Source organism: Nocardia araoensis NBRC 100135 (assembly GCF_000308435.1).
Taxonomy (GTDB): Bacteria; Actinomycetota; Actinomycetes; order Mycobacteriales; family Mycobacteriaceae; genus Nocardia; species Nocardia araoensis.
Genome location: NZ_BAFR01000203.1, coordinates 1 through 56,428 on the forward strand (window position 1 = coordinate 1; position 56,428 = coordinate 56,428).

Below are 56,428 nucleotides of genomic sequence, written 5' to 3' on the forward strand. Positions count from 1 at the left end.
GCGCCCAACGGCACCGTGGACGCCAAGACGCGGATCGACTATCTGCGCTCGCACGCGGACAAAGCCGATGTCGAGGGGCTCGTGTTCCAGGAAGCACTCCAGGCGGCCTCGCGGACCTGGGAGCTGACCAACGCCTTGAAGACCGCCGACGACGTGGCGAACCAGGCGAAGACGCAGGTCGAGGGCGCGGTCGGGAAATTGGAGGCGGCGTTCGCCGGGCTCGGTGAGCCCGGTTCCGGCGTGCCTGCGGCCCCCACCACCCCTGCCGCCACCGCACCGGCCGCCGCGTCGGGGACCCCGGTCGCCGCACCTTCGTCGCACCAATCGAGCCAGTCGCACCGATCGAGCCAGCTGATGTCCGGGCACAACGATTCGGGAACACACGGCACCTCGTCGAGCACGCCGCATCACGGCGGCCCGAGTTCCTCCGCGCCCACCGGCCCCATGCCGACCGGTGAGGTCGCGCAATGGATCGCCGAGGCGAAGCAGAAGCTCATCGCGATGGGGTACGACCCGGCGGAGATCGACGAGCGGGCCATCGCCCTGATCATCGAGCACGAGTCCGCGGGCAATCCGTACGCGGAGAACCGCTGGGACAGCAACTGGATGGCCGGGCATCCGTCGAAAGGTCTGATGCAGACCATCGACAGCACGTTCAACGCCTACAAGGCCCCCGGCCACGACGACGTCTGGAACCCGGTGGACAACATCATCGCAGGCGTGCGGTACTCGATCGACCGCTACGGTTCGCTCGGCAACGTCCCCGGTGTCGCCGCCGTGAACTCGGGCGGCGCGTACCAGGGTTACTGACCCGTTCACGGCCATGACCTGTGCCCGTCGAGCCGCCGCCGTGGGCCACCCGCCGCGCTCTCGCGCCCGGCCCCGTGCACGCAAGACCTCGTTTCTGCTGGCCCAGATCCCGGCAGACGGACTATTAAGGAGGTACGGACGGCTCGACGCGAGGGTGTGACGTACGCCCCGTAAAGTCGTCACAACAGCACCGCACGAAGAAAACGCGGCACACCGTGCAGCGCGAGGAGCACAAGTGTCACTCGATCAGCCACTCGCCCCGCTTCCCCAGGAGGGCATGGGCTTTGCTTCGGCGTGGCCCGTCCGGGCTGGCGATGTGGATCCCTACAACCGGTTGCGGTTCGACGCCGTCGCCCGCTACCTGCAAGATATCGCCTGGGAAAATCTGCATTCGACGTTCTTCCATCGGACCGACCCGAACTGGATCGTCCGGCGCACGGTGATCGACGTGATCCGGCCGATTCTGTGGCCGGATGAGGTGCGCCTGCTGCGCTGGTGCTCGGCGATGTCCACCCGGTGGACCAACATGCGCGTGCGGATCACCAGCGGCAACGGCGGGCTGATCGAGACCGAGGGCTTCTGGATCAATATCAGCGAGTCCACCGGCATGCCCGCGCGGATCAGCGACGATGGCCTCGCCTACCTCGCCCGTACGTCCACCGAGCACCGCTTGCGGTGGCGGCCCTACCTGACCGATGCCACACCGCCGGAGTCGGACACCGATTTACCGTTCCCGGTGCGCGCCACCGACATCGATCAGTACAACCACGTCAACAACGCCTGCTACTGGCAAGCGGTGGAACAGTTCCTGGTCGAATATCCGAAACTGCTCGCGGGTCCGCATCGCGCGGTGATCGAATACGTGGCGCCGGTACTGGCCCGCCAGCACGTCAGCGTGCGCAGCCGGTACGAACCCGGGGACCGGAGCGGCCAGCCGGTGCTGCGGCTGTGGTTCGTCGTCGGCGGGACCACCACGACGGTGGTCCGCATCATGCCCCTGCCCGCCTCTCCGGGTATTTAGGCCGTACCAGTCAGGTTGACGCGGGATTCGCGTTGAGGTCCTGCGTGGGGTGCCGCTCGGTTTTTGGGCGTACCCGGTGAGTTACCCATGTGCTTGCGAGACCAGTCGGCCGGTTCCGTTGAATCCGTTGCCGCTGGGGCGGCTGCGCGAGCGGTTCGCCGGTCCGCGCCCGCGGAGCGGCCGGTCCGGCCGAATGATCCGGCCGGTTGCTCGCCGAACCGGACCCGTGGCGGCTGCGTCGCTGCACGGTTGGCGCATCGTCGGGCGGGCTCCTGAGCAATCGCTCGGATCGTCGGCGATCAGCGAAGGGAGCCGGTCGGGTCGTGGGTGATCCGACCGGCGTCCTGGATCGTCAGCCGCGGGCGGCTTTGAGCAGGTCTTCGCGGGTGGTGAACTTGACCCGCGGGCGGCCTGCGGACTTGCCCGCGGACTTTTCCGCCTGGTCGATCGCCCGCCAGCCCGCACGGTCCACCAAGTCGGCCTGGCGCTCGGCGAGCAGCGCCTTCAGCGCGGCGCGGTCGGCCTGCGGAGCGGCGAGTTTGCCCGCGGTGAAGTCGGCGAGCAGCAACTCCACCGTCTCCTCGGCGTCGGTCCGGTTGGAACCGATGACGCCGCGTGGTCCCCGCTTGATCCATCCGCTGACGTACACGCCGCTCAGCAGCGTCCCGTCGTCGCCGACGACCCGGCCGTGCTCGTTCGGCACGACGCCGCGCCGCTCGTCGAACGGCAGCTCGCCGATCCGCTCGCCGCGGTAGCCGATGGAGCGCAGCACCAGCGAGGTCTCGATGCTCTCGGTGCGGTCGGTCGGCCGCGCCACCAGCTGACCGTCTTCTTCGAACATCTCGTTGTGCACGATCTCGATGGACTCCACCCGATCGGTGCCGGTGAGCGCGGCGGGCGAGGTCAGATAGCGGAACACGATCCGCTTGTTGCCCTCGGCCCTGCGACCGCCCGCGTACTCCTTGGCCAGGGTGTACTTCAACGCCAGCGACGGCTCGATCTCCGGGTCGTCCACGATCGCCTGGCTGGCGTGGTCGAGTTCCAGATCGGTCTCGTCCACGACGACATCCACGCCCTTCAGATGTGCGAGCGCGAGGAACTCCGGCGAGGTGTAGGCCGCCTGCAGCGGACCGCGCCTCCCGAGCACGACCACCTCGCGGATATTGCTCTTCCGCAGAGCGTCCAGCGCGTGATCGGCGATATCGGTCTTGGCGAGTTCGTCCGGATCGACGGTCAGCACGCGCGCCACGTCCAAGGCGACATTGCCGTTGCCGACGATCACCGCACGCTCGCCGGACAGGTCGAAGGTCCGGTCGGCGTAGTCGGGATGGCCGTTGTACCAGGCGACGAACTCGGTGGCGGAGTGGCTGCCCGGCAGGTCCTCGCCCGGGATGCCCATCCTGCGATCGCTGGAGGCGCCGACCGCGTAGATCACGGCGTGGTGGTGGCGCAGCAGTTCCTCGTGCGAGATGTGCGTGCCCACTTCGACATTGAGGTAGTACTGCAGCGTCTCGCGGCGGAACGCGGACTCGAACATGCCCGAGACCGTCTTGGTGCCCGGATGGTCGGGCGCGACACCCGCCCGCACCAGACCCCACGGGGTGGGCAGCCGGTCGAACATCTCGACTTCCACGTCGGCCCTGCGGAGCAGTTCGTCGGCCGCGTAGCAGGCCGCGGGCCCGGCGCCGACGATCGCGACGCGCAGAGTGCCCAGCTCCTTCGGCGGACGCGAGGGCGTGACGATCGGATCGAAGTTCGATTCCAGCGGATGCCGTTGGAAATAGGCGGCATTGATGTCGCGGAATCGCGCCAGCGACGCGGTCAGGTCGTCCTCGGAGAAGATGGCCTCCACCGGGCACGCGTCGACACAGGCGCCGCAGTCGATACAGGTGTCGGGGTCGATGTAGAGCATCTCGGTCGTCGCGAACTCCGGCTGGTCCGGAGTGGGACGGATGCAGTCGACCGGGCACTCGGAGACGCAGCTGGCGTCGTTGCAACAACGCTGCGTGATTACGTAGGCCATATTGTGCTGATCCTCGAAGAAGTACGTGGGCTGTGGCCACCCAGGGGTTGTGGTGGACAGATGAGCGGCGTCCGTCACGTCCGCCGCGAGGGTCGCCCACGGCGGCGCGTGATGTGATGCCGCTTTCAGTTTGCCTCGAGTGTGGTCGAGACCTCTCGCCCGGAGGGCTTACCGTATCTCCATGGCGCGGACTCTGATCCTGATGCGGCACGGCAAGTCGGCCTACCCGGACGGCGTCGACGATCACGAGCGACCGCTGGCGCCGCGGGGCAGGCGCGAGGCCGGACTCGCGGGCGAGTGGTTGCGCGCGACCCAGCCGCCGATCGACGCCGTGCGTTGCTCCACCGCCACGCGAACCAGGCAGACGCTGTCGGCCACCGGCGTCGAGGCGCCGGTCGTGTTCGAGCCCGGGATCTACGGGGCGGCGCCGGAGACGCTCATCGAGCTCGTCCGCCTCAGCGACGACGACGTGGCGACACTGCTGGTCGTCGGCCACGCGCCGGGCATGCCGTGGACGGCTTGGGAACTGGCGAGCAATCGCGACAGCGCCCCTGCGGTCGAACTCAGCCGGAAGTTCCCGACTTCAGCGCTCGCGGTACTGCGCTTCGACCGCGACTGGGCGGACGTCGATCCGGGTACCGGTGAGCTGGTGCGATTCCACATCCCGCGCTGACCGCACGCGATTCGCCACGCGCGGTCAGCGCAGTAACCTGCCGCCGACCACGACGACCGCACCGAGCACGAGCAGCAGCGCGAACGCGGCGAGTCCCCCGAACAACCACCACACCACGCCGAGCGCGAGCGCGAACGGCGCGATCGCTATCGCGGTGATCACCGGGCTTTCCTTGACCGTCGCCCAGGCCGAACGAGCCCTGATCCGGTCGATGTCCTTTCCAGGCATGTGCCCAGGGTAGGCCGGAAACGGGGACTTTGTCGGTGCACGGTGGAATGCTCGCCCGATGGATTGGAAAATCGAGCTCGTCGCCATCCCGGTAACCGATGTCGACCGCGCCAAGGACTTCTACACCAAGATCGGCTTCAACGCCGACCACGACCACCGGGTCAACGAGAACCTGCGCTTCGTCCAGCTGACTCCGCCCGGCTCCGGCTGCTCGATCTGTCTGGGCGAGGGCATCACCGACGCGGCGCCGGGCAGCGTCCGCGGCATGCAGATGGTGGTCGCCAGCGCGGAGGACGCCTACCAGCAGTTGATCGCCGCCGGCGTGGACGCAACGCCGGTCGAGGACCTCAGCTGGGGCCTGTTCACCTTCTTCGCCGATCCGGACGGCAACAAATGGGCGGTCCAGCAGCTGCCCGACTACAGCAGCTGACCGACGCGCGTCCCTCGGCCGCCCGGAGCACCCCGCCCGGGCGGCGAGCGTTGCCGCGCGTTCGGCCACCGCGTCGTCGACCGGTTCGCCGGTGACGAGCGAATTCCCGTCAGGCCTGTCACGATCCTGAGGCAAATTTCCTCTCGTTTAGGTGGTCCTGTGAACATCGCCCGGGTCTCGCACCGGTTCGTCGAGGTCGACGGCGTGCGCGTCTTCTATCGAACGGCCGGACCGGCCGACGCCCCCACGCTGCTCCTGCTGCACGGCTTTCCGTCCGCTTCCCATCAGTTCCGCAGACTCATCGACGCCCTCGGCGACCGCTACCACGTCGTCGCGCCGGACTACCCCGGCTTCGGGCACACCGAGGCGCCCGCCGACTTCCACTACTCGTTCGACTCGCTCGCCGACGTCCTGGAAGGTTTCGTCGACGCGCTCGGCTCGACCCGGTTCGTCATGTACGTCTTCGACTTCGGCGGTCCGGTCGGCTTCCGGCTGGCCACCAGGCGACCGGAGCGCATCGCGGGCTTGGTGATCCAGAACGCCAACGCCTACACCGAGGGGCTGTCCGAACTCGCGCGTCAGACCGTCGCCAACCGGCCGGGCGTGCCCGGCGCCGAGGAGAACATCCGGCAGATCCTCACCTTGCCGGTGACCCAGAGCCAGTACCTGGGCGGCACCACCGATTCCGAGCTCGTCGCACCGGACGGCTGGGTGCTGGACCAGTACTTCCTGGACCGTCCCGAGCGGCAGCGGGCACAGATCGCGCTCGGCTTGGACTACCACTCCAACGTCGAGCTCTACCCCGAGTGGCAGCACTGGCTGCGGACGTACCGTCCGCCCACGCTGATCGTCTGGGGACGCAACGACGCCTTCTTTCCCGAGCCGGGCGCACACGCCTATCTCCGCGACCTACCGGACGCCGATCTGCACGTCTTCGATACCGGGCATTTCGCGCTCGAGGAGTTCCTCCCGGAGATAGCCCCGCTGGTCGCCGACTTCGTCGACACCGTCGCGCGGCGGGGCGCGGAGCCGGTCACGCGGTGATCTCGACGGCCGCGGGAAACAGCCGGAGAATTGGTCTTGCTTGGAGTGCACTCCAGGTGATTAGCGTCGTCAGTGTTCAACGAGAAGGGCGAGTGCAGTGAGCGAGCGTCAGCGAGTGAACCGCGTCAGCGAGGTTCGGGCATGAGCGAAACCGCGTCTCCGGTGACCGCGAGCGACGACCGGGAGCTGCCGCGGTATTCGATCGGCGAGGTGTCCGAGCGTTCGGGCCTGAGCCGGGATACCTTGCGCTGGTACGAACGGATCGGGCTGATGGACTACATCGGCCGGGACCACTCCGGCAAGCGCCGCTTCAGCGACCGGGATCTGGAATGGCTGGCGCTGATCGGGCGGCTGCGCACGACCGGCATGTCGGTGGCGGACATGGTTCGCTACGCCGAGCTGGTGCGAACGGGAGACGCCACACTCCCGCAACGGCTGGAGATGTTCCGGCACACCCGCGCCGAGGTACTCGCCAAGATCGATGAACTTCGTCAGACCGTGGCCGTGCTGGACTACAAGATCGCCCTGTACGAGGGCAAACTCGAGGCAGATCCGCAGGCCATGGTCACCGCGCACGACAGCGAAGGGATCAAGCTATGACAAGCACGGACAGCCTGCCCACCACCACCCTGGGGACCAGCGGCATCGAGGTGGGGACGCAGGGTCTGGGCTGCATGGGCATGAGCGAGTTCTACGGGCCGAGCGATCTCACCGAATCCAGGGCGACCCTGGATCGCGCGCTGGAACTGGGTGTCACCCTGTTCGACACGGCCGATGTGTACGGCGCCGGGCACAACGAGGAATTCCTCAGCGATTTCGTCGGCGCCGAGCGCGACCGGCTGGTGATCGCCACCAAGTTCGGGATCGTCCGCAAGGCCGATGACCCGGCCTACCGTGGCTTCGACAACTCCCCCGCCTACATCCGCGCCGCGGTGGAAGGCAGCCTGCGCAGGCTGCGGGTCGACACCATCGATCTGTACTACATGCACCGCAAGGACCCCGCCGTGCCGATCGAGGACACGGTCGGCGCGATGGCGGAGTTGGTGCGCGAAGGCAAGGTCCGCGCGCTCGGCCTGTCCGAGGTGACGGGCGCCGAACTGCGGGCGGCGCACGCGGTGCATCCGATCGCGGCCGTGCAGTCGGAATGGTCGCTGTTCTCCCGGGACGTCGAACGCACCGTGGTGCCCGCGGCCGCGGAGCTGGGTGTGACCTTCGTGCCGTACTCGCCGCTGGGTCGCGGCTTCCTGACCGGATCGTTCACCGGCACCGCGGACACGAGCGATTTCCGTTCCACGATGCCGCGCTTCACCGGCGAGAACGCGGCGCGCAACGCCGAGTTGCTCGGCCCGCTGCGGGCCATCGCCGAGGCGCGCGGCATCAGCCTGGCGCAGGTGGCGCTGGCCTGGGTGCACGCACAGGCCGGCGTGCACGACCTCGCGGTGGTCCCGATTCCCGGCACGCGCAGCCGCACCCGGCTCGCTGACAACGTGGCCGCCGCGACCATTTCGCTCACCGCCGACGAGCTGGCGACACTGGAGCCGATCGCGAGTCAGGTGACCGGCACCCGGTACGCGGACATGTCTTTCACGTCGGCGGGCCGGGAATAACCCACCCACGAGATCAGGAGACGCTCATGCCGACGTTGACGCTCAACGTTCGATTCACCGCCAAGCCGGGTCGTGCGGCGGAGCTGAAGGATCTGCTGCAGGGCATGATCAAACCGACGCTCGCCGAGGAGGGCTGCGTCGGTTACGAGCTCTACCTGCATCCCACCGACGAGAGCCGGATGGTGCTGCTGGAGGAGTGGGCCGATGAGGACGCCTTGGCGGCGCACTTCCAGACGCCGCACCTGAAGGCCTTGGCCACGGCGTTGCAGGACGTTCTGGTCGAACCGTTCCAGCTGCGACGGTTCATCGAGGTCGGGTGAGCGCTGTGGTGGTCCGGGCCGTGCACGGTCCCGGACCACCACAGGCGGCGTCTTCGACCCCGGACCGAAGTCCGCTTATCCAGCCCGGCCCGTCTGCGCCGTTCACCTGCGGCGGCTAACATCCCACGAATATGAGCCCCGAAGCACCACGAGACCGCGTCTGGATCGACAAGCGGACGCCGACCGCGTTCCGCGCGCTGAACGGCGTCGCGAGCGAGGTCAGGGCCGCCGCGGCGGCGGTGGGGCTGGATCGCCGGATCATCGAACTGATCAACCTGCGCGTCTCCCAGATCAACGGCTGCGCGTACTGCCTCGACGTGCACTACCGGGCCGCCTTGGCGGCCGGGGCCACCGAGCAGGAGATCGCGGTGCTGCCGGGGTGGCGACGCGGCGGCACGTACACCCCGTTCGAGCAGGCCGTGCTCGCGATCGCGGAAGTGACCGCGACGCTTCCGGACGAGCGCGCCATCGAGCGTGAGTACGCTTCCGCTCGCCGGTATCTGACGGATGATCAGCTGTCGGTCGTCATCTGGGTGGCCACCACGATCGGCGCGTTCAACCGGGTCTCGATTCTCAGCAGTCACCCGGTCCGCGCACGGAAGGAGAAGGGAACCATGACCGAATCGGCTTCGGAATCCAAGGTCGTCCGCAATGACGAGCGGCATCGCTACGAGGTGTTCTACGGCGGGGAGCAGGCCGGCTTCGCCGACTACGAGGAACGCGACGACGAGACGGTGTTCACGCACACCGAGGTCGACGGCGCGTTCTCCGGGAAGGGCCTCGGCTCGGTCCTGGCCAAGAGCGCGATCGAGGACGTCATCGAGCGGGGACGGGTGATCCGCCCGGTGTGCCCGTTCATCAAGGCGTACCTGGACAAGCACCCCGACTACGACAAGCACGTGATCGGCAAAGGCGTCGATCGGTGAGTGATCTGGATCCGCGCCCGGCCGAGACGCTGTGTGAACCCGCAGCGGGCCCCGGCCCGGTCGCGGAGCGGTATCCGGCCCGCGAGGTGCCGCTCGGCGGCGTGCGCGGCGTGTACGTCGAACGTGTGCTGCCGCAGCGCGATCTGCCTACCGTCGGCGCGTGGTGCTTCCTGGACCACTTCGGCTCGCCGACGGTCACCAAGACCGACGCTCCGCCGGACATCGACCCGCATCCGCACATCGGCCTGCAAACCGTGACCTGGCCGTTCGAAGGCCGCATCCGGCATCGCGACTCGGTCGGGTCGGACGTGGAGATCGAACCCGGTCAGCTCAACCTGATGACCTCAGGGCGCGGCATCGCGCATTCCGAGTACGCGGTGCCCGGCGCTCCGGCCGGGCACGGCTTGCAGCTGTGGATCGCGCTGCCGGGCGATCGCACCGGCATCGCCCCGCATTTCGAACAGCACCGGGAACTGCCGGTCGTCGACACGCCCGGCCTGCGGGCGATCGTGCTGATCGGATCACTGGCCGGTCAGACCTCACCCGCCATCGCCTACACGCCCATCGTCGGCGCCGACGTGCGGCTCGAGCCCGGAGCCGATGTCGCGCTCCCGCTCGAGCCTCGTTTCGAGCACGCCGTGCTGGTGATCGAGGGTGAGGTGACCGTCGCGGGCCATGAACTCGCTCCCGGACCGCTGCTGTACCTGGGCACCGAACGCGACGAACTCCGGCTCACCAGTTCCGGCGGCGCGCACTTCGCGTTGATCGGCGGGGAACCGTTCGGCGAAGAACTGGTGATGTGGTGGAACTTCGTCGGCCGCAGCCACGAGGACATCGTCGCCGCCCGCGCCGATTGGGAGCATCACGACGTCACCCGGTTCGCCGATATCGCGGGCCACACCCCGCGGCAGCGCATACCCGCGCCGCCGCTGCCCGGACTGCACCTGAAGCCGCGCAAGCGCCGGATCGGCCCGGCCCGGGACTGAACCCCGCCGCCGTCTCATCCGGCTCCTGGCAGCCCTGGCGCCGTCGTCAGCGCCGCCCCACCTCGGCCCAGCGGCCGGAGCCGGACGGCGGCGGTATGCGTGCCCCGGCCGCCGATCCCGGTGATGGCATCGACCACACGCTTCGGCTCCGCGACCGGAGCCGAAGCGCACGGATTCAGCCGCGGGCGAGCAGCGCGTCCAGTGCGCGGTAGCTCTCGTTGAGCCCGGACTCCATGCCGGACTGCAGCATGCCGTCCCGCTCTTGCGGCGTGTGGAACTGACCGTCGGTGACCACCTTGGTGCGGCCGTCGCCGAGATCGACGAAGCTGACGCTGTCGATCGCCACGTGGGCGGGCATGCCGTCCCACTCGAAGGAGTACACGATGCGCTCCTGCGGGGTGATCTCGCGGAAGCGGCCCTCGAAGCCGTGAGCTTCCCCGTCGGCGTGCTCGACGAAGCGCCAATGCCCTCCGGCACGGAACTCCCAGCGCTCGATGTCGAGCCGGTTGCCGCGACCCCACCACTGGGCGAGCTGTTCGATCCTGCTGTAGGCGTCCCACACGCGCTCGCGCGGTGCGTCGAAGATCCGCTCGATGTGAATCGTGCGGTCGGTGTCGGCCGTGATGACCGCGTCGTTCGTGGTTGTGCTCATCGCTCCTGCTCCGTTCGTCCGAGGAATTCGCCGAGACGGTCCAGCCGCGCTTCCACCATCCGCCGGTAGCCCTGCATCCAGGCCACTTCGCGGTCGAAGACGTTGTCGCCGAGGCGGCAGTACCGCACCCGGCCACGTTTCTCCGTGACCACCATGCCCGCCGCCTCCAGCAACTGGATGTGCTTCTTGATGCCGGTGAGCGTCATCTCGAAGCGCTCCGCCAGCTCGCTGACGGTCGCGGGCCCACTGCCGAGGCGTTCGAGGATGCCACGCCGGGTGGGATCCGCGAGCGCCCCGAAGGAAGCGTCCAAGAAGTCATACTGAACCATCTAGTTCAGTGTTTCGCAGAAGGGCGCGGACGTCAAGAGGGAATTTCGCACTGGCTCAACCCTTCTGATCGAGCCCGCCGAGCGGTATCTTGTCCGGACGAACCGGACACGGGGGCGGGACACGGAAAGAGCACGATGAGGATCTCTCAATTCACCGCGACGACCCTGGTTGCGTTGGCTGCCACCGCACTCACCACGAGCGCCGCGCACGCGCAGCCCGCGCTCGCCGACGCGCCGCTCGACCTGCACGGCACGTTCCATCAGGTCGCCTACGAGGTCGCCGCCAGCGAAGATCGCCGTGCCGCGGTGGCGACCCTCCAGGACGGAACGTTCGAGCTGACCCACGACGACCGGGTGGTGACGGTCGCCGATCGCGACGGCCAGATCGTCGCCGCCCTGCCGATGACGCTGCGCATCGGCGACCAGCGGGTGGCGCTGCGACCCGTACTGGAGGACGCGGGCCATCGCCTCACCGTCGCGCCGGTCGCGATGACCGACGGACCGGTGCGCGACATCGGCGCCCAGGAGCGGTTCTACGCCGAGGCCGAGAAGGTCATGCCGACCATCCTGGCGGGCGCGGGCATCGGCGCCGCCATCGGCTTCATCGTCGGATTCCCGCTCGGCCTGTTCGTGATCGACTTCATCACGGTCCCCGTCGCCGCGGTCGCGGGCGCCGCGATCGGCGCGATGGCCGGGTACGTCATCGGCGGTGGACAGCCTGCCGTCGACGCGGCGCTCGAGTACGTCACCGCGCCCTAGTCGAGCCGGTCGGCGGGCGTCAGCCGCTGCGTGCCGATCACGCGCAGCAGGTCGAGCTTCTCGGCCGCGTCCGTGCCCGGGCGCGGTAGGTAGACCAGCAGGCGCTGGGCGGCATTGGGCGTGAGCAAGGTTTCGCAGACGATGTCGATCAGGCCGACCTGCGGATGCAGGATGCGTTTGATATCCGAAAGGCGCACGGCTACTTGGTGTTCGTCCCAGAGCCGGTCGAATTCGGTGCTGTCGGAACGCAGTCGCGCGACGAGTTCGATCACGTCGGCATCGGCCGCCCGGCGTGCGGCCGTGGCGCGCAGATCCGCGACATGATGGCGGCTGAGCCGGTCCCAATCCTCCTCGGGGAAGTTCGCGCGCGAGGAGGGATCGGTGAACCAGCGGTAGGAGTAGTACCGATCCCAGCCGCGCCGTTCGCCGTGATCGCCGACCAGCAACGTGTGCATCCGGTTCTGCACGAGCACCTCGCCGAGATCGGTGACGACCGTGGCCGCGGTGTCGTCGAGCTTGGCGAGCAGGTGCATCAGGCCGGGGCCCACGTGCTTGTCGGTCGTCTCGCGCCCCGGCGGGGCATGGTCGCACAGATGGTAGAGGTGGTCGCGTTCGTCGTTGCCGAAACGCAGAGCGCGTGCGAGCGAGGCGAGCACCTGGGTGGACGGACGCGGACCGCGTGACTGCTCGAGCCGGGTGTAGTAATCGGTCGAGATGCCCGCGAGCAAGGCGACCTCGTCGCGGCGCAGCCCCGGCGTACGCCGCCGGATGCCGGGCGCCAGCCCCACGTCGGCGGGCGTGAGCTGCTCCCGGCGGCGGCGCAGGAAATCGGCGAGTTCTGGGCGGTCCATGCCCCTTACTGTCCCCCGAAACGGCGTGCTCAGCCAGGGATCGCCACTCCCCCGATAAACGATCTCTCCCGCATCGCTCGCGACCGGCGCAGGCTGGTCCCATGACGACAACGAAGATCGACGAAGTGCGGCTGGGAGCCACCGGTCCGACCGTCAGCCGCATCGGCCTCGGGGCGATGAGCATGTCCGGCGCATACGGCGCCACCGATGACGCCGAGTCGACCGCGACGATCCATGCGGCGCTCGACTCCGGCGTCAATCTCATCGACACCGGCGATTTCTACGGCGCGGGCCACAACGAGATGCTGATCGGCAAGGCCATCGCCGAACGTCCCCGCGAGGACGTGGTGCTGAGCGTGAAGTTCGGCGCGCTGCGCGGACCCGACGGCGCGTTCGTCGGCCTGGACAACCGGCCTGCCGCGCTGCGCAACTTCCTGACCTACAGCCTCCAGCGGCTCGGCGTCGACCACATCGACATCTACCGCCCCGCCCGGCTGGATCCGCAGGTGCCGATCGAGGACACCATCGGCGCCATCGGCGAACTGATCGAGGCCGGGTACGTGCGCCATGTGGGCCTGTCCGAAGTCGGCCCGGAAACCATCCGGCGCGCGGCGGCCGTACATCCCGTCGTGGACCTGCAGATCGAGTATTCGCTGCTCTCCCGGGGGATCGAGGAGCGCATCCTGCCCGTCTGCCGCGAACTCGGCATCGGCATCACGGCCTACGGCGTGCTCTCGCGCGGTCTGCTCAGCGACGCGATCCAGCCCGGCGCCACCTTCGCTCCGAACGATTTCCGCGCACACAGCCCGCGTTTCCAGGGCGAGAACCTGGACCGGAATCTGGAATTGGTCCGCGCGCTCAACGAGATCGCGGCCCGCAGGGGCGCCTCGGTGGCGCAACTGGCCATCGCCTGGGCGCTGACCCGCGGCGCGGACATCGTGCCGCTCATCGGTACCCGCCGACGCGAACGCTTGGCGGAAGCCGTTGGTGCACTGGACCTCTCGCTCACCGATGAGGAGCTGTCCACCATCGATGCGGCGGTACCCGCCGACCGGGTCGCCGGCGAACGCTACGCCACGGCACAGATGGCGATGCTCGACAGCGAACAGTGAGATCGGGTCCGGAGCGTGGTCGCCTGGCCGCGCTTGGGACCACCCTCCGCGCGGGGTAGCCCACCCCGGTTCGAACCTCCTATCTCAAACGCCCCGGACCACGGTGTTGCCGTGGCCATCCCCTTGTTGAGCGCTTGGCGGCTCACTCCCAACGTATCGGCCCCTGGCCGTGGCGCACCGCCGGTCATTCCGAGCGGAGCATCCCCGGCGCGATCAGGACCGACGCGGACGCAGCACGGCTGTGAATGCCGCTGCGGCAACGGCCTTTCCAGTGGCGTCGGTGATGTCCACCGGCACCTCCAGTTCGAGCGGCACTCGGGCCTCGATATCCGCCCGCATCTTCGCCAACGTCTCGTCGGAGAACGCGGAAGTGGCCCGGAACGGCCCCGCTTCCCCTTTCGCACGGGCTTTGTACTCGATACGCCCGTCCTTGGCGACGATGAACGTATTTCTCATCAGATCGACGATGCCCGACACCGACGCGCCCATCGCCGCCGTCTCCGCCATCCCGAACAACACCGCGGCGTGCAGATCTCGCGAAACGAGTCCGGCCCCCGCTCCAGAACGGAGCGGGGGCCGGATGCCTTACGGCCGACGGATCAGCGGTAGTCGCTGAAGCCGTAGTCGTCCAGCGGAACCGCGGCGCCGGTGGTCTGACCGAAGCTGTCCGGGCTGTAGTAGGTGTCGTCGTAGGACGGCACCGCGTACGCGGCGGCACGGGCTTCCTCGGTCGGCTGCACCTGGATGTTGCGGTAGCGGTTGATACCGGTACCGGCCGGGATCAGCTTGCCGATGATCACGTTCTCCTTGAGGCCGATGAGCTTGTCGGAGCGGCAGTTGATCGCCGCGTCCGTCAGAACTCGGGTGGTCTCCTGGAAGGACGCCGCCGACAGCCACGAGTCGGTGGCCAGCGACGCCTTGGTGATACCCATCAGCACCGGGCGACCCGCCGCGGGCTCGTTGCCCTCGGCGACGACGCGACGGTTGGCGGCCTCGAACTCGGCGCGCTCGGTGAGCGAGCCGGGCAGGAACTCCGTGGCGCCCGAGTCGATGATCGTCACGCGACGCAGCATCTGGCGCACGATGACCTCGATGTGCTTGTCGTGGATCGACACACCCTGCGAGCGGTAGACCTCCTGGACCTCGTGGACCAAGTGGACCTGGACCTGCCGGGGGCCCATGATGCGCAGCACCTCGTGCGGATCCGCCGCGCCTTCCAGCAGCTGCTGGCCGACCTCGACGTGGTCACCGTCGGAGAGCAGGCGCTCGGTGCCGTCGTCGTGCTTGAACACACGCAGACGCTGCCGCTTCGAGAGCTTGTCGTAGACAACCTCTTCGCCACCGTCATCCGGGATGATGGTGATCTTGTAGAAGCGATCGTCGTCCTCCAGCCGCACGCGACCGGAGACCTCGGCGATGGGCGCCTTGCCCTTCGGCACGCGCGCCTCGAACAGCTCCTGCACACGGGGCAGACCGCCGGTGATGTCGTCACCCGCGACACCACCCTGGTGGAAGGTGCGCATGGTCAGCTGGGTACCGGGCTCACCGATGGACTGCGCGGCGACGATACCGACGGCCTCACCGATGTCGACCAGCTTGCCGGTCGCCATCGAGCGGCCGTAGCAGGTCGCGCACACGCCGGTGCCGGTGGTGCAGGTCAGCACGGAGCGAACCTTCACCTCGGTGATGCCGGCCTCCAGCAGCGCCTCCAGCGCCGGATCGCCGAGATCGGCGCCCTTCGCCACGATGACGTTGCCCTGCGCGTCGAGCGCGTCGGACGCGAGCGTGCGCGCGTAGGTGGAGGTCTCCACGTGCGCGTCGCGGATGATCGAGCCGTCGAGCTGCTTCTCCGCGATCGGCACCACGATGCCGCGCTCGGTGCCGCAGTCGTGCTCACGGACGATGACGTCCTGCGAGACGTCCACCAGACGACGGGTCAGGTAACCCGAGTCGGCGGTGCGCAGCGCGGTGTCGGCCAGACCCTTACGAGCGCCGTGGGTGTTGATGAAGTACTCCAGAACCGTCAGGCCCTCACGGAAGGAGGACTTGATCGGCCGCGGGATGAACTCACCCTTCGGGTTCGTCACCAGGCCCTTCATACCGGCGAGGGTACGGGTCTGGGTGAAGTTACCCGTGGCGCCCGAGTCGACGATCGTGATGATCGGGTTGTCGGCCGGGTAGTGCGCGCGCAGCGCCTTACCGACCTCCTCGGTCGCCTCCTGCCAGATCTTGACCAGGGCGTTGTTGCGCTCCTGGTGATCGAGCGCACCACGCTGGTACTTCTTCTCGATCTGATCCGACTGCGCCTCGTAGCGCTCCATGATCTCGGCCTTCTCCGGCGGCACCAGCACGTCGGACATGGAAACCGTCACGCCGGAACGCGTGGCCCAGTAGAAGCCGGCGTCCTTGAGCTTGTCGACGGTCTGCGCGACCACGATCATCGGGTAACGCTCGGCGAGATCGTTGATGATCGTCGCCTGACGCTTCTTGGGCATCTGCTCGTTGATGAACGCGTAGTCCACCGGCAGCAGCTCGTTGAACAGCACCCGGCCCAGCGTGGTCTCGATGGTCCACGCGTCGCCGCGGCGCCAGCCCTCCGGGAACAGCCGCGCTTCGACGTCCTTCGGCGGACGCTGGTCGGTCAGCCGGACCTTGATCAGCGAACGCACGGTGAGCTCACCGCGGTCCACCGCCATCTGCGCCTCGGCTGGCGAGGAGTACACGCCCTGCTCCGGACCATCGGCGGTGGCCGGCTGGTAGGAGCCCTTCGCGCCCTCTTCCAGACGGGTCAGGTAGTACAGGCCGGTCACCATGTCCAGACGCGGCATGGCCAGCGGGCGGCCCGAGGCGGGCGACAGGATGTTGTTCGACGACAGCATCAGCACGCGAGCCTCGGCCTGCGCCTCCGCCGACAGCGGCAGGTGCACGGCCATCTGGTCACCGTCGAAGTCGGCGTTGAACGCTTCACAGACCAGCGGGTGCAGCTGGATGGCCTTGCCTTCCACCAGCTGCGGCTCGAAGGCCTGGATACCGAGACGGTGCAGGGTGGGCGCGCGGTTGAGCAGCACGGGGTGTTCGGCGATGACCTCTTCGAGGACGTCCCACACCTGCGGCCGCTGCCGCTCCACCATTCGCTTGGCCGACTTGATGTTCTGCGCGTGGTTCAGATCGACCAGGCGCTTCATCACGAACGGCTTGAACAGCTCCAGCGCCATCAGCTTCGGCAGACCGCACTGGTGCAGCTTCAGCTGCGGACCGACGACGATGACCGAACGGCCGGAGTAGTCGACGCGCTTACCGAGCAGGTTCTGACGGAAGCGGCCCTGCTTGCCCTTGAGCAGGTCGGACAGCGACTTGAGCGGACGGTTGCCCGGTCCGGTGACCGGACGGCCGCGGCGGCCGTTGTCGAACAGGGCGTCGACGGACTCCTGCAGCATCCGCTTCTCGTTGTTGACGATGATCTCGGGCGCGCCGAGGTCGATCAGTCGCTTGAGGCGGTTGTTGCGGTTGATCACGCGACGGTACAGGTCGTTCAGGTCCGAGGTGGCGAACCGGCCACCGTCGAGCTGAACCATCGGGCGCAGCTCCGGCGGGATCACCGGAACGGCGTCGAGCACCATGCCCATCGGCGAGTTGCCGTTGGCCTGGAACGCCGCGACGACCTTGAGCCGCTTGAGCGCGCGCAGCTTCTTCTGGCCCTTGCCGGTGCGGATGGTCTCGCGCAGCGACTCGGCCTCGGCCTCGATGTCGAAGCTCTCCATCAGCTTCTGGATGGACTCCGCGCCCATCGCGCCGGTGAAGTACTCGCCATAGCGGTCGACCAGCTCGCGGTAGAGCACCTCGTCGACGATGAGCTGCTTGGGCGCCAGCTTGGTGAAGGTGTTCCAGATCTCCTCCAGCCGGTCCAGCTCGCGCTGGGCACGGTCGCGGAGCTGGCGCATCTCACGCTCGCCGCCGTCCTTGACCTTGCGGCGGACGTCTGATTTGGCGCCTTCCGCCTCCAGCTCGGCCAGGTCGGCCTCGAGCTTCTGGGCGCGGGCCTCGAGGTCGGCGTCGCGCTGGTCGGCGACCGCCTTCTTCTCGACCTCCATCTCGGCCTCGAGCGTGGACAGCTCGTTGTGCCGCAGCTCCTCGTCGACCGCCACGATGACGTAGGCGGCGAAGTAGATGATCTTCTCCAGATCCTTCGGCGCCAGGTCGAGCAGGTAGCCCAGGCGCGAGGGCACGCCCTTGAAGTACCAGATGTGGGTGACCGGAGCGGCCAGCTCGATGTGGCCCATGCGCTCGCGGCGCACCTTGGCGCGAGTCACCTCGACGCCACAGCGCTCACAGATGATGCCCTTGAAGCGGACGCGCTTGTACTTTCCGCAGTAGCACTCCCAGTCCCGGGTGGGACCGAAGATCTTCTCGCAGAACAGGCCGTCCTTCTCCGGCTTGAGCGTGCGGTAGTTGATGGTCTCCGGCTTCTTCACCTCGCCGTAGGACCACTGACGGATGTCGTCGGCGGTGGCGAGGCCGATCCGAAGTTCATCGAAGAAGTTGACGTCTAGCACGTAACTTCCTTTCCCCTGTGCGGGTCGAATTCGAGCAAAAGTTCACTAGTTGGGTAATCCGTTGCGGGGGGCCGGATGCCGTGCGTCGACGGCATCCGGCCGACCGCCTAGTTCGCCAGATCGTCGACGGTGGCGGCTTCGTTCCTCGACAAATTGATGCCGAGGTTGGCCGCGGCGCGCTCCAGGTCCTCGTCCTCGCCTTCGCGCAGCTCGATCGCGGCGCCGTCGGACGACAGCACTTCGACGTTGAGGCACAGCGACTGGAGTTCCTTGAGCAGGACCTTGAACGATTCCGGAATGCCCGGCTCCGGGATGTTCTCGCCCTTGACGATCGCTTCGTAGACCTTCACGCGACCGACCACGTCGTCGGACTTGATAGTCAGCAGTTCCTGCAGGGTGTAGGCCGCACCGTAGGCCTGCATGGCCCAGCACTCCATCTCACCGAAACGCTGACCACCGAACTGCGCCTTACCACCCAGCGGCTGCTGGGTGATCATCGAGTACGGACCGGTCGAACGCGCGTGGATCTTGTCGTCGACCAGGTGGTGCAGCTTCAGGATGTACATGTAACCGACCGCCACCGGGTACGGGAACGGCTCACCCGAACGACCATCGAACAAGGTCGCCTTGCCGTCATCGTTGACCATGCGCTCGCCGTCGCGGTTGGGCAGCGTCGAGGACAGCAGACCGGTCAGCTCCTCCTCCCGCGCACCGTCGAAGACGGGCGTGGCGATGTTGGAGTCGGCCGGAGCGCCCAGCATCTCCTCCGGCAGCGCCTGCGCCCAATCCGGGCGGGAGCCGTCGGTGGCGACGTCGACCTTCCAACCTGCCTTGCCGATCCAGCCCAGATGGGTTTCCAGGATCTGGCCGATGTTCATACGCCGCGGCACACCATGGGTGTTGAGGATGATGTCGACCGGGGTACCGTCCGGCAGGAACGGCATGTCCTCGGTCGGCAGGATCTTGCCGATCACACCCTTGTTACCGTGCCGGCCGGCGAGCTTGTCACCGTCCTGGATCTTGCGCTTCTGCGCCACATACACCCGCACCAGCTCGTTGACACCCGGCGGCAGATCGTCGTCGTCCTCCCGGGAGAACACCCGGATACCGATCACCTTGCCGGACTCACCATGAGGCACCTTCAACGAGGTATCACGCACCTCACGCGCCTTCTCACCGAAGATCGCCCGCAACAGCCGCTCCTCCGGCGTCAGCTCGGTCTCACCCTTCGGGGTGACCTTGCCGACCAGGATGTCCCCGTCACGCACCTCCGCACCGATCCGCACGATGCCACGCTCGTCCAGATCCGCCAGCACCTCATCGGACACATTCGGGATATCCCGCGTGATCTCCTCCGCACCCAGCTTGGTGTCACGAGCATCGATCTCGTGCTCCTCGATATGAATCGAGGTGAGAACGTCCTCCTCCACCAACCGCTGCGACAGGATGATCGCGTCCTCGTAGTTGTGACCCTCCCACGGCATGATCGCCACCAACAGGTTCTTACCCAGAGCCATCTCACCGTTCTCGGTGCACGGCCCATCGGCCAGAACCTGGCCACGCTCCACCCGCTGACCCTCGTCCACGATCGGACGCTGGTTCGAGCAGGTGCCCTGGTTCGACCGGTTGAACTTGCGCATCCGGTAGCTCTTGCGCGTACCGTCGTCGGCCATCACGGTGACGTAGTCGGCGGAGACCTCCTCGACCACACCGGCCTTCTCGTTCACCACGACGTCACCGGCGTCGACCGCGGCGCGCAGCTCCATGCCGGTGCCGACGATCGGCGCCTCGGAACGGATCAGCGGAACCGCCTGACGCTGCATGTTCGCACCCATCAGGGCGCGGTTGGCGTCGTCGTGCTCGAGGAACGGGATCATCGCCGTCGCGACCGACACCATCTGGCGCGGCGAGACGTCCATGAAGTCGACCTCGTTGGCGGCGACGAGTTCGTTCTCCTCGTTGCCGCGGCGGCACAGGACCCGGTCCTCGAGGAAGCGGCCGTCCGCGCCGACCGGCGAGTTCGCCTGGGCGCGCACGTGGCGGTCCTCTTCGTCGGCGGTCAGGTAGACGACCTCGTCGGTGACCCGGCCGTCGACGACCTTGCGGTAGGGGGTCTCGATGAAACCGAACGGGTTGACCCGCGCGTAGACCGACAGCGAGCCGATCAGGCCGATGTTCGGGCCTTCCGGGGTCTCGATCGGGCACATGCGGCCGTAGTGCGACGGGTGGACGTCACGGACTTCCAGGCCGGCGCGCTCACGGGACAGACCACCGGGGCCCAGCGCCGAGAGGCGGCGCTTGTGGGTCAGGCCCGACAGCGGGTTGTTCTGGTCCATGAACTGCGACAGCTGGGACGTTCCGAAGAACTCCTTGATCGCGGCGACGACCGGGCGGATGTTGATCAGGGTCTGCGGCGTGATCGCCTCGACGTCCTGGGTGGTCATCCGCTCGCGGACCACGCGCTCCATGCGGGAGAGGCCGACCCGGATCTGGTTCTGGATCAGCTCGCCCACGGTGCGCAGGCGACGGTTGCCGAAGTGGTCGATGTCGTCCACTTCCACCGGAACCTCGACGCCACCGGGGGCGGTCATGGTCTTGTCACCCGAGTGCAGGCGCACCAGGTACTCGATGGTGTTGACGATGTCTTCCTTCGTCAGCACCGAACCGACGACCTGCTCGCCCACGTGGATGCCGAGCTTCTTGTTGATCTTGTACCGGCCCACGCGCGCCAGGTCGTAGCGCTTCTCCTTGAAGAACAGGTTCTCCAACAGGGTCTGCGCGGACTCCTTCGTCGGCGGCTCACCCGGACGCAGCTTGCGGTAGATGTCCAGCAGCGCCTCGTCCTGACCGGCGGTGTTGTCCTTCTCCAGGGTCGACATCATGATCTCGGAGAAGCCGAAGCGCTCGACGATCTCCTCGGTGGTCCACCCCAGCGCCTTGAGCAGCACGGTGACCGGCTGGCGGCGCTTGCGGTCGATGCGCACACCCACGGTGTCGCGCTTGTCCACGTCGAACTCCAGCCACGCGCCACGCGACGGGATGACCCGCACACTGTGCAGATCCTTCTCCGTGCCCTTGTCGACCGTGTGATCGAAATAGACACCCGGCGAACGCACCAACTGCGACACCACAACCCGCTCGGTGCCGTTGATGATGAACGTGCCCTTATCGGTCATCATCGGGAAATCACCCATGAAGACCGTCTGGCTCTTGATCTCACCGGTGTTGTTGTTGATGAACTCCGCCGTCACGAACAACGGAGCCGCATACGTCATGTCCTTGTCTTTGCACTCATCGATCGAGGCCTTGACCTCTTCGAAGCGCGGGTCGGAGAAGGACAGGGACATGGAGCCGGAGAAGTCCTCGATCGGGGAGAGCTCCTCGAGCACCTCCTCGAGGCCACCGACTAGGCCGACGTCGCCGCGAGCCGCCGCACGCTCGCGCCAATCCGGCGAACCGATCAACCAGGCGAACGATTCCGTTTGTAGGTCGAGAAGCCCGGGCACCTCCAAGGGTTCACGGATCTTCGCGAAAGACACCCGCAACGGGGCTCCGGGGATTCCGGCAACTGCCTTGGTCTGGGTGGAGACTGCCAAGATGCGTCCTTCCAGCACCTCATGCGCGTCGCGTGGTGGTCCGCGACCGTCGCTCTGTCTGCTACGAATTCCGCTGGTTACTACCCGAACGAAACTCGAACAGGCAACAACGGAAGTAACACCGGAAGGGTGAACTTACGTGTGCAAATCGAGGTATGGACAGGAGGCAGCCAGCGCAACGTCCAAACCTACACCCAAGTACACGGGGGTGTCAAAGTACCACCCGTGTGATCGTCCGCATGGCTGCCGCGCCGGGCCGAACTCGCTGGCTGCGTCCTTCAGGCGCGGTGCACTGGAAGCCACTGTGACAGCTGCCGCTGTTGTGAATAGCGTGACGGTTCGGGCGAAACTCGTCAAGTGGCAGGCCCGGCCGGAGCGCCGTCGAGATCGCCTGCCGCGCTGCGTCATCCCGGCCGATGTGGTAGCCGTTACTGGTCCACGATGTCGCTGGCCAGCCAGCGACCGTCCACCTTCTGCATGTGCAGGACCACGGGACCCGAGACGCTCTGCTGCGCCACGCCGTCCTTGGTGGCACTCACCACCAAATTGACGATCAGCTCCGCGCGATCGTCGGTGAGCAATGTCACAGCAATCGGGTCCGCTTTCGCATCGGCACTGGTCTGCGCCTGCTTGACCGCCGAAATGGTGGTGGCGGCGTACTTGTCCAGATCGGCGAGCATCTTCCCGGTGAGCACCTGCTTCGCGGTGTCCCGGTAGCCGTCGATGTTCTTCACGTCATAGGCGTAGACGGTCCGCAACGCGTTGTCGGCGGCCGCGCGCACCTCTTGGGTGGCCTCGTTGTCCACGTAGGCCCGATTCGAGGTGTCCACGCCGGGCCGCTGCGCTGCGAGCCACGCGAAACCGCCCAGCAGGAGCGCGGCGATCAGCAGGACCGCGGTGACGCCCCAGCGGGGGCGTCCGGCCTCGGGCCGCCGCGAACGGTCCGCGCCGCGCGAAACGATCTTGCGCCATCGCGACGCACCCGCAGGGCGCTGTTCGGCGCGGGGGGTCTCCGATTCCGTTGCGGGCCGGGAAACGCCCGCCACGCGCGGTTTGCGGGCCGCAGCGGGCCGTTCGGCGCGCGCCGCGGTACGGGACGGTTCCGTGGGCCTGCGCTTGGAGGTGACCCGGTTGACCGGTCGGCGAGACGTCATGGGTGTCCTCCTACGATCCCGGCTTCGGCGCGGCGGGCGGCTGCGCGGCGGGTCCGCCGCTGAGCAACACCGGCTGGCTGAGCGAGGAGATCTGCTCGGCCTTCCACACCTCGCCGTCCTTGGTCAGGTCGACGGTCCAGGTGTAGCGGTAGTCGGCGGGCGGCTTGTCCTTGCCCTTCTCGGTGACCTGTAGCACGACCAGCGCGGAGGCCTTGTCCTCCTCGCTGTTGAGCGAGGTGAGCGCGGCGCCGAGCACCTTCGATGTCATCCCGACCTCACTCTGCCGCGCCATCTGCTCGGCCTGATCCTTGTTCTTCGTGGCCGAGTCCAGCAGCGCGCCGGTCATCGAGGATCGGGCCAGCGCCAGCGAGCCCGGCACGTCGTCCAGGTTCATCGAGGTCATGTTGAGCGCGGCTTGGCGAGCGGCGTCCAGCGCGGTGTCCCTGGCCTCCGCGCGCGGGCCGTCGGTGAGCGCGGCCCGCACCCAGCCCGCGCCGAACCATGCGGCGCCGATCAATGCGATCACCAGCAGCACGGCGGAGCAGACGAAGGCCACGCGGCCGAGCACGGACGCACCACCGGGGCGCTCGGGCTCGGCGGTCACGTCGGCGGCCTTCCGATCCTCGGACTTCGCGGCCGGCGTCCGCGCCGCCGTCGTCACGGTGTCGGGCGCGTCCTGCGCCGCCGCGTCGGACCGCTTGGTCAGATCGGCGGTCACGACAGCGCCTCGCCGTCGGTCGGCTCGGTCGCGCTCCACGGCATGCCCGTGGTTCGCTCGCTCCAGTCACTCACGCGAGACACCCTAACGTCATTGCTCCTGGTCACCGCTTCGGCGTGACCCCCAGCAGGGTCGACAGCTGCACGGCCACCGGAGTCAGGTTCAGCTTTTCCGGATCGGTTTTGGGGTTGGAGTCCCAGGGCTGGACGATGGCCGGATCGGCGAGCTCGGCTCGCTCGCCACCCCGGACGGCGGTCGGATTACCGAACGGCACAAGACATTTGGCGTCCTTGTTGAACGGGAACTCGTCGCGCGTGTCGTCGAAGTTCGGGTTCTGCGCCTTCATCTGTTCGAGGATCCGATGCGTGCCCTCGTAGCCCACGGTACAGGCGGGCGGATTGTTGGTCTCGAGCACCAGGCCGAAGTGGCTGGTCCCGTCGCCGGGCGCGGTGGAGGAACCGCCGATCGACAGCTGCGGGAGCATCTGCAGCAGCGGCTTGATCGCGTAGAACTTCGGCGAGATCGCCTGTAGCAACAGCCGCAGGTTGGACAGGTCCTGGGTGAGCGAGCCGCCGCTCTGCTCGAGCAGCGCGCCGATCTGCTCGCCCGCGTCGGTTCCGGTGCCGATGAGCCTGCGCACGTCGGGGTCGCTGGAACGCAACTGGGCGGTGAGCTTGTCCAGGCCGTCGCTGAATTCCCGGATGGCGGTGGACTGCTCGGCCTGTGTGCCGAGGGCGATACGGCCGTCACGGACCAGCTGGATGGTCTGCGGCAGCGTCGCGTGGAAGGTCTCGGTGAATTTGTTCAGCGAGTCGATCAGCACCTGCAGGTCGTCGCCCTTGCCGTCGAACGCCTTGCCCAATTCGCGCACCGTCGTGTTGAGGGCGTGCAGGTCCACCGAGCTCGCGAAGGTGTCCACGCTGGACACCAGCTCCTCCACCGATACCGGCAGGGTCGCCGAGGTGATCACGGAGTTGTCCCGCAGGTACGGGCCCGCCTCGGAATCGGGTTGCAGGTCCACGTACTGCTCACCGATCGCGGACCGGTTGGCGACCACGGCTTTGGCCGACGCCGGGATCTGCGGCGCGTTCGAATCGATGACGAGGTTCATCACCACGCCCTCGCCGGTGAGTTCCAGCTCACCGACCCGGCCGACCGGGACGCCGCGGTAGGTCACCTCGGCGCCCTTGTAGATGCCGCCGGTCTGCGCCGCGCGCAGCTTCACCGTGTACTGGTTGAGCCCGAACATGTGGTCGAGCCGGATGTACTTGCCACCGACGTACACGACGCCGAGCACCGCGATGACCACGAACGCGATGAGCTGCCACCGCACCAGACGCGTCATCGCGGACCACTCCCTACGCCGAGTTGCTCGAGGATCGCCCCGACCGGACCGGGCACGCCGGGCGCGGGCGGCTGCGCCATCAGCGGCGGCAGCGGCAGGATCGACACCGTCGGCCAACCCGGACGCGGGCCGTTGCCGTTGTAGTACGGATTGGTCGGGTTCACCGGCACGGGCGGACCGACCGGCGGGATGTACACCGGGTCGGGTTTGCCGACACCGAGGTTGCTGAGCGTGACGCCGATCTGCTGATCGACCGACAACCACGTGTTCACGCTGCCGCCGAAGGTGCTCTCCAGCGCCGAGTCGGGGAACGGGTAGGTCGGGATCAACGGAACCGCGGTGACCAGATCCGGCGCCGACCGGCCCAGCTCCTGCAGCGTGGGCCGCAGCGAGGTCAGGTCACGGATCAGGTCGTCCTTCGCGGTGTTCAACACGTCGAAGCCGGCTTCGCCGAGCCGGTCCAGCTGGGCGAGCAGGGCGACCAACTGCGGACGCTGCTCTTCCAGGATCTTGATGCCCTTGGGCAGCTCGTCGAGGATCTTGCCGATCTGATCGGTCTGCTTGCTCACCCGGCTGCTGAGCACGTCGAGGCCGTCCAGCGCGCGGGTGATGTCGTCCACCTGCTGGTTCAGGCCGTCGATCAGCGTGTTCGCCTGCTCGATCAACGAGCGCACCCGGTCCTCACGGCCGCCGATGGTCTTGTTCAGCTCGGTGACGATCGGCTGCAACTGCGCGACGCCGCCGCCGTTGAGCAGCAGTGACAGCGCGCCGAGCACCTGCTCGACCTCGGTGGCGTGCCGGGTGCGGTCGACCGGGATGACCGAGCCGTCGGCCAGCCGCTTGGGTTCCGGATCGGCCGCGGGCTTGGAGAGCTCGATGAACTTCTCACCGAGCAGGTTCGACTGCCGGACCTCGGCCCGCGCGTTCGCGGGCAGGTTCACCGCCGAGTTGACCACCGTGCGCACCGTGGCCGTCCACTGATCCTTGCCGATGCTGATCTTCTCGACCCGGCCGACCGGCACGCCCTCGACCTTCACCGCCGACTGCGGCACGAGGTCGAGGACATCGTCGAACTGGATGTCGATGTGCATCGGATGCTCGCCCACATCGGCGCCGCCGGGCAGCGGCACGCTGTAGATGCCGTCGGAGGCGCACGACGTGATCAGCGCGCCGGTCAGGCCGAGCGCCAGCGCCGCGCCGAAACCGCGTGCGAGCGAACGGATTCGAGTGCTCATCGCGCCCCTCCCTGCGACGGCGGAAGCCGGTCCGACGGCGTGCCGGGCACCGTGCCCGGCACCGGGTCGCGCTGCTGGTTTTCGCCGCTGAGGATGCCGAACGGCAGGTTCAGCGTCGGGGTCTGCACCCCGGCGGTGATCTGGTCGGTGATGTCCTTGCAGTGGTCGAGGACCGGCCGCATCTGCCTGCCGAGCGCCTCGAACTTGGGATCGCCCGGCATCAGCTTGGACAGGTCGAGCATCTTGCACACCACCCCGAACGGGTCCTGCAGTTCCGGGAAGTTCGCGCGCATGTCGAGGGTCCCCGATTCGGCGTTGTGCACGTTGATCAGGTTGCTCAACGCCAGCGGCAGGACCGGCAGCAGCGCGGCCACGTCGTTGCGCTGATCGGACAGCGTCTTGGTGAGCTGGGTCAGTTTGTCGGCGTTGCTCGCGATCAGGTCCCGGTTGTCGTCGATGAAGCGGGCGACGTCACCCAGCGCGATCGACAGCAGATTCAGTGCCGCGCCGAGATCCTGCCGCTCGTCGGCGAGGAACGTCGACAGGTCGGCCAGTTGGGTGTTGAACTGCCGGACCTGCTGGTCGTTCTGGGCCAGCATGGTGATGAAGGCCTGCAGGTTCTTGACCGTGTCGAAGATGTCGCCGCGTGCGTCCGACAGGTAGCGGGCCGCCCTGGACAGCTGGGTGAGACTGTTGGCCAGGGCCTCGCCGTTGCCCGACAGGTTCGCCGCGCCGGTGCGCACCAGTTCGTTCACCGCTCCCTGGGCGTTGGCTCCGTTGGGCCCCAGCGCGTCGGAGAGTTCGGTGATGCTCTTGTACAGCTGGTCGACTTCCACGGGCGTCGCCGTACGCTCGCGCGGGATGGTCGCGTTGCGCGCCATCTTCGGGCCGCCGGTGTAGACCGGGGTGAGCTGGATGTAGCGGTCCGACACGATGGACGGCGTGATCTGGGCGGCTCGCGCGTCCGCGGGCACGTCGAATTTGCGGTCCACGCTCATCACGATCTTGACCTGATCGCCCTGCGGCTCCACCGAATCCACCGAGCCGACCGGCACGCCGAGAATGCGTACGTCCGAACCCTCGTAGATGCCGACCGAGCGATCGAAATACGCGGTGATCTTGGTGGTGGTCAGCCGGTTGAACAGCCACCACAGCACCACCGCCACCAGTACGGCGAGCACGACCACCAGCGCGATGCCCACCTTGGCGCCACGGCTGGAGCCGCGCACCGCACCGACCGGATCGCTACGCCAGTTGTCCGCCACGTCAGTTACCTCCCAAAGTGCGGATCGGCTGACGGTAGCCGGGAATTTCGGGCAGTGCGGGCGGCACCACGTTGACGATCACCGCGTCGAACCAGCGTCCGGTACCGAGCACGCTGGCGTAGAGGCTGTAGAACGGCGCCGCGAGTTCCAGCGTCTTCGAGACGTTCTGCTGGTTGTCGTTCAGCAGATCGATGGCGGCGCGCAGGTTCTTCAGCGCGGGTCCGATCTGCTCCTCGTTGTCGTGCACGAGCGCGCTCAACTCCGCGGAAACCGTCTTGGCCCCCGACAGCAACTGCTTGATGGACTGCTGGCGGATGTTGAGTTCGGCGAGCAACTGGCCGCCGTTGGCGAGCAGCCGCTCGAACTGGGCGTTGCGGTCGGCGAGGATCTGCGTGGTCTGCCTGGTCGCGGCGAACAGCTTCTTCAACTCCTGATCGCGTTTGGCCAGCGTCTCCGACAGCCGGGCGACGCCGTCGATGGAGCCGCGGATCTCCGGCGGCGTCGTCTCGAAGGCCTCCGACAGCACCTGCATGCTCTTGGCCAGCTGCGCCGTGTCGATCTGATCGATGGTGCGCGCGGCGTCGGTGAACGCGTCCACGACGTCGTACGGGGACACCGTGCGCGAGAGCGGGATCCGGGAACTGGGATCGGCCGGCTTCGAGCCTCTCGGATCGAGTGCCAGGTACTTCTGGCCGAGCAGCGTCTTGATCTGAATCGACGCGGTGGTCTCGTTGCCGATCCAGGTGTCCTTGGTGCGGAAGTCCACGACCACGCGGTCACCGTCGAGCCGGACGTCGGACACCGAACCGACCTTGACGCCCGCCACCCGGACCTCGTTGCCCTTCTTCAGGCCCGCCGCCTCGCGGAATTCCGCGGTGTACTTGGTCCCCGCGCCGATGATCGGCAGCTGATCCAGGAAGAACGCCGACACCGTCACCAACAGCACGACGGCGATGCCGAGCGCGCCGAGGAACGCCGGGCTGCGCTTGCCGAGCAGAATGCGATCCTCCATCAGCGAGCCTTCCCATGGCAGCGCGGCGCGGCGTTGGTGTATATCGGCTGGTTGATCGTCGGCAGTCCGGCGGGCAGGTTGAGCTGCGGCGCGTCGACGGCGCCCGGTCCGACGACGATGTCGATGCCGCACAGATAGAACTGGAACCAGGAGCCGTAACTCGCGGCGCGCCCGAGCTTCTCCATCTTGAGCGGCAGGTTGGTCAGCGCGTCGTTCACCTCGTCTCGGCGCTCGTCGAGCGTGCCGGTCAACTGGCTCAGGCCCGCGATCGACCCTTGCAACGTCGGACGCACCGGGACGAGCAGGTCCGAGGTCGCCGAGGTCAGGTTGGCCAGCGAGGTCACCGAGCGTCCGATCGTGTCGCGATCGGCGTTGAGGCCGCTGATCAGCGCCTCGGTGTTCACGATCAACTGATCGAACTGATCGTCGCGCTGGTTGACGGTGTCCAGCACGGCGGTCAGATTGCGGGTCAGCTCACCGATCACGGCGTCCTTGTCGGCGATCTTGTTGGTCAGGTTCGCCGTGGTCGCGACCAGATCGTGGATGGTGCCCTGCTCGCCCTGGAAGACCTGGATGATCTCGAAGGACAGCTTGTTCACATCATCGGCGGTCAGCGTGCGGAACAGCGGCCGGAAGCCGTTGAACAGCGTGGTCAGGTTCAGCGCGGGCCTGGTGCGCTCGAGCGGGATGGTGCCGCCCTCGTTCAGCTTCTTGCCCTGCTCCCCGGTCCCCTGCTCCAGCGCGATGTAGCGCTGGCCGACCAAGTTGCGGTACTTGATCGTCGCGGTGGTCGACGCGGGAAGCCAATCCCGGTCGGTGAGCTCGAATTTCACTTCGGCCAGGCGCTTGTCGACGATCGATACAGCGGTGACCTTGCCGACCCGGACGCCCGCGATGCGGACTTCGTCACCGGGATTGAGTGAGGTGACGTCGGTGAACCTGGCCTTGAACTTCGTGCCGCCACCGCTGTAGTTGGCGATGGACAGCGCCAGCACCGTGGTCACGAACAAGGTCACCACGACGAAGACGATCAGTTTGGTCAGCGGGCCGCCAAGGCCGCGCAACTGCTGCTTCATCGCACGCTCACCTCGCTTCCGCGGAACGCGGGCGCGCCGACCCTGGTCACCCAGCCGGGCACCTGATCGGGGGCGACACCGTTGGCCGCGCCGTAGATCGCGCCGAGCGACTGCTGCTCCATCGGCGAACCGGCGATCGTCGGCATCTTGCTCGCCGGGTGGACGCCGAACTGCGGTGGCTCCAGATGACCGGTCTGCTGATCACCGGGGTTGCGACTCGGGACGGCGTAGGAGCCGTCGTTGTTCGGGCCGCCGGTGTACTGGCCGGGATCGACGCCCAACGGCATCTCGGGGATGCACCACGGCCCCCTGGTGTCCAGCCAGCGCGGTTCGTCCTGATTGGGCAGGTACTTGCCGCGGGTGTTGGTCAGCTCGATGCTCACTCGGGAACCCGGGTTGTCGGTGCCCTTGCCGAAGATCCGGTCGATGCGCGGCTTCAGCTGCGCGAAGTTCGCCAGCGCGCAGGCGTAGTTCGGCGAGTAGTAGGCCAGCTGCTCCAGCGCGGGACGGGAGTCGGCGGCCACGTCGACGATGTTGTCGCGGTTGGCGATCAGGAACTCGGTGGTGGTGGCCGAGGTCGGTGTCAACGTCGCGTACAGGGCGTCGATGTCGGTGCGCCGCTGCACGATCGTCGCGTTGGTGGTGCGCAGGTTGTCCAGGGCCTCGATCAGCTGAGGCGCCGCGTCGGAGTAGGTGGCCGCCACCTCGGCGAAACTGCGCAGGTCGGCCCGCAGGTCCGGAAGCACCACGTTGACCTGGCGGAAGATGTCGTCGAGCTTGTCCACGGTCTGGCCCAGCGCGGTGCCCTGCCCGGACAGCGCCTGCGACAGCGCGCCCAGCGTGGCCGCGAGATCCTGCGGCGGGATGGCCTGTAGCAAGGGCAGCACGTCGTCGAGCAGTTTGCTCAACTCGATGGCGTTGCCGCTGACGTCCTGATGCAGCGTCACGCCGTCGGTCAGATGCTGCGGGCTTCGGTCCTCCGGGATCACCAGGTCCACATACCGTTCGCCGAACAGCGTCTTGGGTAGCAGGCGCGCGGTCGCGTTGATCGGGATCTGCTGCGCCTTGTTCGGGTCGATGGCCAGGTTCAAGGTCACCTCGCCGCCTTCGGAACTGCTCGAGCGCACCTCGCCGACGGTGATGCCGCGCACCTTCACGTCCGCGTTGCGGGTCAGGGCGTTGCCCACGCTGTCGGTGATCAGATCGACGTGCACCGTCTTCACGAATTGCTTGTTGTAGATCGCCACGGTGGTCCACAGGAACAGCGCGACCACGACGAAGAACGCGATCCCCAGCGCCCGAGTACGTAGCTTCGCGGTCGAGCGCCAGGTCTGGGTGCGGCTCATCCGGCCACCCGAACCGTGGTGGTGGTGCCCCAGATCGCGAGGCTGAGGAAGAAGTCGAGCACGTTCACCAGCACGATCGCGGCGCGGACCGCGCGGCCGACCGCCACGCCGACGCCCGCGGGCCCGCCGGTGGCGTGGAACCCGTAGTAGCAGTGCACCATGATGATCACGAACGCGAAGACCAGCACCTTGAGGAACGAATAGAGCACGTCCTCCGGTGGCAGGAACAAACTGAAGTAATGGTCGTAGGACCCGCTGGATTGCCCGTTGAACCAGATGCTGATCGTCCGCGAGGCGATGAACGTGCCGAGCAACCCGACGATGTAGAGCGGGATCACCGCGAGGAACCCGGCGATCACCCGGCTGGTCACCAGGAACGGCACGCCGGGCACCGCCATCACCTCCAGCGCGTCGATCTCCTCGGAGATCCGCATGGCGCCCAGCTGCGCGGTGAAACCGCAACCGACCGTCGCGGAGAGCGCGAGCGCGGCGACCAACGGCGCGATCTCACGGGTGTTGATGTACGCGGTGAGGAAGCCGGTGAGCACCGAGCTGCCGAGCGCGTCGAGCGCCTTGAAGCCCTGCAGGCCGACGACGACGCCGACGGAGCCGGACATGAACACGATGACGCCGATGGTGCCGCCGATGACCGCCAGCGCGCCGGTGCCGAAGGTGACCTCGGCGAGCAGCCGCATGACTTCCTTGCGGTAGTGCACCGCGGTCCGCGGGATCCACGCGATGGCCCGCGTGTAGAACGACATCTGCTCGCCCGCGCGATCGATGACATTGAGCGGCATGCGGGCGACTTCACCGACCCGGCGCATGGACTTGGCGACCGGGCTTCGGTACGACGTGGCCATCTGTCAGGCACCCTTGGCCGGGACGACCTGTAGGTACACCATGGTCAGGATGAGGTTCACGAAGAACAGCACCATGAACGTGATCACCACGGATTGGTTCACCGCGTCACCGACTCCTTTCGGGCCTCCCTTGGGATGCAGCCCCTTGTACGCGGCGATGACGCCGGCGAGTAGACCGAATATCGCCGCCTTGATCTCACCGATCCACAGGTCGGGCAGCTGGGCGAGGGCGGAGAACGACGCCAGGTAGGCGCCGGGGGTACCGCCCTGCAGCAACACGTTGAAGAAGTACCCGCCCGCGATGCCGACCACCGAGACCAGGCCGTTGAGCAGCAGCGCAACCAGCATCATGCCGAGTACGCGCGGCACCACCAGCTTTCGCACCGGATCGATGCCGAGCACTTCCATCGCGTCGATCTCCTCGCGGATGGTGCGCGAGCCGAGATCGGCGGCCACGGCCGACCCGGCCGCGCCCGCGATGATCAGGGCCGTCACGACGGGAGCCGCCTGCTGGACGGTTGCCAGCACACTGGTCGCGCCGGTGAAGGATTCCGCGCCGAGTTGCTTGATCAACGAGCCGGTCTGCAATGCCACGACCGCGCCGAACGGAATCGCGACCAGAGCGCTGGGCAGGATCGAGACACTCGCGATGAACCACGACTGCTCGATGAACTCCCGCCACTCGAAGGGACGGCGGAATGTCTTCCGCAAAACGTCGAGGAGCAGCGCAAATATGTTGCCGGCCTGGGCAAACCCCGACTCCAGGGGAGTTCGCAATCGCGCCAGGGTCGAATTCACGATCGCAGATGTTACCCGTTAGTTGTGTTGTGTCGCACGGTGGTGTCGAATGAACCACCCTGATAATTAGCCAGGTCGCCGCTGTTGTATGCCATCACCTGCGTATCGTCGTTCTCGGCAAGTGATTCCCGGATCGCGACCTGCGCGGCATGCGGCAGCGTGTGCATGATCTCGCGCACCCGTTCCTTACGCCGCAACACCGCCTGACGCACCGGCATCCCCGGCGTCGCCCGCATCTGCGGGATGATGCCCTCGACCTCCTCGGCGCCACCATGATGGTGCCCGGCGTCCACCAACGCCTGCTCCCGCGCCATCTGCGCCTCGTCCTTCTCCTCCGACATGCCGATCGGCCCGATCATCCGACCGTTGAGGAACTGCTTGACCACCGGCTCCTCCGAGGTCAACAACACCTCCCGCGGACCGAACATCACCAACTGCCGACGGAACAACATCCCGATGTTGTCCGGCACCGTGCGCGCCAAGTTGATGTTGTGGGTCACGATCAGAATCGTCGCGTCGATCTGCGCGTTGATATCGATCAACAACTGCGACAGATACGAGGTACGCACCGGGTCCAGACCCGAGTCCGGCTCGTCCACCAGAATGATCTGCGGATCCAGCACCAACGCCCGCGCCAACCCCGCACGCTTGCGCATACCACCGGAGATCTCACCGGGCAGCTTGCCCTCGGCCCCGAGCAGACCGGTCAGCTCCAGCTTCTCCATCACGATTTTCTTGATCTCGGACTCGCTCTTCTTCGTATGCTCCCGCAACGGGAACGCCACGTTGTCGAACAGATTCATCGACCCGAACAACGCACCGTCCTGGAACAACACGCCGAACAACTTCCGGATCTCGTACAACTCCTTGTTCGAACACGTCGTGATATCCGTGCCATCGATGAAGATCGAACCACGTTCCGGACGCAGCAGGCCGATCAGCGACTTCAAGAACACCGACTTACCGGTACCCGACGGCCCCAGCAACGCACTGACCTCACCCGAAGGCAACGTCAACGACACATCCTGCCAAATGCGCTGGGAACCGAAAGACTTGGTCACACTCTCGGTCCTGACCTCGACGCCCACGCCAACCTCCACAATTCTCAGCGAGCTGCCCACCGGCGAACCGCGCGCTCGGTCATCGCGTCCGTCACGTGTGGGTTCGGTCACTGTAACTCATGGGACAGATCGGGCACACCCCAACCTGACTGCGTAGTAACTCCGCAATCCTTTCGGTATCGGCGATAGCGGCGATATTGCCGAAAACGCAAACGGGCGACCCCCAAAAGGGGATCGCCCGTTCGGCGTGTTCGGTCGTGAATTACTTGACCGAGACCTTGGCGCCGGCCTCTTCCAGCTTCGCCTTGGCGGCCTCGGCGGCATCCTTGGCGACCTTCTCCAGGATCGGCTTCGGGGCGCTCTCGACCAGGTCCTTGGCTTCCTTCAGGCCCAGGCCGGAGACGATCTCGCGGACCACCTTGATGACCTGGATCTTCTTGTCGCCTGCACCCTCGAGGACGACGTCGAACTCGTCCTGCTCCTCGACGGCCTCGGCCGGAGCCGCGGCACCGCCGACGGCGGCGACGGCGACCGGAGCAGCCGCGGTGACCTCGAACTTCTCCTCGAACTTCTTCACGAAGTCCGACAGCTCGAGCAGGGTCATGTTGCCGAAGGTCTCGAGCAGTTCGTCAACGTTGGCCATTGTTGTGTTCCTTTCGGTAGTTGATGTCTATGCGGGCGTGTCGTGCCGCACGGGTCTTACTCGGCGGCCGGTGCGCCTTCTTCGGCCTGCTTCTTCTCCTGCAGCGCGGCGGCCAGGCGGGCCACCTGCGAGGCGGGAGCGTTGAACAGACCGGCGGCCTTGGTGAGGTTGCCCTTGAGCGCGCCCGCCAGCTTGGCCAGCAGCACCTCGCGGGTCTCCAGGTCGGCGATCCGCTCGACCTCGGCCACGGACAGCGGAGCGCCGTCCATGTAGCCGCCCTTGATGATGAGCGCCTTGTTGTCCTTCGCGAAGGTCTTCAGGGCCTTGGCCGCGTTGACCGGCTCACCCGTGATGAAGGTGATCGCGGTCGGCCCGACGAACAGCTCGTCCAGACCTTCCACGCCCGCCTCGGCGGCGGCACGCTTGACCAGGGTGTTCTTGGCGACGGAGTACGTGGCGTCGGCGCCGAGCGCGCGCCGCAGCTCGGTGAGCTTGCCGACCGACAGGCCACGGTATTCCGTGACGACGGTGGCCGTCGAGCTCTTGAACTGCTCCGCGATCTCCTCGACCGCGGTGACCTTCTCGGGTTTTGCCATACTTCGCCTCCTCTCTGATTGGTCGGTTCGTATACGCGAACTACCGATCAGGGGCCGGCGACAAAACAAACGCCCCGAACGCAGAGCGTTCCGGGGCGCAACAGGAAAACCGATCCGGTGCGTATCCGGATCAATTCCCAGCCTCGGCTCTCCCTGCGTGGGCCGCCGGCAATGTCGCCGGACCTTCGACCGAACCCATGCGGGATCGGCGACCAACGGTCTTCGGTAGAACGGATTGGGTAGCGATCGAACTCGTCGATAACTGACATCCAATGTACCTGCATGGGTTCCCATCTGCCAAAACGGGCCCCGGCACACGCCTGATCACAACCGCGCGGCAGCCGAATCGTTGTGCCGCGATCTACATTCCGCGCCGCCCGCCGCGCGGCACCCGATGCCGGGCTGCGCGTCGACGAGCGGTGTTCCTCACGGTGTCGCGCTCGCGGCATGCCGCCCGAGTTCGCGCAGCACGGCCGTGGCGCCGGACCGGAATTCAGGGTCGGCGACCAATCCGTCCGGGCCGACGCTCTCGCGCAGCACGGGCAGCCGTCTGCAGGCATCCGAATGGATGTCGGCTCCGACATAGCCCAGCACGCTGCGCAGAGTCGCGGTCGCGCCGTCACCGCGCCCCACCGGGGCGACCGTGATCCACGCGACCGGCTTGCCGTACAGATCACCGGCGCCGACCGTCCAGTCCAGCAGGTTCTTCAAACTGCCCGGCAAGGTGCCCGCGTACTCGGGCGTGCAGAACAGCACCGCGTCGGCGCGCGAAAGTTGTTCGCGGAGCGCGGCTACGGCTGGATGCGCGGTGCCGTTGTCGTCCGGAACGAAGGCGGGCAGATCCACGAGACCGTCGTACCAGACGGTTTCGACACCATCCGGAGCGATCGACGAGACCGTCCGCAGTGCGGCGGAATTGGTGGAGGCGGCGCGAGTGCTGCCGGAGATCAACAGAACGACGGTCACTTCCACCCCAACCACGCCGTCGCGCGGATTAGTCCGGGAACGCGCAACGGCGGGAACGCATGATGCGTTCCCGCCGTTGTCGCGGCTCGATGCTGCTTACGCGTCCTCTTCGAGGAGGTTGCGGGTGCGGTTCGGGTCCACCGGGATGCCCGGTCCGGTGTTCGTCGAGACCGTCACCTTCTTGACGTAGCGGCCCTTGGCGGTCGACGGCTTGACCCGCAGGATCTCGTCCAGCGCGGCGCCGTAGTTCTCCACCAGCTTGCTGTCGTCGAAGGACGCCTTGCCGATGACGAAGTGCAGGTTGGCCTGCTTGTCGACACGGAAGTTGATCTTGCCGCCCTTGATGTCGTTGACGGCCTTGGTCACGTCGGTGGTGACCGTGCCCGTCTTCGGGTTCGGCATCAGGCCGCGCGGGCCGAGGACACGCGCGATCCGGCCGACCTTGGCCATCTGGTCCGGGGTGGCGATCGCGGCGTCGAAGTCCAGCCAGCCGCCCTGGATCCGCTCGATCAGGTCCTCGGCGCCGACGGCGTCGGCGCCTGCGGCCTCGGCTTCGGCGGCCTTCTCGCCCGCCGCGAACACGATGACGCGGGCGGTCTTACCGGTGCCGTGCGGCAGGTTGACCGTGCCGCGAACCATCTGGTCCGCCTTGCGGGGATCCACACCGAGACGCACGGCGACCTCGACGGTCGCGTCGGTCTTGGTGGTGGCGGTCTCCTTCGCCAGGCGCGCGGCGGCCAGCGGGGAGTAGAGCTTGGTGCGATCGACCTTTTCGGCCGCGGCGAGATACGCCTTGCTTCGTTTTGCCATGATTCTCTGTCCTTATTGATAGTTCAGACGTGGTTATCGGGCCTGGCCGGCCCTCCCACCGGGGAGCGATTCCGCTCAGCCCTCGACGGTGATGCCCATCGAACGCGCGGTACCCGCGATGATCTTGGCCGCCTGATCGAGGTCGTTGGCGTTCAGATCTTCCTGCTTGGTCTTGGCGATCTCGCGCACCTGGTCCATGGTCACCTTGGCGACCTTGTTGCGGTGCGGCTCCGCCGAGCCCTTCTGCACGCCCGCTGCCTTGAGCAGCAGCTTGGCGGCGGGCGGGGTCTTCAGCTTGAAGTCGAACGACCGGTCCTCGTACACCGAGATCTCGACCGGGATGACGTTGCCACGCTGCGACTCGGTCGCGGCGTTGTACGCCTTGCAGAACTCCATGATGTTGACGCCGTGCTGACCGAGCGCGGGGCCGACCGGAGGGGCCGGGTTCGCCTGGCCGGCCTGGATCTGAAGCTTGATGATCCCGGCGAGCTTCTTCTTCTTGGGGGGCATCTTTCTTTCCTAGGTGTTGGTGTCCCTTGCTCTTTGCAAGTCTGGTGCTGCGATCCGCGGCCGAGCGAATTCACCCGGCCACGGACAGAGCCGGTCTAGATCTTCGCGACCTGGGTGAACGCCAGCTCGACCGGGGTCTCGCGGCCGAAGATCGACACGAGCACCTTCAGTTTCTGCTGTTCGGCGTTGACCTCCGAGATGCTGGCGGGCAGCGTCGCGAACGGGCCGTCCATGACGGTTACCGACTCGCCGACCTCGAAGTCGACCTCGATGACCGGCTTCGGCGCGACCTCGCCCGCCGCGGTCTCGGGGGTCGCCGCAGCGGCCGCGGCCGCGGGCTTCTTCTGCTGCTGCGCGGCCGGAACGAGGAACTTCACCACGTCGTCGATGGACAGCGGAGACGGCCGCGAGGTGGCGCCGACGAAGCCGGTGACACCGGGGGTGTTGCGCACCGCGCCCCACGACTCGTCGTTGAGCTCCATGCGGACCAGGATGTAACCGGGCAGCACCTTGCGGTTGACGTGCTTGCGCTGCCCGTTCTTGATCTCGGTGACCTCTTCGGTGGGCACCTCCACCTGGAAGATGTAGTCCTCCAGGTCCAGGTTCTGCACGCGGGTCTCGAGGTTGGCCTTCACCTTGTTCTCGTAGCCGGCGTAGGAGTGGATGACGTACCACTCACCGGGGGCGCGCCGCAGCGCTGCCTTCATCTCGGCGACCGGATCGGCGGGCTCGGCATCGACGGCGGCGGCAGGGGCGGACTCAGCGGGCTCCGATTCCTCGACCGCGGGCTCGTCGGTCGCGAACTCCTCGACGGAGTCGGTGGGCTCGGCCACCGCGTCGTCGGCCGGGAACTTGTCGTGTGTGTCGTTCTCCGGGGTGCTCACTGGGGCACTCGCTTCCTGTGTCGTCACGTACATCCTCTGCGTGCCGGGGCCGGGCGCGCGGCGAAACAACTTCCACCCGTGTCCGCCCCGGGATCGGCTACCGGCGTCGGCGTCGTTCAGCTAGCCGAACAGCCAGTTGACACCCTTGATGAACGCCAGATCCAACCCGCTGATGAACGCGACCATGAAAATCACGAACACCAGAACAACGCTCGTATAGGTGACCATCTGCTTCCGATTGGGCCAGATCACCTTGCGCAGTTCCGCGATGACCTCACGCAGGAACTTGATCAAACGCTTGAACGGATTACCCGACTTCTTGCGTTCGGCCCGATCGGTCGCCTTGGTTGCCTTCCGCGACGGACGGTCGAGCGTGGCGAGAGCGCCCGTGTCGACCTGCGAGGACCCAGTACGAGTCCGCCGCGCGGACCGCTTTCCGCTCGGCCGTGTCGCTGCGGCGGTGTCATCGCCGTCGTCGGCGGCATGTGCGCCGCGGCGAATGTCCCGCTCGTCGCTCACGCCATCTCCTCGCTGCGCTCGGTGCCGTCGTGCGCGATGCGCGCTGTGCCAATGGCTCGCTCGCTACGCTCGCTCACGTCGATCCTCTCTCGTCGCTGGCATCCAGGGCAGGGGCGACAGGACTTGAACCTGCAACCTGCGGTTTTGGAGACCGCTGCTCTGCCAGTTGAGCTACGCCCCTTTGGTCGGACGATGTCGGCCGTCCAACCACTGTTCGATATTCAGTTGTGGCCTGGTGTCACACAACACGCGCGCCGCTCCGGCAGTTGCCGGCCCCGTCGGCGATCCGTCCGGACCGCCTGGAACCAGCCCCTCAGAGCAGCGCGCAGCGGCTGGCGACCCCAGAAACCTGAGTGTACGTTACCGTGCGCGCCATTAGCCAATCCGGGTCGCTGTAGCTGGTCAGGCCAGCTGCACCGTCGCGGTGGCGCGGCCGAAGATCTTCTTCCCCGCCGCCTTCGCCACGATGGCCACGACCGCGGTCCTGGTCTCCGGATCGACCGACTTCACCTTACCGGTGTACTCCACTTCCGCGGCCTCGTCGGAACCGACGTAGACCGGGCTGGTGAAGCGGACGTTGTACTCCTTGATCGCACCCGGGTCGCCGAGCCACGAGGTGACGAAACCGCCACCCAGGCCCATGGTCAGCATGCCGTGCGCGACCACGTTCTCCAGGCCGACCAGCTTCACGACTTCGTCGCTCCAGTGGATCGGGTTGGCGTCACCGGAGACACCCGCGTAGTTCACCAGATCGCCGCGGGTGAGCCGGACGATGCGCGGGGGCAGCTCGTCGCCCACCGAGACGTCCTCGAACCGGATGGCGTGCTTGGTGCGCACACCGTCCGCGGGCGGCACGACCGGCGCGGGCGCCTGGGTCACCGCGAGCGAGCGCGGGCTGTGCCCCGGCGCGTCCTCGCCGATGCCGTGCATGAGCACGTTACGGACGGCGGCGTTGAGGTTCGGGTCGATGTCGCCGCCGCTGCGGCCGACGAGGGTGGTGTAGGTGGTGAGCACCAGTTCGTCGTTCTGCGCGGTGACGATGTTCTTGGTCACGATGATGTCGCCGCCGAAGGCCTGCCGGAACGAGTGCAGGTGGACGTCGCAGGTGAGCTGGTCGCCGACCTTGATCGGGCGATGGAATTCCAGGATCTGGTCGGTCTGCATGATCTGGCTGAGGTCGTAGCCGGTGACGACCTCCTCGAACAATTTGCGCTGAGCGAGAATCCCGACCAGGGAGATGAAGGTGACCGGCGCGAGCAGGTTGTCGTACCCGTACTCCTGCGCCGCGTCCTCGTCCCAGTGCACCGGGTGGTAGTCCTGCACGGCGCGGGCGTATTCACGCACCTTCTCGCGGCCGACCTCGTAGTAGTCGTCGACGCGGTAGTGGTGACCGACCATCGCCGCGGCGTTCGTCGCAGGGTCGAGCGCCTCGCTCGTCTGGACCGCTTCGTCTGTACCGGTGTTGATTGTCACGGGAGGACTGTACCTATCTGACCCCGTCACCCGGAGTCCGCGGAGCGCTCACCACCGCACCCATGCCGTGAAAATGCGTCAGGGCCGGACAGTTGTCCGGCCCTCGCGGTGCCACAGCTCGAGATACCGGGAGGCGACTCCCGGCGCTACACCACGCGGTAGTTCACGCGTGGATGACTAGCGGGATTCGCGATGCGCCCGGTGTGTGCCGCAGTTCGGGCAGAACTTCTTCAACTCCAAGCGATCCGGATCGTTGCGCCGGTTCTTCTTGGTGATGTAGTTGCGGTGCTTGCACTGCTCGCAGGCCAAGGTGATCTTTGGCCGGACATCGGTGGACTTCGCGGCCACGATATGCCTTCTTTCCGGTACCTGATGGGCTTGTATCGGTTGTGGTAGCGATGGCCGGACTTGAACCGGCGACACAACGATTATGAGTCGTTTGCTCTACCGACTGAGCTACACCGCCACGGCGTCGCATTGCCATGGTGCCGAGCCCGCACTACGGGAGCGATGCCGAGTCGGTCACCACCGGCAATCCGGCGAGCCCCCTAACGGAATCGAACCGTTGACCTTTTCCTTACCATGGAAACGCTCTGCCGACTGAGCTAAGGGGGCATGACTACTTCCGCACCGAGCCTCGAACGCTCGACCTCAGCGCGGTGAAGTCTTGAACGAGGTTACACACTCACCGCTCCCACCACCAAACCGCGTGGTCAGAGGGGTCTTTTTCGCCAGAACGAACGCGAAGAACCGCCATTCCCGGCATACCGGCAAGCGTCCACAGCTCACGCTCGCCCGCACACACACCGAACGCAACCACAGGATGGGGGTCCGGGGGGCGAAGCCCCGTCGGGCGGGGCGTGGGGGTTGCACCCCCACAAGACACAAAGTGAGCCCTGTACGCGCTTTCTGCGTACAGGGCTCACTCAGCGAACGACGGTGGCAGGTGTAGGATTCGAACCTACGTAGGCTTTCACCGACAGATTTACAGTCTGCTCCCATTGGCCGCTCGGGCAACCTGCCGTTCGCGCTTTATCGGCGCGCTGAGCAGAATACATCGAACCCGCACCCTGAATGCAAACCGGCTGGCTATCGGCCGTGCGACGCGACTACCCTCGGGTCTCCGGGTAGAACTGACGGTGGCTGGAAGCGTCCGGTTCAGCTCGCCCGTCGGACCGTCAGAACAGGAGCGCAGCGTGGCTGATTCGTCTTTCGATGTTGTGAGCAAGGTCGACCGGCAGGAGGTCGACAACGCCCTGCATCAGGCGGAGAAGGAGCTCAACACCCGCTACGACTTCCGCGGCACCGGCGCGTCGATCGAGTGGTCCGGTGAGGACAAGATCGTGCTCACCGCCGAGGCGGAGGAGCGCGTCAAGGCCGCGCTGGAGGTGTTCAAGGAGAAGCTGATCCGCCGCGACATCTCGCTGAAGGCGTTCGACGCGGGTGAGCCGGTCTCCTCCGGCAAGGTGTACAAGATCACCGGTTCGCTGGTGCAGGGCATCGACTCCGAGCACGCGAAGAAGATCTCCAAGAAGATCAGGGACGAAGGCCCCAAGGGCGTGAAGGCCCAGATCCAGGGCGACGAGTTGCGGGTGAGCAGCAAGAAGCGCGACGATCTGCAGGCCGTCATCGCCCTGCTCAAGGGCGAGGATTTCGGGATCGCGCTGCAGTTCGTCAACTACCGCTGACCGCAGGACGGCAGCGCGACAGGGTCGGTCGCGTGCATCGAGAGGCAGTCGGCGTGTCAACCGAGGAGCAGCCGGGACTCGGCGTGGACGAGGGCATTCGCACATTGCTGCTGCTGATGCCGCGCGTGGTGGGGCGGGCGAAGAAGCTCGGGGTTCCGGACGAGCTGGAATCGTTCTCGCTGGCGCCGCGGCACCTGTCGCTGCTGGCCAACCTGGTGTTCGACGGACCCACCACGGTGACGGACCTGGCCGCCCGGCTCGAGGTGGCGCCGACGACGGTGAGCTTGATGGTCGGCGAGCTCAGCAAGCAGGGTGTGCTCGAACGCGGCGCTGACCCGGACGACCGCAGACGCACCATCGTCGCCATAGCGCCTGCGCACGAGCGATCCGTGCACAAATGGCTCGGCCGCAGCGCTCGAGCCTGGCGCACGGTGCTCGAGCCGCTCACCGCGCAGCAGCGGAAGCTGTTCGTCGATACGTTCCGTGCCTACGAAGACCAGCTGGCCTCGGACGACTGAGACCGCCGGACTCAGTACCGGCGCGGACCGCCCGCCATCTCCTCCAGCCGGGCGATGCGCTCGTTCATCGGCGGATGCGTGGCGAACCAGCGCGCGACCCGCTCACCCGGACGGAACGGGTTGGCGATCATCAGGTGCGACTGCGACGCCAGGCGCGGTTCCGGCGGAAGCGGCGCGGTGTGGACGCCGCGCTCGATCTTCCGCAGTGCGGAGGCCAGGGCCAGCGGATCGCCGGTCAGTTCGGCGCCGGATTGGTCGGCCTGGAATTCGCGCGAGCGCGAGACGGCCAGCTTGATCAGCGTGGCCGCGATCGGGCCGAGCAACGACACCAGCAGCACGGCCAGCACGTTCGGCCCCTCGCCGTTGCGGTTGCCGCCGAACATGGTCGCGTAGACGGCGAGGTTCGCCAGGCCCGAGATGACGGCCGCGAGCGCACCCGCGATCGAGGAGATGAGGATGTCGCGGTTGTAGACGTGCGACAGTTCGTGTCCGAGCACGGCCCGCAATTCCCGCTCGTCGAGCAGTTGCAGGATGCCGCTGGTGCAGCAGACCGCGGCGTGGCGAGGATTGCGTCCGGTGGCGAAGGCGTTGGGCGCGTTCGTGGGGCTGATGTAGAGCCGGGGCATCGGCTGGCGGGCGATGGTGGCCAGCTCACGCACGATCCGGTACATGACGGGGGCCTCCAGCTCACTGACCGGCTGCGCGTGCATGGCCCGCAACGCGATCTTGTCGCTGTTGAAGTACGCGTAGGCGTTCATGCCCACCGCGAGCAGGATCGCGACGATGAGGATCGTCGGGTTGCGGAACAGCGCACCGATGAACACGATCAGGGCCGACAGGCCAACCATCAGCCCGAAGGTCTTCAGACCGTTCGCAAACCCGTGCCCGTGCATACGTCTCCCTTGCCGCTCCCCCGTTCACCGAGTCGCCTTACAGTGGATAAACGATAGAAGCTCCAGGCAAAGTTCCGGTGAATCCGCGCCCAGCCGAAATCAGCCACCCACGGCGGCGTGCGCTCTTTCCACGGTCTCTCTCAACCCACGCGTTCGATGGTGTAGCGGACCAACCGCTCCAGCGCGTCGTTGGCGGGGCCGCCGGGCAGGGCGGACAGCTCGGCGTAGGCGAGGTCGGCGTAGCCCTGGAGCTTCTCCTTGGCCAGCACCATGCCGCGAGAGTCGGCGAGCAGGTCGAGTGCCTCTTTCACCTCGTCGTCGGTCTCCAGCGGACGCGCGAGCAGCTTGCGCAGGCGATCGCCTTCGGCGCCTTCCTCGCGCAGCGCGTACAGCACCGGCAGGGTGTGCACACCTTCGCGCAGGTCGGTGCCAGGGGTCTTGCCGGATTGCTCGGAGGCCGAGGAGATGTCGATGATGTCGTCGGAGATCTGGAAGGCGGTGCCGACCGCGTCGCCGAGGCGGGCCAGTCGCTCGACGTGCTCCGGGTCCGCGCCGGAGAATGTGCCGCCGAAGCGTCCGGCGGCGGCGATGAGCGAACCGGTCTTCTCCCACACCACGCGCAGGTAGTGCTCGACGGGGTCCTGGGATTCGCGGGCGCCCATGGTCTCGCGCATCTGACCGGTGACGAGTTCGGCGAACGTCTCGGCGATGATGCGCACCGCGTCGGGGCCGAGGGTGGAGGTGAGCCGGGACGCGTGCGCGAACAAGTAGTCGCCCGCGAGGATGGCGATGTTGTTTCCCCAGCGGGAGTTGACGCTCGGGGCGCCGCGGCGCATGGGGGCCTCGTCCATCACGTCGTCGTGGTACAGCGTGGCCAGGTGGACGAGCTCGACGACGGTGCCCGCGGTGACCAGAGCGGGATCGGCGGGGCGCGGGCCGAGCTGTCCGGTGAGGATGGTGAAGAGCGGACGGAATCGCTTGCCGCCGGCCTTGGCCAGATGCAGCGCGGCCTCCTGGAGGAATTCCGCACCGTCGGACAGCTCGTCGACCAGGAGTTTCTCCACGTCCGCCAAGCCGTTGCGCACGGCGTCGGCCAGTCCGACGTCGCCGAGGTCGACCCCGGCCACGACCGTGCCTGCGGCGCTCCCGGCTTCGCTGTGCCCGCCGTGCGCCGTGTCCATGATTCGCTCGCTGCGCTCGCTCATGGCCGATGTGCTCATTTCTTCTCCCAGCGATGCGTCCGACCCCACGGTAGAGAACCTAGCGTGTCCGGGTCGGCTGGCCCATGAACACCGTCACTCTGTGGTGGATCGTCTGCTGTCGCACCGCCGCGCTGGTGACCGTCCACGACGCGCGCGCCGCCGCCGTCGACACGGTTGCGACGGCCCTGCGAGTATGGAGCGCATGGGTTCACCCGAAGCGAGTCACGCGCGCGACCAGGACGCGTTGCCCAGCCGGACCGAGGTGCTGGTCGTCGGCGCGGGCCCGGCCGGATCGGCGTCGGCGGCCTGGGCCGCGCGGGCGGGGCGGGACGTGGTGCTGGTCGATTCCGCCGTCTTTCCCAGGGACAAGACCTGCGGAGACGGCCTCACCCCGCGTGCGACCGCCGAGCTGGAGCAACTGGGGCTCGGCGAGTGGGTGCGCGCGCACGTCGTCAACCACGGCCTCCGGATGACCGGCTTCGGCCGCGAGGCGCTGCTGAGCTGGCCGGGCGGTTCCTTCCCGACGTACGGAAGCGCGGTTCCCCGAACCGAACTCGACGACAAGCTGCGCGAGACGGCGGTGAAGTCCGGCGCGCGGATGGTGGACGGGACGAAGGTAATCGATGTCACCCGGGAGGGTGATCGGGTCACGGGTGTGACGGTGCGGACAGCGGACGGCACGCGCACCATCGCCTGCCGGACGCTGGTGGTCGCCGACGGGGTGCGTTCGCCGATCGGGCGGCTGCTCGGCCGCGTCTGGCATCGGCAGTACGCCTACGGCACCGCCGCGCGGGCCTACATCAAGTCCGGCCGCAGCGACGATCAGTGGATCACCTCGCATCTGGAGTTGCGCGACGCCTCCGGCGAACTGGTTCCCGGCTACGGCTGGGTGTTCCCGCTCGGCAACGGCGAGGTGAACATCGGGGTGGGTTCGCTGGCCACGGAACGTCGCCCCGCACACATCGCGTTGAAGCCGCTGCTGGCGCACTACACCGCGCAGCGCACCGAGGAATGGCAATTCGAGGGCTCGCTGCGCGCGGTGGCCTCGGCCCTGCTGCCGATGGGCGGGGCGGTCTCGAACGTCGCGGGACGCAACTGGGTGCTGATCGGCGACGCCGCGGGGTGTGTGAACCCGCTCAACGGCGAAGGCATCGATTACGGCTTGGAGGGCGGCCACATGTTGGCCGAACTGCTGGACGAACCCGACTTCACCACCATCTGGCCGCAGACGCTGCGCGCTCGTTACGGGCGCACGTTCTCGGTAGCCCGGCGGATCGCGGGTCTGGCCACGCACCCGCGCATGGTGCCGCTCGGCGGTCCTCCGGTGATGCGGTCGAAGTACTTGCAGCGCACCGCCGTCCGCGTGATGGGCAATCTGGTGACCGACGAGGACGTCGACCTGACGGCGCGGGCTTGGCGGATGGCGGGCCTGGCGTCGCTGCGCTTCGACGAGCGTCCCCCGTTCGCGTAGGAACTCCGGCGGCGCGATGGGTGAACAACGAGCTCGTGGCTTGCCCGCGCTGTATCTGCTGCCACATCTGCGCCGCGCACGGGACCTGGCGGACCGCCACTACGCCGACCCGCTGAATCTGGACGAACTGGCGGCGGCCGCCGGGGTGTCGAAATACCACTTCCTGCGCGCGTTCGCCGCGGTCTACGGCCGCACGCCGGCCGTGTACCTGGCCGAACGGCGCATCGAGCGCGCACAGGATCTCCTGCGCGCGACCAATCTCACGGTCACCGAGGTGTGCATGCTGGTCGGCTACAGCAGCCTCGGCTCGTTCAGCAGCAAGTTCCGGCAGCTGGTCGGGGTCACACCGTCGGAGTACCAGGCGAAATTCGCCGACGGCGCTCCGCGTATCCCCGGCTGTTTCGTCTTCATGCACGGGCTCTCCGACCGCAAGCCGCCCGGCTGAGCGAACGGCGCAATTTCGGAGAAGCCCGTGCCGGTGCGCCCGCCATAGCCTGGGCCGCATGACGACGATTACGAACGTTTCCCTGGTCACCGTGTACGTCACGGACCAAACCGCCGCGAAAGAGTGGTACGTCGACAAGCTCGGGTTCGTCGAGACCGCCGATGTCATCATGGGCGACAACGGATTCCGCTGGGTGACGGTCGCGCATCCCGCGCACCCGGAACTGGAGATCACGCTGATGGTTCCCGGCCCGCCGCTGGACGAGAACTACGCCGACGCCGTCCGGCGCGCGCTGGCCAACGGCACGCACGGCGCGCTCGGCCTGCGCACCGAGAACTGCCAGAAGACCTTCGAAGAGCTCACCGCCAAGGGGGTGGAGTTCGTGCAGCCGCCCGCCGAACGGCCCTACGGGACCGAGGCGATCATCCGGGACAATTCGGGAAACTGGCTGGTGCTGGTCGAGCCGAAGGAATTCTCGCCGCAGGACTTCGGCTAGGTCGTCGACGTTGCCCCGGTGTGTGCCGGGGCAACGCGCGCTCAGGCGGTCGGCTCGGCGGACAGCCAGTCCTCGATGAATTTGCGTTCGCCGGTGAGCACCCGGTGGTGCAATTGCTCGGCGAGCGGTTCGATCGCGCCGCCGACGAGGGGCACCTTCACCCGCACGGCGCCGACGACCTCGATCTCGGAACCTTCCGCGGTGGAACGGATCTCGTAGGACCCGGACATCTCGGTGTTGATGCCTCCGGTGGTGATCTCGAAGGTGCCTTTGGCGACCTCGCCGACCACCGGCTGCCAATGGTCGATGCGGGAGAAGGTGAGGTCGCTCTTGAGCACCTTGCGGACCAGCGCGGGGACCTTGTCCTCGGGAGCCTTCTCGGTCATGTGGATGCGAATGGTGCCCGCGCCGTCGGGATGCGACAGGTCTACCGCCGCCGTCGGCGACTGGGCGAAGCGGGTCCGCCAGACGTCGTCGGTGATGAGTGCCCGGTGGAGATCTTCGACCGGGACTGTGTACGGCACGGTGAAGCTGAATTTTCGGGACATGGCCGCCACCGTAGCCGAGCCGGTCGGTAGCCTGTGGCGGTGTCGGAAACCAGCCAGTCCACCGGGCGGCCGATCCGCCTGCGACGGGCCGGGATCGGCGTGCTGATCGCCGCGACGGCGGTGAGCGTGCTGGTCGGGCTGCTGGTGCTGGCCGCGTGGCGCAACGACTATCTGATCAGCTCCGACAAGGGCAGCACCACGGCCGAGGTGCTCTCGGCGGGGCGGCTGCGCTCGGCGGTCATGTACGTCACACCGGACGGCGAGACGCACAATCCGAAGGTCGGCGTGCTGTATCCGACCAACTTGACCGCGGGCGAGCGGATTCGTGTGGAGTACCGCCGCAGCGACCCGGACCTGGTGCGGGTGGAGGGCCGTGACGTGCGCGTCGCCATTCCACCCGCGTTGTCGGTGATCGTCGTGGTGTGGCTGGTCGCGCTACCGACCCTGTGGCTGCTTGCCCGCCGCCGTCGAAGATTCCGATAGTTCGCCGGATCTTTCCGTGCTCTTCACTTCGGTGTGGCGGCGTGGCGCGGTGCGGCGGTCAGGCTGAGAGCGTGCGTGTAGCGATCGTCGCGGAGTCGTTCCTGCCGAACATGAACGGCGTCGTCAACTCCGTGCTGCGGGTGCTCGAACACCTGGACCGGAACGGGCACGAAGCGCTGATCATCGCGCCGGACACCCCGCGGGGACAGCCCGCCGCGCCGCGCCACTACGAGCGCTTCCCGGTCCACCGGGTGCCCGCGGTCATGGTCCCCAAGATCAGCTCGCTTCCGGTCGGACTGCCGCAGCCGGGCATCGTCTCGGCCATCGAGGACTTCGATGCCGACGTGGTCCACCTGGCCTCACCGTTCCTGCTCGGCGCGGGTGGCCTCGGCGCGGCATTGCGGCTGGACCTGCCCACCGTCGCGGTGTATCAGACCGACGTGGCGGGTTTCGCCAAGAGCTACGGGCTCGGGCTGGCCGGCCGCGCCGCCTGGGGCTGGACCCGGCGCATCCACGAGGGAGCCACCCGGACGCTCGCCCCGTCCCGGGCCGCGGCGGAGGATCTGGCCAGGCACGGCATCCCGCGCGTGCACCGATGGGGCCGCGGCGTCGACATCGGGCGGTTCACACCGAGCGTCCGCTCCGCCGAACTGCGGGACGCCTGGCTCGCGGGCCGGGACCGTCTGCTGGTCGGCTTTGTGGGGCGGCTCGCCCCGGAGAAGCACGTCGAGCGGCTCGCGGTGCTGGCCGCCGACCCGGACATCCAGCTGGTGATCGTCGGCGACGGACCGGAACGCCAGCGGCTGGCCCGGCTGATGCCGACCGCGGTGTTCACCGGCGAACTCGGCGGCGACGAGCTGGCGCGGGCGTACGCGAGTCTGGACGTCATGGTGCATGCGGGCGAACACGAGACCTTCTGCCAGGGCGTGCAGGAGGCGCTGGCCTCGGGTGTCCCGGTGATCGGTCCGGACGCGGGGGGCCCCCGCGACTTGATCGCCCACTGCCGCAACGGCTATCTGCTTCCGGTGGACCGGTTCAGCGAGTTGCTGCCCAGTGCTGTCGGGGCGCTGCACGATCCTGAGCTGCGGACCCGGTTCGCCGGGGCGGCGCGCAAGTCGGTGCTGTCGCGGACCTGGCCCGCCATCTGCGCTCAGCTGATGGGCCACTACGCCGAAGTGACCGGCACACGGATTCGGTTGCCGCATACGGCTTGAACCCGGCCCGTGCGTGACGAAGGTATCCACGCGCCGCGCTCGGTTCGTAACAGACCGCGAGTTAGGGTCTTCGCGTGGCGAAAACGCAATCGAACCGTGCCTCGTTGGACAAGCAGCCGCGCGAAGTCGCGGCGATGTTCGACGGCGTCGCCCGACGCTACGACCTGACCAACACGGTGATCTCCGCCGGGCAGGATCGTTACTGGCGCTGGGCGACCCGCAAGGCGCTGGCGGCACGGCCGGGCGAGCGGCTGCTCGATCTGGCGGCAGGCACCGGTGTGTCCACCTTGGAGTTGCAGAAATCCGGCGCGTGGTGCCTGGCGGCCGATTTCTCCAAGGGCATGCTCAGCGCGGGCCGGTTCCGCGATGTGCCGATGGTGGCGGCCGACGCGATGGCGCTGCCGTTCGCCGACGACTCCTTCGACGCGGTGACCATCTCGTTCGGGTTGCGCAACGTGGCCGACACCGACCTGGCCCTGCGCGAGATGCTGCGCGTCACCAAGCCCGGCGGCAGGCTGGTCGTGTGCGAGTTCTCCGCCCCGGTGCTGCCGGTGTTCCGCACGGTGTATCTGGAATACCTGATGAAAGCGCTGCCCAAGGTGGCGCGCGTGGTGAGCAGTAACCCCGAGGCCTACGTCTACCTGGCCGAATCCATCTCGGAGTGGCCCAATCAGCGCAGGCTGGCGATGCGGATCGCGGCGAACGGATGGTCGTCGGTGAAATGGCGCAACCTCACCGGGGGCGTGGTGGCCCTGCACCGGGCATACAAGCTCGGCTGAGCCGGAGATCTCGATCACACCTCACCGGCCGATCCCGCGGCGGTGAGGAGGAATGTCACCTGGCGCTAACGCGAGGTAAATCCGGCGCAATCGGCGGTCCGCATGATCGGAGACATGACCGATCCAGTGACCGGCCGCGGCGACGGCACCGCCCGAACGGCGTGCTCGTACTGCGGCGTCGGCTGCGGGATAACGGTGTCGACCGCCGCCGACGGCACGGGCAAGCCGGTGATCGCCAAGGTCAGCGGCGACAAACTGCACCCGGCGAACGCGGGAAGGTTGTGCACCAAGGGGGCGACCCACGCGGAGTTGATGCGCACCCAGGGACGGATGGAGACCGCCTACCGGCGCTTCGAGCGAGGTCAGGTTCCGGTGCCGTTCCCCGTCGACGAGGCCGTGCACGAGGCGGCCACCCGGTTGCGCGCGATTCTCGACGAGCACGGTCCGGACGCGATCGCACTGTACGTCTCCGGGCAGATGTCGCTGGAGGCGCAGTACCTCGCGACGAAACTCGCCAAGGGTTATCTGCGCACGGTGCATATCGAGGCGAACTCCCGGCTGTGCATGGCCAGCGCCGGCACCGGATACAAACAGTCGCTCGGCGCGGACGGGCCGCCCGGCTCCTACGACGACTTCGAGCACGCGGACCTGTTCTTCGTCATCGGCGCGAACATGGCCGACTGCCATCCCATCCTTTTCCTGCGGATGGCCGATCGGCTGAAGGCGGGCGCGAAGCTCATCGTGGTCGACCCGCGCCGCACCGAGACCGCCGCGCGGGCCGACCTGTTCCTGCAGATCGCGCCCGGGACGGATCTCGCGCTGCTGAACGGGCTGCTGCACTTGCTGGTGGCCGGCGGCCACATCGACGCGGAGTTCATCGCCGAGCACACCGAGGGCTGGGAGGCGATGCCGGAGTTCCTGGCCGACTATCCGCCGGAGCGGGTGGCCGAGATCACCGGACTGTCCGAAGCCGACATCCGGACCGCCGCCGAATGGATCGGCGCGGCGGGCGAGTGGATGTCGCTGTGGACGATGGGACTCAACCAGTCCACGCACGGCACCTGGAACACCAACGCGCTGTGCAACCTGCACCTGGCCACCGGCGCGATCTGCCGCCCCGGCAGCGGGCCGTTCTCGCTCACCGGGCAGCCGAACGCGATGGGCGGGCGCGAGATGGGCTACATGGGCCCCGGGCTGCCCGGCCAGCGCAGCCTGCTCTCCGCCGAGGACCGCACGTTCGTGGAGACCGCGTGGGAACTGGAGCCCGGCACGCTGCGCACCGAAGCGGGGCCGGGCACGGTGGAGATGTTCCGCGGACTGGCCGAGGGGACGATCAAAGCGGCCTGGATCATCTGCACCAACCCCGTCGCCACCGTGTCGAACCGCAAGACCGTGATCGCGGGATTGGAAGCGGCCGAACTGGTGATCGCCCAGGACGCGTACACCGAGACCGCGACCAACGCCTACGCCGACCTGCTGCTTCCCGCCACGCTGTGGGCGGAAGCCGATGCGGTGATGGTGAACTCCGAACGCGACCTGACCCTGCTGCGGCAGTCGGTCCCGCCCATCGGCGACGCACGGCCGGACTGGCGGATCATCGCCGACGTCGCCACCGCCATGGGGTTCCCCGGCTTCGACTTCGCCTCCAGCGCCGAGGTGTTCGAGGAGATCAAGCGGTTCGCGAATCCCGCCACCGGCTACGACCTGCGCGGCGTGAGCTATGCGGCGCTGCGTGCCGGGCCGATGCAGTGGCCGTGCGCGCAAGCGGAGCGCAGGCGCAATCCGATCCGTTATTTGAACGACGGGATCAGCCAGACGCTGTTCGTCGACGAGAACGGCCACCGGCCCCGGCTGGCCTTCGCCACGCCGAGCCGCCGCGCGGTGTTCTGGCCACGGCCGCACATGCTGCCGGAGGAGATGCCCGACGACGACTACCCGTTCCTGCTGAACACCGGCCGGCTGCAACACCAGTGGCACACGATGACCAAGACGGGCAAGATCGACAAGCTGACCAAGCTGAACGGCACGCCGTTCGTCGAGGTGCATCCGGCCGACGCCGAGCGGCTCGGTCTGCGCGCGGGCGACCAGCTCGAGATCGCCTCCCGCCGTGGCCGTGCCGTGCTACCGGTGCAGGTCAGCGACCGAGTACGGCAGGGCGACTGCTTCGTGCCGTTCCATTGGAACGACGAGCAGGGCGAATACCTGACCATCAACGCGGTCACCAACGACGCGGTCGATCCGGCCTCGCTGCAACCGGAGTTCAAGGCGTGCGCGGTGGCGCTGCGCCGAGTGGCTTCCGTGCCGCAGCCGCAGGTTCCCGCCGCGCTGCCCACGGCCCTGACTGCACACCCGCTGGCCGCCGTGCTCGGCCTCGACAGCGGTACCGCGCCCACGCTCAGCGAGACCGAGCGGATCTACCTCAGCGGCTATCTGGCGGCGCTGCAAGCGCTTCCGGTGACCGGTCAGCCGGTGCTGCCGGATTCGGCGCCGATGTCCGCGCACACCAGGCTGTGGGTCGACGGTCTGCTGGCCGGGATGTACTCGCGTGGCGCCGCGACCACGGCGGACGCGGGCGCCGCCGCTCGCACGGTCACCGTGCTGTGGGCCTCGCAGACCGGCAACGCCGAAGAGTTCGCCGCCGCCGTCGCGGCACACCTCGCCGAACGCGATTTCGCCCCGCGACTGTTGGATCTGGATTCCTGCGACCCGGGTGCGCTCCAGGGCGACGTATTGGTGGTCAGCAGCACGTTCGGCGACGGAGGTCCGCCGGACAACGGAGCTGACTTCTGGGATCGGCTGGCCGACGGCGTCGTGCGGCTGACCGGTATGCGTTACGCCGTATTCGCGCTCGGCGACTCGTCTTATGACGACTTCTGTGGTTACGGACGCAAACTCGACCAGAAGTTCGCCGAACTCGGCGCGACCCGATTGCTTCCGCGCGTCGACAGTGAACCCGACTACCAAGACGCGGCGCAGCGCTGGCTCGATGACGTGCTCGCCGCCCTGAGCGACGGCTCGGCCGAGGACCCTGCCGATTCGCCGGTGAGCGGTGCGGCCGCGCCGCCGACCCGGCCTACGACCCGTGGCGGTGGTGTAGCCACGGTGGAGGCGCCGAGCGTCGCCCCGGCACTCGGCCGCACCCGCGCCGCACCGTTCACCCGCGCCGCGCCGCTGCGTGCCCCGTTGGTGCGCAACGAGTTGCTCTCCGCCCCGGGATCGCCGAAAGAAGTGCGCCGCTTCGCGTTCGACCTGCGCGGCCTGGACGCCGGGTACGAGGCGGGTGATTCGCTGGGCGTCTGGCCGGTGAACAGCACCGCTCTGGTCACCGAATGGCTGGCCGCCACCGGGCTGGACGGTCGCCGCGCGGTCGAGGTCGACGAGCGTGAAGTTCCCCTGGCCGATGCGTTGCGCACGCACTTCGACATCACCAAGGTCGGTCCGGATCTGCTCGGCTTCATCGCCGAGCGCAACCCGAGCGGCAAGCTCGCCAAACTGTTGCGCCGGGACAACCGCAACGAGCTGGCGAATTATCTGTGGGATCGGCAGGCCGTGGACGTGCTGCGCGATTTCCCCGTGCGGGCCGATCTGGTGGAGTGGCTCGGCGTCATGAAGAAGTTGCAGCCGCGCCAGTATTCGATCTCGTCGAGTCCGCTGGTCAACCCGGATGAGGTGGAGCTGACCGTCGGCGTCGTGCGCTACGGCGATCCGGCGGCCACCGGCTCGGCGGCGCGGCGCGGTGGGGTGTGCTCGACTTTCCTCGCCGATCGCGCCGATCTCACCGACGCGATGGTGCCGATCTTCCTCCAGCGCGCACCGCATTTCCGTCCTCCGGCGGACCAGGCCGCGCCGATGATCATGGTGGGCCCCGGCACCGGCATCGCCCCCTTCCGCGGGTTCTTGCAGGAGCGCAGGGCCCGCGGCTGCACCGGGCGCAACTGGCTGTTCTTCGGCGATCAGCACGCGGCGCACAACTTCTACTACCGCACCGAACTGGAGGACATGTTCCGTTCCGGCTTCCTGACCCGGCTCGACCTGGCCTTCTCCCGGGACCAGCGGGAACGGATCTACGTGCAGCACCGCATGATCGAGCACGGCGCCGAGCTGTGGTCCTGGCTGCGCGACGGCGCCCACTTCTACGTCTGCGGCGACGCCGGCCGTATGGCCAAGGACGTCGACGACGCGCTCCTGCGGATCGCGCGCATCCACGGCAAGCTCGACGAAGACGGCGCATTGGCATTCAAGAAGCAACTCATCGCCGAAAAGCGTTACGTCCGCGACGTGTACTGACCGACCGTGCCCACACTCCCGACTTAGTGATTGAGATCACAACTGGGAACGCCCCCGCACCTCGCTCCGTCGAAAACCGAGACGGATTCGAAGTGACTATCACCGATCGCGGGGGGGACGAGGCCATGGAAGAGCCGCCTACTACCGGCGTATCGCGCAGGACTCGTCACGAGGCAGCACGACAAACCCGTGGGACTGGTGGATGGTGCTGATGTCCACCCACCTCGGTGAGGCGATGTACGACCTGGACCGCCTCGGCGGTCCAGCCGTGATCACGATCGGCAAGTTCGGCTTCACCGCGACGCCGACCCGAGCGGACTGATCGTCCGACACGCTCACACCGCGGGCGGGTTCAACCGGGTGAAGTCCGGGAGGCGGTAGTACGGGTAGTAGGGGTAGGGCGGGGTGGTGGCGCTGGCTTTGTCCAGGCGGGCGATCTGGTCGGTGTCGAGTTCCCAGCCGATCGCGCCGAGGTTCTGGCGCAGCTGCTGCTCGTTGCGGGCGCCGACGATGACCGTCGCGACCGTGGGGCGGCGCAGCAGCCAGTTGAGGGCGATCTGCGGGACCGTCTTGCCGGTTTCGGCGGCCAGCTCGTCGAGGACGTCGACCACGTCGTAGAGCTTTTCGTCGTCCACGGGCGGACCCGCCTCGGCGGTCCGGTGCAGGCGGCTGCCGTCCGGAAGCGGTTGTCCGCGGCGGATCTTGCCGGTGAGCCTGCCCCAGCCGAGCGGGCTCCAGACCACGGCGCCGACGCCTTGGTCGCGGCCCAGTGGCATGAGCTCCCACTCGTAGTCCCGCCCGACCAGCGAGTAGTAGACCTGGTGCGCGACGTACCTGGTCAGCCCGTTGCGATCCGCAGCGGCAAGGGATTTCATCAGCTGCCAACCCGCGAAGTTGGATGCGCCGACATAGCGGATCTTGCCCGCGCGCACCAGATCGTCCAGCGCGGCGACGACTTCCTCGACCGGCGTGCCCGCGTCGAAGGCGTGCAGCTGGAACAGATCGATGTAGTCGGTGCCCAGCCTGCGTAGCGATCCCTCCACCGCACCGATCAGCCTGGCTCGGCCGGAACCGGCGTCCCGCGGCCCCGGTCCGGTCGGCAGCGTGGCCTTGGTGGACAGCAGCACCCGATCGCGTCTGCCCTTCACGGCGGCGCCGAGCACTTCTTCGGAGGCGCCGTCGGAGTAGACGTCGGCGGTGTCGAACATGCTCACGCCCGCGTCCAAACTGATGTCGACCAGCCGTCGCGCCTGTTCGGCATCGGTATCGCCCCATGCACCGAACAGTTCGCCGCGCCCGCCGAAGGTGCCCGCACCGAAACTCAACGCCGGGACGTGCAGGCCCGACGCGCCGAGCCGCCGGTACTCCATGTGCGTCTCACCCGTCCGAACGTTCACTGGACCACCCTCCTAAAGGGTCTGTAGTTCCATTAACACTTCGAACGGTACACCCCTTCGCGCATAAATGAAACTGGAGTACCGTTATGGCCATGGATGACACGACCCCCGGCTCCGTCCGACCCGGCGGACGGACCGCCCGGGTCCGCGCGGCCGTACTGCGAGCCGCGGGCGACCTGCTGACCGAACGCGGCTTCGCCCACCTGGACCTCGCCGAGGTCGCCACGCGCGCCGAGGTCGGCAAGACCACCGTCTACCGCCGCTGGCGCACGCCCACCGGCTTGATCGCCGATCTGCTGGTCGACATGGCCGAGCAGTCGCTGCCGCACGCCGACACCGGCTCGCTCCTCGGCGATCTCACCGCCAACGCCCGCCTGGTCGCGAAAACCCTGTCCGATCCGCGCCAAGGCAGGCTCTTCCGCGCCGTGATCGCGGCCGCCACCTGCGACGAGTCCGCCGCGGCCGCCCTGCGCCGTTTCTACGACGTGCGGCTCACCGAATGGTCGGCCTGTGTGGCGGCCGCCATCGCGCGCGGTGAGGCGCCCGAGGGCACCGACGCACGCGCCGCGCTGTCCGCGGTATCGGCGCCGCTGTACTACCGGCTGCTCGCCAGCGGAGATCCGATCGACGACACCGCGGCGGACCTGGCCGCTCGGGCCGCCGTCGATGCCGTCCGGGCGGGCACGTTCGTGTCTGCCGCCGACTAGCCGAGCACCGCGCCCTTGCCATTCGGAGTCCAGTTGACGCGGCGGCCGGTGAAAGCGAGGACTCGCTCCAAGGCGGTGGCATCGGCCGCGACCGGCACCACCGGCCCGA

The 56,428-nt window shown here is 67.5% G+C and carries 55 protein-coding genes and 4 tRNA genes (1 of these 59 cut by a window edge); 22 read left to right on the forward strand and 37 right to left on the reverse strand.

All coding sequences use genetic code 11. From position 1 onward, the window contains the following. Positions 1 to 810 (forward strand): transglycosylase SLT domain-containing protein (locus tag ON21_RS40255; RefSeq protein WP_039801953.1); only part of this gene is annotated, 810 nt, incomplete at its 5' end. Between the two features lie 235 nt (positions 811 to 1,045). Further along, positions 1,046 to 1,831 (forward strand): acyl-[acyl-carrier-protein] thioesterase, encoded by a 786-nt coding sequence (locus ON21_RS26105; protein ID WP_039801955.1) that lies wholly within the window; start codon positions 1,046 to 1,048, stop codon positions 1,829 to 1,831. Positions 1,832 to 2,183: 352 nt separating this feature from the next. On the opposite strand, the gene ON21_RS26110 is transcribed toward ON21_RS26105, so the two are convergent. Next, the gene (locus ON21_RS26110; RefSeq protein ID WP_039801957.1) at positions 2,184 to 3,854 is read right to left on the reverse strand and encodes an FAD-dependent oxidoreductase; all 1,671 of its coding nucleotides are present in this window, start codon (positions 3,852 to 3,854) and stop codon (positions 2,184 to 2,186) included. A 181-nt stretch (positions 3,855 to 4,035) separates the two neighbouring features. Here ON21_RS26110 and ON21_RS26115 point away from each other — a divergent pair, with 181 nt between their 5' ends. Further along, positions 4,036 to 4,527 (forward strand): SixA phosphatase family protein, encoded by a 492-nt coding sequence (locus ON21_RS26115; RefSeq protein ID WP_039801959.1) that lies wholly within the window; start codon positions 4,036 to 4,038, stop codon positions 4,525 to 4,527. 24 nt (positions 4,528 to 4,551) lie between these two features. Here ON21_RS26115 and ON21_RS26120 read toward each other — a convergent pair whose 3' ends face one another. Further along, positions 4,552 to 4,755 carry a hypothetical protein gene (locus ON21_RS26120; protein WP_039801961.1) on the reverse strand — a complete coding sequence of 68 codons (204 nt, stop codon included), beginning with the start codon at positions 4,753 to 4,755 and terminating at the stop codon, positions 4,552 to 4,554. Between the two features lie 58 nt (positions 4,756 to 4,813). On the opposite strand from ON21_RS26120, the gene ON21_RS26125 reads away from it, so the two are divergent. The 7 genes from ON21_RS26125 (at position 4,814) to ON21_RS26155 (ending at position 10,068) form a co-directional block, all read left to right on the forward strand. Beyond that, entirely contained in the window at positions 4,814 to 5,185 is a 372-nt protein-coding gene (locus ON21_RS26125; protein ID WP_039801963.1) for a glyoxalase superfamily protein, read from the forward strand. 159 nt (positions 5,186 to 5,344) lie between these two features. After that, the gene (locus ON21_RS26130; protein WP_039801966.1) at positions 5,345 to 6,229 is read left to right on the forward strand and encodes an alpha/beta fold hydrolase; all 885 of its coding nucleotides are present in this window, start codon (positions 5,345 to 5,347) and stop codon (positions 6,227 to 6,229) included. A 141-nt stretch (positions 6,230 to 6,370) separates the two neighbouring features. Beyond that, complete coding sequence (locus ON21_RS26135; protein WP_039801968.1) at positions 6,371 to 6,829, forward strand: MerR family transcriptional regulator; 459 nt, start codon at positions 6,371 to 6,373, stop codon at positions 6,827 to 6,829. Then, on the forward strand, positions 6,826 to 7,836 hold the full coding sequence (locus ON21_RS26140) for an aldo/keto reductase (RefSeq protein WP_039801970.1): 1,011 nt from the start codon (positions 6,826 to 6,828) through the stop codon (positions 7,834 to 7,836). Before ON21_RS26135 ends, ON21_RS26140 begins: the two co-directional genes overlap by 4 nt. Positions 7,837 to 7,862: 26 nt before the next feature. Continuing rightward, positions 7,863 to 8,156, forward strand: coding sequence for a putative quinol monooxygenase (locus ON21_RS26145; protein ID WP_039801972.1), 294 nt, complete (start codon positions 7,863 to 7,865; stop codon positions 8,154 to 8,156). Between the two features lie 131 nt (positions 8,157 to 8,287). Further along, positions 8,288 to 9,082, forward strand: a complete 795-nt coding sequence (locus ON21_RS26150; RefSeq protein ID WP_039801974.1) for an N-acetyltransferase — start codon at positions 8,288 to 8,290, stop codon at positions 9,080 to 9,082. Beyond that, entirely contained in the window at positions 9,079 to 10,068 is a 990-nt protein-coding gene (locus ON21_RS26155) for a pirin family protein (protein WP_039801976.1), read from the forward strand. Before ON21_RS26150 ends, ON21_RS26155 begins: the two co-directional genes overlap by 4 nt. Before the next feature lie 175 nt (positions 10,069 to 10,243). Here the strand turns inward: ON21_RS26155 and ON21_RS26160 are convergent, their stop codons facing one another. Then, on the reverse strand, positions 10,244 to 10,720 hold the full coding sequence (locus ON21_RS26160; protein ID WP_039801979.1) for an SRPBCC family protein: 477 nt from the start codon (positions 10,718 to 10,720) through the stop codon (positions 10,244 to 10,246). Beyond that, positions 10,717 to 11,049 (reverse strand): ArsR/SmtB family transcription factor, encoded by a 333-nt coding sequence (locus tag ON21_RS26165; RefSeq protein WP_039801981.1) that lies wholly within the window; start codon positions 11,047 to 11,049, stop codon positions 10,717 to 10,719. The genes ON21_RS26160 and ON21_RS26165 overlap by 4 nt, the downstream gene beginning before the upstream one ends. A 135-nt stretch (positions 11,050 to 11,184) precedes the next feature. Between ON21_RS26165 and ON21_RS26170 the strand changes: the two genes are divergently transcribed. After that, complete coding sequence (locus ON21_RS26170; protein ID WP_039801982.1) at positions 11,185 to 11,808, forward strand: DUF8020 domain-containing protein; 624 nt, start codon at positions 11,185 to 11,187, stop codon at positions 11,806 to 11,808. On the opposite strand, the gene ON21_RS26175 is transcribed toward ON21_RS26170, so the two are convergent. Then, positions 11,805 to 12,659, reverse strand: coding sequence for a helix-turn-helix transcriptional regulator (locus ON21_RS26175; protein ID WP_039801984.1), 855 nt, complete (start codon positions 12,657 to 12,659; stop codon positions 11,805 to 11,807). The two genes, ON21_RS26170 and ON21_RS26175, sit on opposite strands and share 4 nt — an antisense overlap. A gap of 101 nt (positions 12,660 to 12,760) precedes the next feature. Here ON21_RS26175 and ON21_RS26180 point away from each other — a divergent pair, with 101 nt between their 5' ends. Continuing rightward, positions 12,761 to 13,771, forward strand: coding sequence for an aldo/keto reductase (locus ON21_RS26180; protein ID WP_039801986.1), 1,011 nt, complete (start codon positions 12,761 to 12,763; stop codon positions 13,769 to 13,771). A gap of 213 nt (positions 13,772 to 13,984) precedes the next feature. Here the strand turns inward: ON21_RS26180 and ON21_RS26185 are convergent, their stop codons facing one another. From ON21_RS26185 to ON21_RS26315, 27 genes are all read right to left on the reverse strand, one after another. Then, positions 13,985 to 14,260: a hypothetical protein gene (locus ON21_RS26185; protein WP_174372207.1), complete on the reverse strand. Its 276-nt coding sequence runs from the start codon at positions 14,258 to 14,260 to the stop codon at positions 13,985 to 13,987. 110 nt (positions 14,261 to 14,370) lie between these two features. After that, entirely contained in the window at positions 14,371 to 18,324 is a 3,954-nt protein-coding gene (locus ON21_RS26190; RefSeq protein ID WP_039801988.1) for a DNA-directed RNA polymerase subunit beta', read from the reverse strand. A gap of 107 nt (positions 18,325 to 18,431) precedes the next feature. Then, the gene (gene rpoB / locus ON21_RS26195) at positions 18,432 to 21,938 is read right to left on the reverse strand and encodes a DNA-directed RNA polymerase subunit beta (RefSeq protein ID WP_039801990.1); all 3,507 of its coding nucleotides are present in this window, start codon (positions 21,936 to 21,938) and stop codon (positions 18,432 to 18,434) included. A 410-nt stretch (positions 21,939 to 22,348) separates the two neighbouring features. Then, a complete protein-coding gene (locus ON21_RS26200; RefSeq protein ID WP_039801992.1) occupies positions 22,349 to 23,074 on the reverse strand; it encodes a hypothetical protein in 726 nt (241 codons plus the stop codon). Between the two features lie 10 nt (positions 23,075 to 23,084). After that, the gene (locus tag ON21_RS26205; protein ID WP_245562738.1) at positions 23,085 to 23,792 is read right to left on the reverse strand and encodes a hypothetical protein; all 708 of its coding nucleotides are present in this window, start codon (positions 23,790 to 23,792) and stop codon (positions 23,085 to 23,087) included. Positions 23,793 to 23,895: 103 nt separating this feature from the next. Then, entirely contained in the window at positions 23,896 to 25,137 is a 1,242-nt protein-coding gene (locus ON21_RS26210; protein ID WP_039801994.1) for an MCE family protein, read from the reverse strand. Then, positions 25,134 to 26,372 carry an MCE family protein gene (locus tag ON21_RS26215; protein ID WP_039801996.1) on the reverse strand — a complete coding sequence of 413 codons (1,239 nt, stop codon included), beginning with the start codon at positions 26,370 to 26,372 and terminating at the stop codon, positions 25,134 to 25,136. The genes ON21_RS26210 and ON21_RS26215 overlap by 4 nt, the downstream gene beginning before the upstream one ends. After that, complete coding sequence (locus tag ON21_RS26220) at positions 26,369 to 27,601, reverse strand: MCE family protein (RefSeq protein WP_039802056.1); 1,233 nt, start codon at positions 27,599 to 27,601, stop codon at positions 26,369 to 26,371. Before ON21_RS26220 ends, ON21_RS26215 begins: the two co-directional genes overlap by 4 nt. A gap of 37 nt (positions 27,602 to 27,638) precedes the next feature. Further along, a complete protein-coding gene (locus ON21_RS26225; RefSeq protein ID WP_039801998.1) occupies positions 27,639 to 28,649 on the reverse strand; it encodes an MCE family protein in 1,011 nt (336 codons plus the stop codon). Next, a complete protein-coding gene (locus ON21_RS26230) occupies positions 28,649 to 29,725 on the reverse strand; it encodes an MCE family protein (protein ID WP_174372208.1) in 1,077 nt (358 codons plus the stop codon). The genes ON21_RS26225 and ON21_RS26230 overlap by 1 nt, the downstream gene beginning before the upstream one ends. Next, positions 29,722 to 31,071 carry an MCE family protein gene (locus ON21_RS26235; protein WP_039802000.1) on the reverse strand — a complete coding sequence of 450 codons (1,350 nt, stop codon included), beginning with the start codon at positions 31,069 to 31,071 and terminating at the stop codon, positions 29,722 to 29,724. The genes ON21_RS26230 and ON21_RS26235 overlap by 4 nt, the downstream gene beginning before the upstream one ends. Continuing rightward, positions 31,068 to 31,931: an MlaE family ABC transporter permease gene (locus ON21_RS26240; protein ID WP_051021362.1), complete on the reverse strand. Its 864-nt coding sequence runs from the start codon at positions 31,929 to 31,931 to the stop codon at positions 31,068 to 31,070. The genes ON21_RS26235 and ON21_RS26240 overlap by 4 nt, the downstream gene beginning before the upstream one ends. 3 nt (positions 31,932 to 31,934) lie before the next feature. Next, positions 31,935 to 32,729, reverse strand: a complete 795-nt coding sequence (locus ON21_RS26245) for an MlaE family ABC transporter permease (protein ID WP_051021363.1) — start codon at positions 32,727 to 32,729, stop codon at positions 31,935 to 31,937. Positions 32,730 to 32,740: 11 nt separating this feature from the next. Beyond that, entirely contained in the window at positions 32,741 to 33,817 is a 1,077-nt protein-coding gene (locus ON21_RS26250) for an ABC transporter ATP-binding protein (RefSeq protein WP_051021364.1), read from the reverse strand. Between the two features lie 235 nt (positions 33,818 to 34,052). Further along, positions 34,053 to 34,433 carry a 50S ribosomal protein L7/L12 gene (gene rplL, locus ON21_RS26255; protein WP_039802004.1) on the reverse strand — a complete coding sequence of 127 codons (381 nt, stop codon included), beginning with the start codon at positions 34,431 to 34,433 and terminating at the stop codon, positions 34,053 to 34,055. Between the two features lie 56 nt (positions 34,434 to 34,489). After that, positions 34,490 to 35,029: a 50S ribosomal protein L10 gene (gene rplJ / locus ON21_RS26260; protein ID WP_039802005.1), complete on the reverse strand. Its 540-nt coding sequence runs from the start codon at positions 35,027 to 35,029 to the stop codon at positions 34,490 to 34,492. A 426-nt stretch (positions 35,030 to 35,455) separates the two neighbouring features. Then, complete coding sequence (locus tag ON21_RS26265; protein ID WP_039802064.1) at positions 35,456 to 35,995, reverse strand: NADPH-dependent FMN reductase; 540 nt, start codon at positions 35,993 to 35,995, stop codon at positions 35,456 to 35,458. Between the two features lie 96 nt (positions 35,996 to 36,091). Next, positions 36,092 to 36,805, reverse strand: a complete 714-nt coding sequence (gene rplA / locus ON21_RS26270) for a 50S ribosomal protein L1 (RefSeq protein ID WP_039802007.1) — start codon at positions 36,803 to 36,805, stop codon at positions 36,092 to 36,094. Between the two features lie 75 nt (positions 36,806 to 36,880). Then, positions 36,881 to 37,315, reverse strand: a complete 435-nt coding sequence (rplK, locus tag ON21_RS26275; RefSeq protein ID WP_039802009.1) for a 50S ribosomal protein L11 — start codon at positions 37,313 to 37,315, stop codon at positions 36,881 to 36,883. Between the two features lie 95 nt (positions 37,316 to 37,410). Next, a complete protein-coding gene (nusG, locus tag ON21_RS26280; RefSeq protein ID WP_039802011.1) occupies positions 37,411 to 38,199 on the reverse strand; it encodes a transcription termination/antitermination protein NusG in 789 nt (262 codons plus the stop codon). Between the two features lie 120 nt (positions 38,200 to 38,319). Continuing rightward, positions 38,320 to 38,718: a preprotein translocase subunit SecE gene (gene secE / locus ON21_RS26285; protein WP_039802013.1), complete on the reverse strand. Its 399-nt coding sequence runs from the start codon at positions 38,716 to 38,718 to the stop codon at positions 38,320 to 38,322. Positions 38,719 to 38,826: 108 nt separating this feature from the next. Continuing rightward, positions 38,827 to 38,899, reverse strand: a tRNA-Trp gene (locus tag ON21_RS26290). Positions 38,900 to 39,120: 221 nt separating this feature from the next. Then, positions 39,121 to 40,185 carry a fused (3R)-hydroxyacyl-ACP dehydratase subunits HadA/HadB gene (locus tag ON21_RS26295; protein ID WP_039802066.1) on the reverse strand — a complete coding sequence of 355 codons (1,065 nt, stop codon included), beginning with the start codon at positions 40,183 to 40,185 and terminating at the stop codon, positions 39,121 to 39,123. Between the two features lie 183 nt (positions 40,186 to 40,368). Continuing rightward, positions 40,369 to 40,539 carry a 50S ribosomal protein L33 gene (gene rpmG / locus ON21_RS26300; RefSeq protein ID WP_011211653.1) on the reverse strand — a complete coding sequence of 57 codons (171 nt, stop codon included), beginning with the start codon at positions 40,537 to 40,539 and terminating at the stop codon, positions 40,369 to 40,371. 42 nt (positions 40,540 to 40,581) lie between these two features. Beyond that, a tRNA-Met gene (locus tag ON21_RS26305) sits at positions 40,582 to 40,657 on the reverse strand. Between the two features lie 76 nt (positions 40,658 to 40,733). Further along, positions 40,734 to 40,806: transfer RNA gene (locus ON21_RS26310), tRNA-Thr, on the reverse strand. Between the two features lie 325 nt (positions 40,807 to 41,131). Next, positions 41,132 to 41,214 (reverse strand) — tRNA-Tyr (locus ON21_RS26315). Between the two features lie 173 nt (positions 41,215 to 41,387). Here ON21_RS26315 and ON21_RS26320 point away from each other — a divergent pair. Then, on the forward strand, positions 41,388 to 41,879 hold the full coding sequence (locus tag ON21_RS26320) for a YajQ family cyclic di-GMP-binding protein (protein WP_039802015.1): 492 nt from the start codon (positions 41,388 to 41,390) through the stop codon (positions 41,877 to 41,879). Positions 41,880 to 41,932: 53 nt separating this feature from the next. Next, on the forward strand, positions 41,933 to 42,397 hold the full coding sequence (locus ON21_RS40650; RefSeq protein ID WP_039802017.1) for a MarR family winged helix-turn-helix transcriptional regulator: 465 nt from the start codon (positions 41,933 to 41,935) through the stop codon (positions 42,395 to 42,397). A gap of 11 nt (positions 42,398 to 42,408) precedes the next feature. Here the strand turns inward: ON21_RS40650 and htpX are convergent, their stop codons facing one another. Next, positions 42,409 to 43,290: a zinc metalloprotease HtpX gene (htpX, locus tag ON21_RS26330; RefSeq protein WP_039802019.1), complete on the reverse strand. Its 882-nt coding sequence runs from the start codon at positions 43,288 to 43,290 to the stop codon at positions 42,409 to 42,411. 140 nt (positions 43,291 to 43,430) lie between these two features. Beyond that, positions 43,431 to 44,471 (reverse strand): polyprenyl synthetase family protein, encoded by a 1,041-nt coding sequence (locus tag ON21_RS26335; protein WP_051021367.1) that lies wholly within the window; start codon positions 44,469 to 44,471, stop codon positions 43,431 to 43,433. Positions 44,472 to 44,694: 223 nt separating this feature from the next. Here ON21_RS26335 and ON21_RS26340 point away from each other — a divergent pair, with 223 nt between their 5' ends. Genes ON21_RS26340 through ON21_RS26350 form a run of 3 tightly spaced genes read left to right on the forward strand, consistent with a single transcriptional unit; the run spans position 44,695 to position 46,904 of the window. After that, positions 44,695 to 45,963 carry a geranylgeranyl reductase family protein gene (locus ON21_RS26340; protein WP_039802070.1) on the forward strand — a complete coding sequence of 423 codons (1,269 nt, stop codon included), beginning with the start codon at positions 44,695 to 44,697 and terminating at the stop codon, positions 45,961 to 45,963. A gap of 16 nt (positions 45,964 to 45,979) precedes the next feature. Then, positions 45,980 to 46,408, forward strand: a complete 429-nt coding sequence (locus ON21_RS26345; RefSeq protein WP_039802021.1) for a helix-turn-helix domain-containing protein — start codon at positions 45,980 to 45,982, stop codon at positions 46,406 to 46,408. Positions 46,409 to 46,466: 58 nt separating this feature from the next. Then, positions 46,467 to 46,904, forward strand: coding sequence for a VOC family protein (locus tag ON21_RS26350; RefSeq protein ID WP_039802023.1), 438 nt, complete (start codon positions 46,467 to 46,469; stop codon positions 46,902 to 46,904). A gap of 41 nt (positions 46,905 to 46,945) precedes the next feature. Here the strand turns inward: ON21_RS26350 and ON21_RS26355 are convergent, their stop codons facing one another. Then, the gene (locus ON21_RS26355) at positions 46,946 to 47,452 is read right to left on the reverse strand and encodes a DUF2505 domain-containing protein (protein WP_039802025.1); all 507 of its coding nucleotides are present in this window, start codon (positions 47,450 to 47,452) and stop codon (positions 46,946 to 46,948) included. Positions 47,453 to 47,491: 39 nt separating this feature from the next. On the opposite strand from ON21_RS26355, the gene ON21_RS26360 reads away from it, so the two are divergent. The 4 genes from ON21_RS26360 (at position 47,492) to ON21_RS26375 (ending at position 54,215) form a co-directional block, all read left to right on the forward strand. Beyond that, on the forward strand, positions 47,492 to 47,935 hold the full coding sequence (locus tag ON21_RS26360; RefSeq protein WP_083880907.1) for a DUF3592 domain-containing protein: 444 nt from the start codon (positions 47,492 to 47,494) through the stop codon (positions 47,933 to 47,935). 71 nt (positions 47,936 to 48,006) lie between these two features. Continuing rightward, entirely contained in the window at positions 48,007 to 49,149 is a 1,143-nt protein-coding gene (locus ON21_RS26365; protein WP_039802074.1) for a glycosyltransferase family 4 protein, read from the forward strand. A gap of 74 nt (positions 49,150 to 49,223) precedes the next feature. Further along, entirely contained in the window at positions 49,224 to 49,928 is a 705-nt protein-coding gene (locus tag ON21_RS26370; protein ID WP_039802027.1) for a demethylmenaquinone methyltransferase, read from the forward strand. A gap of 102 nt (positions 49,929 to 50,030) precedes the next feature. Continuing rightward, complete coding sequence (locus ON21_RS26375) at positions 50,031 to 54,215, forward strand: bifunctional nitrate reductase/sulfite reductase flavoprotein subunit alpha (RefSeq protein ID WP_083880905.1); 4,185 nt, start codon at positions 50,031 to 50,033, stop codon at positions 54,213 to 54,215. Between the two features lie 335 nt (positions 54,216 to 54,550). On the opposite strand, the gene ON21_RS26380 is transcribed toward ON21_RS26375, so the two are convergent. Beyond that, on the reverse strand, positions 54,551 to 55,585 hold the full coding sequence (locus ON21_RS26380; protein ID WP_039802029.1) for an aldo/keto reductase: 1,035 nt from the start codon (positions 55,583 to 55,585) through the stop codon (positions 54,551 to 54,553). Between the two features lie 113 nt (positions 55,586 to 55,698). On the opposite strand from ON21_RS26380, the gene ON21_RS26385 reads away from it, so the two are divergent. After that, complete coding sequence (locus ON21_RS26385) at positions 55,699 to 56,319, forward strand: TetR/AcrR family transcriptional regulator (protein ID WP_039802031.1); 621 nt, start codon at positions 55,699 to 55,701, stop codon at positions 56,317 to 56,319. Here the strand turns inward: ON21_RS26385 and ON21_RS26390 are convergent. Then, a protein-coding gene (locus tag ON21_RS26390; protein ID WP_039802033.1) for a TIGR03086 family metal-binding protein crosses the window boundary here: on the reverse strand, positions 56,316 to 56,428 show its 3' end. The gene runs 490 nt beyond the window's last position; the window shows 113 of its 603 coding nt (coding positions 491-603); its start codon lies off the right edge, out of view; the stop codon is at positions 56,316 to 56,318. The two genes, ON21_RS26385 and ON21_RS26390, sit on opposite strands and share 4 nt — an antisense overlap.

Excerpts from the sequence above, each read along its gene's own strand:
- ON21_RS26110 (WP_039801957.1), bottom strand. The coding sequence starts at position 3,854 with ATGGCCTACGTAATCACGCAGCGTTGTTGCAACGACGCCAGCTGCGTC.
- ON21_RS26115 (WP_039801959.1), top strand. The coding sequence starts at position 4,036 with ATGGCGCGGACTCTGATCCTGATGCGGCACGGCAAGTCGGCCTACCCG.
- ON21_RS26120 (WP_039801961.1), bottom strand. The coding sequence starts at position 4,755 with ATGCCTGGAAAGGACATCGACCGGATCAGGGCTCGTTCGGCCTGGGCG.
- ON21_RS26125 (WP_039801963.1), top strand. The coding sequence starts at position 4,814 with ATGGATTGGAAAATCGAGCTCGTCGCCATCCCGGTAACCGATGTCGAC.
- ON21_RS26135 (WP_039801968.1), top strand. The coding sequence starts at position 6,371 with ATGAGCGAAACCGCGTCTCCGGTGACCGCGAGCGACGACCGGGAGCTG.
- ON21_RS26140 (WP_039801970.1), top strand. The coding sequence starts at position 6,826 with ATGACAAGCACGGACAGCCTGCCCACCACCACCCTGGGGACCAGCGGC.
- ON21_RS26145 (WP_039801972.1), top strand. The coding sequence starts at position 7,863 with ATGCCGACGTTGACGCTCAACGTTCGATTCACCGCCAAGCCGGGTCGT.
- ON21_RS26150 (WP_039801974.1), top strand. The coding sequence starts at position 8,288 with ATGAGCCCCGAAGCACCACGAGACCGCGTCTGGATCGACAAGCGGACG.
- ON21_RS26160 (WP_039801979.1), bottom strand. The coding sequence starts at position 10,720 with ATGAGCACAACCACGAACGACGCGGTCATCACGGCCGACACCGACCGC.
- ON21_RS26165 (WP_039801981.1), bottom strand. The coding sequence starts at position 11,049 with ATGGTTCAGTATGACTTCTTGGACGCTTCCTTCGGGGCGCTCGCGGAT.
- ON21_RS26170 (WP_039801982.1), top strand. The coding sequence starts at position 11,185 with ATGAGGATCTCTCAATTCACCGCGACGACCCTGGTTGCGTTGGCTGCC.
- ON21_RS26175 (WP_039801984.1), bottom strand. The coding sequence starts at position 12,659 with ATGGACCGCCCAGAACTCGCCGATTTCCTGCGCCGCCGCCGGGAGCAG.
- ON21_RS26180 (WP_039801986.1), top strand. The coding sequence starts at position 12,761 with ATGACGACAACGAAGATCGACGAAGTGCGGCTGGGAGCCACCGGTCCG.
- ON21_RS26185 (WP_174372207.1), bottom strand. The coding sequence starts at position 14,260 with ATGGGCGCGTCGGTGTCGGGCATCGTCGATCTGATGAGAAATACGTTC.
- ON21_RS26200 (WP_039801992.1), bottom strand. The coding sequence starts at position 23,074 with ATGACGTCTCGCCGACCGGTCAACCGGGTCACCTCCAAGCGCAGGCCC.
- ON21_RS26210 (WP_039801994.1), bottom strand. The coding sequence starts at position 25,137 with ATGACGCGTCTGGTGCGGTGGCAGCTCATCGCGTTCGTGGTCATCGCG.
- ON21_RS26215 (WP_039801996.1), bottom strand. The coding sequence starts at position 26,372 with ATGAGCACTCGAATCCGTTCGCTCGCACGCGGTTTCGGCGCGGCGCTG.
- ON21_RS26225 (WP_039801998.1), bottom strand. The coding sequence starts at position 28,649 with ATGGAGGATCGCATTCTGCTCGGCAAGCGCAGCCCGGCGTTCCTCGGC.
- ON21_RS26230 (WP_174372208.1), bottom strand. The coding sequence starts at position 29,725 with ATGAAGCAGCAGTTGCGCGGCCTTGGCGGCCCGCTGACCAAACTGATC.
- ON21_RS26235 (WP_039802000.1), bottom strand. The coding sequence starts at position 31,071 with ATGAGCCGCACCCAGACCTGGCGCTCGACCGCGAAGCTACGTACTCGG.
- ON21_RS26240 (WP_051021362.1), bottom strand. The coding sequence starts at position 31,931 with ATGGCCACGTCGTACCGAAGCCCGGTCGCCAAGTCCATGCGCCGGGTC.
- rplL (WP_039802004.1), bottom strand. The coding sequence starts at position 34,433 with ATGGCCAACGTTGACGAACTGCTCGAGACCTTCGGCAACATGACCCTG.
- rplJ (WP_039802005.1), bottom strand. The coding sequence starts at position 35,029 with ATGGCAAAACCCGAGAAGGTCACCGCGGTCGAGGAGATCGCGGAGCAG.
- rplA (WP_039802007.1), bottom strand. The coding sequence starts at position 36,805 with ATGGCAAAACGAAGCAAGGCGTATCTCGCCGCGGCCGAAAAGGTCGAT.
- rplK (WP_039802009.1), bottom strand. The coding sequence starts at position 37,315 with ATGCCCCCCAAGAAGAAGAAGCTCGCCGGGATCATCAAGCTTCAGATC.
- htpX (WP_039802019.1), bottom strand. The coding sequence starts at position 43,290 with ATGCACGGGCACGGGTTTGCGAACGGTCTGAAGACCTTCGGGCTGATG.
- ON21_RS26335 (WP_051021367.1), bottom strand. The coding sequence starts at position 44,471 with ATGGACACGGCGCACGGCGGGCACAGCGAAGCCGGGAGCGCCGCAGGC.
- ON21_RS26340 (WP_039802070.1), top strand. The coding sequence starts at position 44,695 with ATGGGTTCACCCGAAGCGAGTCACGCGCGCGACCAGGACGCGTTGCCC.
- ON21_RS26345 (WP_039802021.1), top strand. The coding sequence starts at position 45,980 with ATGGGTGAACAACGAGCTCGTGGCTTGCCCGCGCTGTATCTGCTGCCA.
- ON21_RS26350 (WP_039802023.1), top strand. The coding sequence starts at position 46,467 with ATGACGACGATTACGAACGTTTCCCTGGTCACCGTGTACGTCACGGAC.
- ON21_RS26355 (WP_039802025.1), bottom strand. The coding sequence starts at position 47,452 with ATGTCCCGAAAATTCAGCTTCACCGTGCCGTACACAGTCCCGGTCGAA.
- ON21_RS26375 (WP_083880905.1), top strand. The coding sequence starts at position 50,031 with ATGATCGGAGACATGACCGATCCAGTGACCGGCCGCGGCGACGGCACC.
- ON21_RS26380 (WP_039802029.1), bottom strand. The coding sequence starts at position 55,585 with ATGGAGTACCGGCGGCTCGGCGCGTCGGGCCTGCACGTCCCGGCGTTG.
- ON21_RS26385 (WP_039802031.1), top strand. The coding sequence starts at position 55,699 with ATGGCCATGGATGACACGACCCCCGGCTCCGTCCGACCCGGCGGACGG.